The sequence below is a fragment of the Prevotella lacticifex genome, from assembly GCF_019973375.1.
GTDB classification, from domain to species: Bacteria; Bacteroidota; Bacteroidia; order Bacteroidales; family Bacteroidaceae; genus Prevotella; species Prevotella lacticifex.
On sequence record NZ_BPTV01000002.1, the window covers coordinates 814,270 to 871,940 of the forward strand.

General features: G+C 49.3%; 33 protein-coding genes and 2 pseudogenes (2 of these 35 only partly in view). 20 read left to right on the forward strand and 15 right to left on the reverse strand.

Annotation, left to right across the window (positions count from 1 at the left end; all coding sequences use genetic code 11):
* The 5 genes from LDN30_RS13600 to LDN30_RS13620 form a co-directional block, all read left to right on the forward strand.
* A protein-coding gene (locus LDN30_RS13600) for a hypothetical protein (RefSeq protein WP_223927288.1) crosses the window boundary here: on the forward strand, window positions 1-612 show its 3' portion. 99 nt of this gene lie to the left of the window's left edge; 612 of the gene's 711 nt are visible here — the last part of the coding sequence; its start codon lies beyond the left edge, outside the window; its stop codon occupies window positions 610-612.
* A 403-nt stretch (window positions 613-1,015) separates the two neighbouring features.
* On the forward strand, window positions 1,016-1,675 hold the full coding sequence (locus LDN30_RS13605; protein WP_223927289.1) for a ParA family protein: 660 nt from the start codon (window positions 1,016-1,018) through the stop codon (window positions 1,673-1,675).
* Between the two features lie 84 nt (window positions 1,676-1,759).
* Window positions 1,760-2,332: a hypothetical protein gene (locus LDN30_RS13610; protein ID WP_223929848.1), complete on the forward strand. Its 573-nt coding sequence runs from the start codon at window positions 1,760-1,762 to the stop codon at window positions 2,330-2,332.
* Between the two features lie 3,751 nt (window positions 2,333-6,083).
* Window positions 6,084-7,541, forward strand: coding sequence for an Eco57I restriction-modification methylase domain-containing protein (locus tag LDN30_RS13615; RefSeq protein WP_223929849.1), 1,458 nt, complete (start codon window positions 6,084-6,086; stop codon window positions 7,539-7,541).
* Window positions 7,529-8,449, forward strand: a complete 921-nt coding sequence (locus tag LDN30_RS13620) for a BsuBI/PstI family type II restriction endonuclease (protein ID WP_223929851.1) — start codon at window positions 7,529-7,531, stop codon at window positions 8,447-8,449. The genes LDN30_RS13615 and LDN30_RS13620 overlap by 13 nt, the downstream gene beginning before the upstream one ends.
* Window positions 8,450-8,468: 19 nt before the next feature.
* On the opposite strand, the gene LDN30_RS13625 is transcribed toward LDN30_RS13620, so the two are convergent.
* Window positions 8,469-9,683 carry an ISL3 family transposase gene (locus LDN30_RS13625; protein ID WP_223926253.1) on the reverse strand — a complete coding sequence of 405 codons (1,215 nt, stop codon included), beginning with the start codon at window positions 9,681-9,683 and terminating at the stop codon, window positions 8,469-8,471.
* A gap of 511 nt (window positions 9,684-10,194) precedes the next feature.
* Between LDN30_RS13625 and LDN30_RS13630 the strand changes: the two genes are divergently transcribed.
* Window positions 10,195-10,656 (forward strand): D-Ala-D-Ala carboxypeptidase family metallohydrolase, encoded by a 462-nt coding sequence (locus LDN30_RS13630; protein WP_223929854.1) that lies wholly within the window; start codon window positions 10,195-10,197, stop codon window positions 10,654-10,656.
* Between the two features lie 61 nt (window positions 10,657-10,717).
* On the opposite strand, the gene LDN30_RS13635 is transcribed toward LDN30_RS13630, so the two are convergent.
* Window positions 10,718-12,493, reverse strand: a complete 1,776-nt coding sequence (locus LDN30_RS13635) for an IS1634 family transposase (RefSeq protein ID WP_223928554.1) — start codon at window positions 12,491-12,493, stop codon at window positions 10,718-10,720.
* A gap of 328 nt (window positions 12,494-12,821) precedes the next feature.
* Between LDN30_RS13635 and LDN30_RS13640 the strand changes: the two genes are divergently transcribed.
* The 4 genes and pseudogenes from LDN30_RS13640 to LDN30_RS13655 form a co-directional block, all read left to right on the forward strand.
* On the forward strand, window positions 12,822-13,385 hold the full coding sequence (locus tag LDN30_RS13640; protein ID WP_223927293.1) for an HU family DNA-binding protein: 564 nt from the start codon (window positions 12,822-12,824) through the stop codon (window positions 13,383-13,385).
* Window positions 13,386-13,923: 538 nt separating this feature from the next.
* Window positions 13,924-14,043, forward strand: coding sequence for a smalltalk protein (locus tag LDN30_RS13645; RefSeq protein ID WP_223927294.1), 120 nt, complete (start codon window positions 13,924-13,926; stop codon window positions 14,041-14,043).
* A 450-nt stretch (window positions 14,044-14,493) separates the two neighbouring features.
* Entirely contained in the window at window positions 14,494-14,841 is a 348-nt protein-coding gene (locus tag LDN30_RS13650; protein WP_223929856.1) for a hypothetical protein, read from the forward strand.
* Between the two features lie 971 nt (window positions 14,842-15,812).
* A pseudogene (locus LDN30_RS13655) lies at window positions 15,813-16,016 on the forward strand (group II intron reverse transcriptase/maturase); the annotation flags it as partial.
* Here LDN30_RS13655 and LDN30_RS13660 read toward each other — a convergent pair.
* Entirely contained in the window at window positions 15,948-16,610 is a 663-nt protein-coding gene (locus LDN30_RS13660; RefSeq protein WP_306421526.1) for a restriction endonuclease subunit S, read from the reverse strand. The pseudogene LDN30_RS13655 and the gene LDN30_RS13660 sit on opposite strands and share 69 nt — an antisense overlap.
* On the opposite strand from LDN30_RS13660, the gene xerA reads away from it, so the two are divergent.
* Complete coding sequence (xerA, locus tag LDN30_RS13665; protein ID WP_223929858.1) at window positions 16,582-17,577, forward strand: site-specific tyrosine recombinase/integron integrase; 996 nt, start codon at window positions 16,582-16,584, stop codon at window positions 17,575-17,577. The two genes, LDN30_RS13660 and xerA, sit on opposite strands and share 29 nt — an antisense overlap.
* A 405-nt stretch (window positions 17,578-17,982) precedes the next feature.
* Here the strand turns inward: xerA and LDN30_RS13670 are convergent, their stop codons facing one another.
* From LDN30_RS13670 to LDN30_RS13695, 6 genes are all read right to left on the reverse strand, one after another.
* The gene (locus tag LDN30_RS13670) at window positions 17,983-19,758 is read right to left on the reverse strand and encodes an IS1634 family transposase (protein ID WP_223928554.1); all 1,776 of its coding nucleotides are present in this window, start codon (window positions 19,756-19,758) and stop codon (window positions 17,983-17,985) included.
* 309 nt (window positions 19,759-20,067) lie between these two features.
* Window positions 20,068-21,324 (reverse strand): restriction endonuclease subunit S, encoded by a 1,257-nt coding sequence (locus LDN30_RS13675; RefSeq protein WP_223929860.1) that lies wholly within the window; start codon window positions 21,322-21,324, stop codon window positions 20,068-20,070.
* Window positions 21,325-21,346: 22 nt separating this feature from the next.
* The gene (locus tag LDN30_RS13680) at window positions 21,347-22,339 is read right to left on the reverse strand and encodes a virulence RhuM family protein (protein WP_223929862.1); all 993 of its coding nucleotides are present in this window, start codon (window positions 22,337-22,339) and stop codon (window positions 21,347-21,349) included.
* 1 nt (window position 22,340) lies between these two features.
* A complete protein-coding gene (locus LDN30_RS13685; RefSeq protein ID WP_223929863.1) occupies window positions 22,341-24,005 on the reverse strand; it encodes an HsdM family class I SAM-dependent methyltransferase in 1,665 nt (554 codons plus the stop codon).
* Window positions 24,005-27,163, reverse strand: coding sequence for an HsdR family type I site-specific deoxyribonuclease (locus tag LDN30_RS13690; RefSeq protein ID WP_223929865.1), 3,159 nt, complete (start codon window positions 27,161-27,163; stop codon window positions 24,005-24,007). The genes LDN30_RS13685 and LDN30_RS13690 overlap by 1 nt, the downstream gene beginning before the upstream one ends.
* Before the next feature lie 784 nt (window positions 27,164-27,947).
* Window positions 27,948-28,322: a DUF1573 domain-containing protein gene (locus LDN30_RS13695; protein WP_223927304.1), complete on the reverse strand. Its 375-nt coding sequence runs from the start codon at window positions 28,320-28,322 to the stop codon at window positions 27,948-27,950.
* 867 nt (window positions 28,323-29,189) lie between these two features.
* Here LDN30_RS13695 and LDN30_RS13700 point away from each other — a divergent pair.
* A complete protein-coding gene (locus LDN30_RS13700; protein WP_223927305.1) occupies window positions 29,190-29,402 on the forward strand; it encodes a PG1828 family lipoprotein in 213 nt (70 codons plus the stop codon).
* Between the two features lie 466 nt (window positions 29,403-29,868).
* On the opposite strand, the gene htpG is transcribed toward LDN30_RS13700, so the two are convergent.
* The 5 genes and pseudogenes from htpG to LDN30_RS16595 form a co-directional block, all read right to left on the reverse strand.
* Entirely contained in the window at window positions 29,869-31,926 is a 2,058-nt protein-coding gene (gene htpG, locus LDN30_RS13705) for a molecular chaperone HtpG (RefSeq protein WP_223929867.1), read from the reverse strand.
* 2,174 nt (window positions 31,927-34,100) lie between these two features.
* A complete protein-coding gene (locus LDN30_RS13710) occupies window positions 34,101-35,396 on the reverse strand; it encodes an L-cysteine desulfidase family protein (protein ID WP_223929929.1) in 1,296 nt (431 codons plus the stop codon).
* An 864-nt stretch (window positions 35,397-36,260) separates the two neighbouring features.
* Window positions 36,261-37,595: an ATP-binding protein gene (locus tag LDN30_RS13715; RefSeq protein WP_223929870.1), complete on the reverse strand. Its 1,335-nt coding sequence runs from the start codon at window positions 37,593-37,595 to the stop codon at window positions 36,261-36,263.
* A gap of 668 nt (window positions 37,596-38,263) precedes the next feature.
* Complete coding sequence (locus LDN30_RS13720) at window positions 38,264-39,718, reverse strand: Na+/H+ antiporter NhaC family protein (protein ID WP_223929872.1); 1,455 nt, start codon at window positions 39,716-39,718, stop codon at window positions 38,264-38,266.
* Between the two features lie 792 nt (window positions 39,719-40,510).
* Window positions 40,511-40,780, reverse strand: a pseudogene (locus tag LDN30_RS16595) (IS1634 family transposase); the annotation flags it as partial.
* Between the two features lie 158 nt (window positions 40,781-40,938).
* Here LDN30_RS16595 and LDN30_RS13730 point away from each other — a divergent pair.
* The 3 genes from LDN30_RS13730 to LDN30_RS13740 all read left to right on the forward strand — a co-directional run bounded on the left by LDN30_RS13730 (window position 40,939) and on the right by LDN30_RS13740 (window position 43,710).
* Window positions 40,939-41,181: a hypothetical protein gene (locus LDN30_RS13730; RefSeq protein ID WP_223929876.1), complete on the forward strand. Its 243-nt coding sequence runs from the start codon at window positions 40,939-40,941 to the stop codon at window positions 41,179-41,181.
* Between the two features lie 926 nt (window positions 41,182-42,107).
* Entirely contained in the window at window positions 42,108-42,716 is a 609-nt protein-coding gene (locus tag LDN30_RS13735; protein ID WP_223929878.1) for a DUF6088 family protein, read from the forward strand.
* The gene (locus tag LDN30_RS13740) at window positions 42,709-43,710 is read left to right on the forward strand and encodes a nucleotidyl transferase AbiEii/AbiGii toxin family protein (protein ID WP_223929879.1); all 1,002 of its coding nucleotides are present in this window, start codon (window positions 42,709-42,711) and stop codon (window positions 43,708-43,710) included. Before LDN30_RS13735 ends, LDN30_RS13740 begins: the two co-directional genes overlap by 8 nt.
* Window positions 43,711-44,541: 831 nt before the next feature.
* Here LDN30_RS13740 and LDN30_RS13745 read toward each other — a convergent pair.
* Complete coding sequence (locus tag LDN30_RS13745; protein WP_223929881.1) at window positions 44,542-45,669, reverse strand: AAA family ATPase; 1,128 nt, start codon at window positions 45,667-45,669, stop codon at window positions 44,542-44,544.
* Window positions 45,670-47,193: 1,524 nt separating this feature from the next.
* On the opposite strand from LDN30_RS13745, the gene LDN30_RS13750 reads away from it, so the two are divergent.
* The 5 genes from LDN30_RS13750 to LDN30_RS13775 form a co-directional block, all read left to right on the forward strand.
* Window positions 47,194-51,744 (forward strand): rhamnogalacturonan lyase family protein, encoded by a 4,551-nt coding sequence (locus LDN30_RS13750; RefSeq protein WP_223929883.1) that lies wholly within the window; start codon window positions 47,194-47,196, stop codon window positions 51,742-51,744.
* A gap of 52 nt (window positions 51,745-51,796) precedes the next feature.
* A complete protein-coding gene (locus LDN30_RS13755) occupies window positions 51,797-52,381 on the forward strand; it encodes a hypothetical protein (protein ID WP_223929884.1) in 585 nt (194 codons plus the stop codon).
* A 174-nt stretch (window positions 52,382-52,555) separates the two neighbouring features.
* On the forward strand, window positions 52,556-54,724 hold the full coding sequence (locus tag LDN30_RS16480) for a rhamnogalacturonan lyase (protein WP_281069610.1): 2,169 nt from the start codon (window positions 52,556-52,558) through the stop codon (window positions 54,722-54,724).
* Window positions 54,725-54,743: 19 nt separating this feature from the next.
* Window positions 54,744-55,976, forward strand: coding sequence for a rhamnogalacturonan acetylesterase (locus tag LDN30_RS13770; protein WP_223929886.1), 1,233 nt, complete (start codon window positions 54,744-54,746; stop codon window positions 55,974-55,976).
* A 63-nt stretch (window positions 55,977-56,039) separates the two neighbouring features.
* A protein-coding gene (locus LDN30_RS13775; protein ID WP_223929888.1) for a glycoside hydrolase family 2 TIM barrel-domain containing protein crosses the window boundary here: on the forward strand, window positions 56,040-57,671 show its 5' portion. 759 nt of this gene lie beyond the right edge of the window; the window shows 1,632 of its 2,391 coding nt (coding positions 1-1,632); it begins with the start codon at window positions 56,040-56,042; the stop codon falls past the right edge of the window.

Sequence of the window (57,671 nt, forward strand, 5' to 3'; positions counted from 1 at the left end):
GAGGCCGGTGACTTCATAGGACTGGCGAGGGTTTCGCAGGGACCGCTCGTCTACGGCATCAGCCGAATAACCCAGACGGGAGTAGGGCACGTGTTCCTGACTCTCGCTACCACATGTACGCTGCTGTTCCTCTGGGACCGTCTGCGGAGGGCGCTGAAGGACGTAAAATCGGTGCTCTGGTACGTTGTTTTGGCACTGATGGCCCTGATGGTATGCGATATGCTGCTGATGCTTCCTCCTGAGACTTCCAGCCTCATGGACAGTATCCAGCATCCTACGCGTTTCACTACCTTCGCCAACCACTTCCGTAGTGTCAGTTCTGGTCTCCAGACTCTCCTTCGCCTCGGTCTAAGTATCTCATTGATAGTGAAATACCGCGGCAGAATTCTTGCTTACGGTTGTTCCGACATCGTCTGCACTGTTCTCTCGGCTGTCGGCATGGGAGCCTTCTATTCCTACCTCGTCATGAGCGGTGTGAGCTTCCTCTCCGGTGCCCTGTCGTTCGGAGTGGTACTCTTCCGTTATGCTCTCGGTGTTATCCCAATCATCTTCATGCGCCGTACGATGGTCTACACCCACGTCCGCAACGCTGATGCTGAAGGAGATATATAAATGAATATGTTTACCTATTAATATTTACAGGCTTATTTAATTATTCGTTTTATAATACCTATATTTAAATATATACTTAATTATAGATTTGTTTAATTATTTACTTGTTTGTTTTTAGGTATTCATACACTAATATATTAATTCATGTGCTGATAAGAATATATGTAGAAGTAATTAAATATATACGTAAATAAGAAAATATAGATATTTATCATTATGTGATTACATACGTTTAAAATTATATCATTAGATGAATATGTATCTTTTTCTTCATTTGTATTAATATTGATGGACTATTTGACATATATAAATAAAAGTACATTAGTGTAAATATATAGATGTTTAAAGGACTTTAGAATTATAAAAATATAGATTTAAATATATACGTAAATATATAGTTGTTATGAAGAACAGAATTATTGTTTTTGCCAATCAGAAGGGTGGAGTAGGGAAGTCGACACTCTGCATCCTCTTTGCCAACTACCTCGCTTACAAGCGCAAGCCTGTGTGCATCATCGATACCGACCTCCAGAAGACGATCATGATGCAGCGACGAAAAGATGAAAAAGTCTTCGAGGGTCAGGATGAGCCTTATTCTATTCAGGACTTCGACGTCAGCGACCCCGACACGATGCAGCAGCTCATGGACTCGGCACGGCAGGTGGAGGGTTATGTTCTTCTCGATTCGCCAGGTAATGTGTCGGAGGACGGACTCGTTCCGATGTTCACGAATGCTGATTTCATCGTCTGCCCGTATGAGTATGAGGACAAAACCCTCGATTCCACCGGCACCTTCGTCCAGGTTGTCAACGCCCTTCGTGAGGCCAACCCCGATATGAAGGCACAGCTCTTCTTCGTTCCGAACCGCATCGACGCACGTATCGGAACGAGTGAGGAGAATAAGATGTGGAAGCAGACTGACCTGATTTTCAAGAAGTTAGGCAATGTTACCCCACGTATCGCCAGTCGTGCCACGCTCAAGCGTATCAACACCTTCGAGCTCTACGCCACCCAGCGTGATGCCGTCAGCGACTGCTTTGATTATATGATTAAAAAGATGTAAACATAAAAGTATATTGATATAAATATATATAAGTTTACAGCATTAAAGATATACAACAACAAAAATATAAAAGATTAAATATATATGGCTAAGAAGACAAGTGTGGTGCTCCCCGGTGGTATTGCCGGTCTCGTGCACCAGGTTCAGAATGGTGGTGAGGAGCCAAAGAAGTCCTCAGAGGTATCACGTCAGCCCGAGGCAGCACCGGCCCCGGCGCGCCAGGAGGCGAGGGAGGAGCCACGTGCTCAGCAGCCGGCTCCCGCTCAGCCTGTCCGTACGGCACCTGCCGCAGCTACCGATAGGGTAGGGGAGGGCAGTGAGGTCGCAGAGCCCGCTCCCCGCCGCGGTCGTCCTGCCGCTCCCCGTGATGGTGTGTCGCCGACGGAGAAAGCCGAGCGCGAGTATCAGATTGTCAAGGATAGCGGTGCCGACAGCTGGGACCTCTTCCTCAGTCTCGGAAAAATCTATAAGACACGCGATGAGCGGTTGGCGACAATCTACATCGATCCCGATCTGAAGCGGATCCTCGACCGACTGAAGACGGCCAGCAGCGTGAAGTTGCCGACGGCAGCCATCCTCTCGAGTATCGTCGCCCGCTTCATCTTCGACCACGAGAAGGAAATCAACGACGTCATCTTCGGTGAGCGACTGATATAATCCTTTCGCCTACATTATAGTTCGCGTGGATTTTTGGTAGCTATCGTGCTGTCTCCCACCTTATTATATATAGGTCCATCGAGTCGCCAGCTTGCTGTAGCGGTTGCACCGGGCACCTTATTATATAGGTCCACCGAGTCGCCAGGCTACTGTAGCGGTTGCACCGTCTCCCACCTTATTATATATAGGTCCATCGAGTCGTCAGGTTGCTGTAGCGGTTGCACCGTCTCCCACCTTATATATGGGTCCACCGAGTCGCCATGCTGCTGTAGCGGTTGCACCTCCCACCTTATTAAATGTCTGTGTGCGAGAAATTTACCTTATTTTTCCTTCGCTGAAAATCGCGTATTTGCAATCAACTGACCAGTTGGTCGCAAATACGCGATTTTTCGCAATTTTGGTGGAGAAGGAGGAATGTGGCTCCTTGTAGATGCATGCATTTAATTGATTATCAGCGTGTTGCTGCATTCAGCCGGGGTGTGCTTATTCCCATCCTACTGCCATGTGGGTGATTCCCTCTCGCCAAACCGCAAAGAACGCTAAGGCTGTGCTCAGCAAATCACGGACAACGTGTATTCCTTTTTTGACAAAAACAAGAAAAGTCCTTGCAGTGATGATTTTTCTCTCGCCAAGCCGCAAAGGACGCAAAGGCTGTGCGCAGCAAATCACTGACAACGTGTATTCCTTTCCAACAAAAACAATAAAAACCCTTGCCGTGATGCAAGGGGTTCGCCCTCTGTTTCTTTCTGGTACCGTCGTGCTTCGAAGCAAGCTTCGGCAAGTCGGCACCGGGAAGAAACAGCCTTCGTTCCTCAGGCTTGCATCACGGCAAGGAAAACCAGAAAAACTGCTGATGCCACGGGACTGGTGCACCTGCATAGAATATACTTGCATTACACGGCCACCTCATGCTAAATAATCATGCAACACACTGATAATTAACATGTTGCTGCATTCATCCAGTAGGGGTGGCGTTTATCCCCATCCTACCAGCTACGGGGCAATTACCTTAATTCTCGTCCGCCTCAGCTAGGGTGGGGATAAACCCCACCCCTACTGGATGCATGCAACTCATTAGTTATCAGCGGATTGCCAGCGTGACCCATTGGCAGGGCGGATAGGCATAGTTAGGGGCCGTAGATGTCAAAGGGCAAGCTGCACAGGGCCGTTGCAGGGTGCTGCCCTCGTGGCCGTCAGGTCGTTCGTAAGACCGAATCTCAACATTTTTTGAACCTAACACTGTCTAAAACCTACGCAAACCGCTGATACTAAGATACTTGCAGCACTCTGCCGCCGTAGGGGTGGGGTTTATCCCCATCCTATTGCCACGTGAGTGATTCTCTCGCCAAGCCGCAAAGAGCGCAAAGGCTGCGCTCAGCAAATCACTGACAACGTGTATTCCTTTCTGACAAAAACAATAAAAACCCTTGCCGTGATGCAAGGGGTTCGCCCTCTGTTTCTTTCTGGTACCGTCGTGCTTCGAAGCAAGCTTCGGCCCGCCGGAACCAGAAAGAAACAGCCTTCGTTCCTCAGGCTTGCATCACGGCAAGGAAAACCAGAAAAACTGCTGATGCCACGATTTTTCCTCAACCAAGGCAAAGCCCCGACGGGGCTTAATTCTCATTAACCTCAGACTAAGGGAGCGCAGCGACCGCAGTCTGGGGTAGAAAGTGGTCGCGAGAAATCCACGACCAGCCTCGGAGAGGTTGAATAGCGGAACGCGCAGAAACGTGTGCGCACTGCGTGCTATTGTGCGTCTTCGAGGCACTGAATGTATTTCTCTCTCTGCATCTTTGATCCCCGGACTGCGCTCGCTATCGCTCGCTTAGTCCGGGGTTATTGACGATTCAGCCCCGTCGGGGCTGGTAATGGCAGAGGTATTTTTATCTCGCAAAGCCGCAAATAACGCTAAGCTTGTAAAGGGCATCTTGCTACGACAAAAACCGGTAAAAAAACCCTTGCCGTGATGCAAGGGCTGCACCCTCTGTTTCTTTCTGGTACCGTCGTGCTTCGAAGCAAGCTTCCGCAAGTCGGCACCGGGAAGAAACAGCCTTCGTTCCTCAGGCTTGCATCACGGCAAGGAAAACCAGGAAAACCGCTGATGCCGCGATTTTTCCTCAACCAACGCTAAGCCCCGACGGGGCTTAATCGTCAATAACCCCAGACTAAGGGAGCGCAGCGACCGCAGTCTGGGGTAGTACATGGACGCAAGAAATCCATGACCAGCCTCGGAGAGGTTGAATAGCGGAACGCGCAAAAATCGTGTGCGCACTGCGTGCTATTGTGCGTCTTCGAGGCACTGAATGATTATTCTTACTACATTCCTGTTCCCCCGGACTGCGCTCGTTATCACTCGCTTAGTCCGGGGTTATTGACGATTCAGCCCCGTCGGGGCTGGAAGCAAAAGATGTATAATTCTTTCATGGCAAAAGTGGGGTTTATCCCCACCCTACCAACAGCGGGCGAGATGCAAAAAGAATTACACCGCAGCTGGTAGGGTGGGCTAAACCACACCTCTTCGGCGGATGAATGCAACACATTGATTACCAACGTGTTTTACAGTAATCCATTTGCGCGTTAATGATCCCTTTGCCGGGCTGGTCATAAAGGCCGTCCGTCGCTGCGGGGTATCTACCTTGATTCTTTCACGCAACTGGTAGGGTGGGGATAAACTCCACCTCTTCGGCGGATGAAAGCAACACATTGATTACCAACGTGTTTTACAGTAATCCATTTGCGCGTTAATGATCCCTTTGCCGGGCTGGTTATAAAGGCCGTCCGTCGCTGCTGGGTATCTACCTTGATTCTTTCACGCAGCTGGTAGGGTGGAGATAAACCCCACCTCTACTATAAATGTGTGCAACACATTGATTACCAACGTGTTGGTAACGTGATATACTCCGACAATCTCTTCATCATTGTATTACATTCGAAATTACGTAGCAGTGTGCAGACAGAGGAGAATTATCAATGTCCATTTGAAAAAACAAGTCAAATATTTTGTAAGTATCAGTCCCGGATACCTAATTACAGCAACTAACAACAATTCCATCTTCCTTCCCGCAGCTGGCATGAAATGCAAGGACTATACAAGTGGCCCCACCAAAAGCTTCTACTACTGGACATCAAACATGCCTCAAGGTGATGACGACGGAACTGCCTATGAGTTCATGGGCTATAAGGATTATTCATCAAGTATCATGACCGGAAGCAGGTACTATGGATGTCCTGTCAGAGCCGTATGCAAATAATCATATAAAGTTTCTTTTTACTCATATTCTATCCATCGTCCTGTATTGTTGCAGGATGATGGATAGTGTGTTTAATGAGCCAGGACTATCCACACTGTGTGATATGCCCTGTCCTATAAATCGGGGATTATCCGGGATTATTGACCATTCAGCCCCGCCAGGGCTGGAAGTGGCAGAGGTATAATTCTTTCGTGGCAATAGGATGAGGCCACACTCAACACCTACTGGATTGACCTGCCAGCCTGCGCCCAATTGAGCTGCACAGTGCACCCTGCAACCGCCCTGTGCCGCTTGCCCGTTGGTTTGTGGCCGGCCCTAATTCTGCCCACCTGCGAACTGCATACGCCCATAGTATAATGCCTGTTCTGTGGAAAAGTGAAGCCTGAGTAATAATTATGTCATTTAAGTCAAAATTGAAATGAAAGGGCCGACCGCATTCAAATGAAATATTCGTATTATTTATTGGATAATCCAAAAATATTATCTAAATTTGCATCACGATGGTATTTTTAGAACATACATTGCAAACAACAAGAGCCTATGTGAATTCTCGACCGAAGTCGGAACGCAAGGCCTATGGTCAGTTCTTCACGATGGGAACTGGCGCAATGTTTATGTCCAAGCTCTTCAATGTTAATTTGGAAAAGGAATGTTTAAACATCCTTGACGCAGGGGCAGGTACAGGCATACTGACTTCTGCCATGGTTGATCAACTTCTTGCTCTCGGATTCAAGGGTAAGATTTGCGTTACTTGCTATGAGAACGACTCTAACGTATTGCCCGTACTTTACGGCAACTTAGAAGAAATCGCTAATAACGTTAAGCAATTTGAGTATAGAGTTATAGCAGAGAACTTCCTAACATGCCAACCTTTCGGCGGTTTCTTCCAGGAAGAGGCTAAATACGACTTAGTGATCGGTAATCCTCCTTATAAGAAGATACCTATAGAAGCATCTGAGGCCCAGCATATGAAAGAGGTTTGTCATGGAGCACCAAATCTTTATTTTCTTTTTATGGCCATGAGCATACAACAGTTGAAAGAAGAAGGACAACTGGTTTACATTATTCCACGTTCATGGACATCAGGAGCCTATTTTGAGCGTTTTCGCAAGTGGCTATTCGCACGTACTGTAATTGAGCACATCCATCTCTTTGGCAGTCGTGACAAAGTTTTCAACGGAGAGTCAGTCTTACAGGAGACAATGATTATAAAGATTAGAAAGACTAAACAGAGGCCTCGCTCAATTAAGATGACATTCTCTGAGACTTCTGACTTTAATAATATTTCTTCAATCTCTGTTCCTTATGATACAATCGTATCTAATAATAACTATGTATATCTGGTAACAAACAAAAAAGAAATTAGATGCCTTGACTCGCTGAAGACATTGGATCATACTCTTGTAGCTGACGGTCTGCGCATGAAGACGGGCTTAGTGGTCGACTTTCGCACGCGTGAGGTACTGAGAAACGAGCCGGACTCTCCTAACACTTACCCTTTACTCTACTCTCAGCATATCAAAAATGGTAAAATCATTTGGCCTGTTGGGAAAGAGAACGAATATATCTGTACCGAAAACAAAGCCCTATTGCAAGAGAACGCTAACTATGTATTCGTTAAAAGACTCACGGCCAAAGAAGAGCGTAGAAGACTGCAATGTGGTATATATCTTAAAAGGGAGTACCCTAATTATAAATATATCAGCACACAAAATAAGATAAATTACATTCTTTGTCAGGAGGAAGAAGAAGCATTAGGCGTCTATTGCTTGTTAAACTCTTCTATATATGATCTCTATTATAGGATCCTTAATGGCTCGACACAGGTCAACTCGACAGAAATAAACATGATGCCTGTACCCGACAAGCACACCATAGCAGAAATGGGGAAGATGCTAAAAGGCAAAGAACTATCTACAGAAATGTGCGACAAAATATTATCAGCATGGATCAAATAGAAACAGCGAGAAAGATATTGTCAGAAATTGGCATGCCAGAGAAGCAACAAAGCAATTTATGTGCACTCACTTTACTGGCACTCTGCGATATAAAGAAGCAAGATACATTAGCTAACGCTTCCAATAACTGGATTCGCATCCATGATATTATACAGTTTGTAAATACCAATTATGCATCCAGCTATGCTGAGAACTCTCGTGAGACATTCCGAAAGCAAGCTTTACATCACTTCCGTAATGCTGCATTGATTGAAGACAATGGATTGGCTACTAATAGCCCTAACTACCGTTACCGACTTACGTCAGAATTTCTATCTGTATTAAAGAAGAATGGGAAAAGGGGTTACAAAAAGGCACTCAAGGATTTCTTAACAAATCATGAGAGCTTAAAAAACAAATATAAATCAAAGAAGGCTATGCCCATGTTGCCCATAAAAATTAACGACAAGGATTATAGTCTTTCACCTGGCAGTCATAACCAGCTACAAAAGGCAATCTTAGAAGAATTTGCACCTCGCTTTGCTCCGAATTCAGAATGCCTTTATTTGGGTGACACAACTCACAAAGACTTGGTAAGATCAGTGAAGAAAATGGAAGAATTGGGATTTGACATAACTCTTCACGATAAGATGCCAGACGTTGTGCTCTATCGGCCTGACAAGGACTGGCTATATTTTATAGAGGCTGTGGATTCTGTTGGACCAATGAGCCCTGAGCGGATAATAGACATCCAAAGAATGACACAGCAAGTAAAATGTGGAAAAATCTTTGTCACAGCGTTTCTTGACTTTAAGAAATATAAACGATTCTCTGAGCAAATAGCGTGGGAAACAGAAGTGTGGATAGCGGAAATGCCAGACCATATGATTCACTTAAATGGAGATAAGTTTCTCGGACCAAGATCTTAATTCACTATATTATTTTGGTTCATCCGACAAATCGTGTGATTTTGTCATTATGCAAATTGAAAAGTCTTAACTTAAAATAGTCAATGTCCCGGTAGCCATAGGCGTTTCTCTTCAAGACTTTTATTTTATTGTTGATCCCTTCTACTTTTGCATTGCTTGTCCTACATTTGTAATAAGCCAGGATTCCAGTTCTGTAAGCGGCGATGGAATTACCCAGCTTTTCAAGGGTGGGAACTTTTGATTCCCGAGCCTGTTTTATCCAGTCATCCAGCACAGCTTCTCCTTCTTTATATGAGTCCTGCTTCCATACTTCTTGCAAGTATTCATTGAGAATGTAGGCTTTGCTCAGAGGTTCGTTCATCTTGATTACGTTATCCAATCTCTTCTTTTCATCCTCTGTAAAAATATCCTTATCATGGCGCAACAACAGCCAGCGCGTTCCCTTTATGACTTTTCTTTTTTCTAAGTCCTTCTCTTGATTATAGACCTCTCTTCTGACTTTGTCCAAGGCTTCGCCTGCCAGTTTCTGCACATGGAAGTGATCGAAAACGTGAATGGCATCAGGTAGGTTTTTCTTAATCGCAGAGATGAACGCAGCGGACATGTCTGAAGACACGGACTCTATCTTCGCGCCGCTTCTCTTCAATTTGGGCCAGAACTTCTTCAAAGAATCGATTCCTTTGCCATCTCCGACATGTATAATGGCACCACTCAACATGTCGACCACAATAGTCAGATAGACGTGTCCCTTCCTCAAAGCGAACTCATCAATACCAATGTGCTTGACATCCTTGATATCTATATGAGAAAACTTATGATTGAGATAGTTCTTGTGGATATCCTTCACCGTATCCCAACTCAGACCGAGATAGTGGGCTACATCTTTTATCGTCATTCTATGAAGCAGTTCTATCACGAGCCTTGCCAAACGATGTGTATAGCGCTGCTTGCCGGTAACGAAATGAAGATCCTCATAGACATCAGCACCACATGTCTTACACTTTAGACGACGCACCTTTACATGTAAGATTGATTGCTTGGTACCAATGTTGACACTGCGGATTTTACGAATCTTGAACCCGTTGCGTACGACAACGTGACTATGGCAACATTCACATCGAGTTTTTACATCTCTTTTTTGGATATGATGAATAATAGTATTACCTTTGTACTCAGTCTTAGTGCATTCGAAGTCCCTGATTCCGTATGCATAATAGATATAGCTGGTGTCCATTTGTCTTGTTTTTTTTAATCACTTACAAAGGTAATGGATTTCCAGCTATTTTCTTTACATCATCCACACTTTATCACACGATTTGTCGGATGAACCATTATTTTGAGTTGACAAGAATTTCTGTATTTTTTTTTCGGACGCCCCCTAACCCTGCCTATCCGCACCCTGCAACCGCACTGTGCTGCTTACTATTTATTCGCGTGCCGCACCCTGCAAACGTCCATCGTTTATCTCCGTTGGTTTGTCGACGGCTCCTAACACTACCTACCCGTGCCCTGTGCCGCTTGTCGGTTGATGATCTCTGTTCCCATCCTCATTTCCCCCTTCTCCGCTATCTTACCTCTTTTCCTCCGTCATTCCGCCTTTCCAACCATTTGATTCTTAACTACTTGCGTATATACCTCGTTCTACCCCTCTTTCTATACCCCGAACTACCCCCCTGAAATTTGGAATCGCCTCGAAAATGTTGTACCTTTGCAACTGTAAACGAACAAACACCATTTTAATTATCATGAAACACACGAAGAATCTCGTCTTAACTAACGACCTTACCATTCATCTCTCCGACCACTTCACTCTTCATGAGATGGTCAGTTCAGGCACCGCCCTCCGCTTCGGCATCGACAACACGCCGACACCGGAGGTCGTCGAGAACCTCCGCTTCCTCTGTCGCGCCGTCCTCGAACCCCTCCGTCTGCGCTACGGTCGCATCATCATCACCAGCGGATACCGCTGTCGGGAAGTCAACCGCCTCGTCGGTGGGTCGCCGTACTCGCAACACCTCCGTGGTGAGGCTGCCGACATCTACATCCCCTCGCGTGAGAAGGCGAAGAAGTACTTCGAGTTTATCCGTGACAACACCGATTTCGACCAGCTCATCCGTGAGCCCATCGCCCGCGAAGAGAAAGACTATCCGCGGTGGCTGCACGTCAGTCATGCCGTCCACCGCCCTAACCGCCACGAGACGATATAGTAGGACTTAGTGTAAGTACTTAATAATTCTGAATTTTCAATTAATTTGTAGCGATAATCTTCTAAGACTCGTTTTTCTTTGGCCTTCCTCTTTTTCTACCTACCTTTTTCGACTTGTATCCCGGTTCACACCCGGCTGGGATGTCAAGCCCAAAAGCCTTCGCAATCTCTACCTGCTTCCCGACAAAAGGTGTTATCTTGGTGGTATGCCCCTGTCGCTCGATACATCTTATGTTCCTCATCTCGTCAAGCATGTCCAGTGAAGAGGCGAACATGCTGTGAAGGCCTGTCGTCTTCCAGATGTGTCTAATATATGATCCTATGACTAATCCGACGAACAAGATGAACAGCCTGCCGGTCTTACCGTCCTCGCTCCAATTTCTTTGTCTGTCAGAGCACATCTCCGTCTTCATCTGCTGGAAGTACTTTTCCTGCTCGTCTCTCAATTTGTAGTGAGCCAGAGCTTGTGGCGCTGTCAAATCCAGCCCGAGCGTTACAATGGCGACAAACCCTAAAAGTCTGAGTGAGTCGTTGTACTTCTTCTCGTTCTTCTCAAACGACACGACATGCCTTTTCTTGTCCAGTTTTACGTCAAACATGCAGAAGTCCCTTTTGAGTGTCTCATCGTCAGGGGCTTCCTCTTTGCCATCAATCATCTGCTGAAGACTGCTTCTCTGCCCTTCGACTTTCATGTCTATGTTGATTTGCCCCTCGCTTCTCCACGAGGGATTGAAGAACAGATTCAGGCGCATCTTGCTTGCTGTCTTTTCGGACTTGCCCTTTCCATGTACCTTGTAGTCAATGTCGTACTGTTTGTAATACAGCTTGCTGTCAAGGTCTATCTCCATTCCGTCCGGACGGACATTGAAGTCTCCAAGGCTGTCTATTTTGTCGCTGATAAACTTGTGGCCGGTCTTCATACACATTATAGCGGGCTGGTCATGAAGAATGTTGTCCTCAAGGATTTGCACTGTCCCATAGCCCCTGTCCGTTATCATTACGTAATTCGTAAAACCGGCACAGCGCAGGTCAGACTGGATGACACCCATAGTGCGTGAGTCAGGGATGTTACCGGGAAACGACCTGTAATAGATGGGCATGTGGTTGCTGAGAGTATAGACTACAACTTCATTCGTCTGCGCCAAGGCAATGTTCTCCTTGTTGTGCCCCCAGCGTATGTCGGCCAGACTGCTCCCGTAAGCCGACCTGCTTGTGGAGTCAACAGCACAGAGCTCCATCTTTCCAATTCTTTCTGAACGAAGGCGCAACAAGGCCTGGCGGTCTTTCTCAGTGATTGACTGCGTAAGACGGGTGATGTCTCCCGGAGACATTTCGCGCGCGGACGGAGTCTTGGTGTATCTCTGCCAGCGAGCGAGCCTGCTGTAAGAATAGCTGGAAATATAGGGGAACATGGCAAGCGTCATGATGTCATCCACTTTCTCCTTGTTTCCCTCGAACACTTTCTCCAGATCCTCGCGTATCTTAGTCTTCTCCGCAACTCTTTCCATAAGCCACACGTCGCCATACAGACGGTTCTGCGCATCTCCATTGTAGGTGGGTCTCCCTGCTTTCCTCGTACTTGGCAAAGAGTCCAGTTCACTCAAATCCCATTCCTGTGGGAATAACAATTTCTTTCGCTCAGCAGGCGACATGTAGAGGTACACCTTGCCCGGAATGAACTTCAGGCTTTCGGTCACTGTGCCTAAATGAATGCTTTTGTTCATGCGCTTACCGGTTGCCTCGTTCGTCACACGTGGACGTAGTGTAGCATATCTATATCCGTTATTGATGTGAAGCGTCACCTTGTGAGCAGTCTCATCGCTTATAGGTCTTGCCATTATACTATATCATTGATTACCGCTACAAATGTAACAATAATAAGTGAAATGGCAAAACATAACAAACTAAATATTTACTGATTTATAGATAATTAGCTTTAGAGTGGGTATTATCGCTACAAATTAATCGAAAATTCAGATAATAATCAGTACTATAAAAAACACGGTATACATATCGTGATATATATGAAGATATAAATATATATAAACGTATGTAATTACATATCTTAATAACTTATTATTTTTTTAATTATTCATTTTAATAGCTATGCTTCGTAAAAGACCATTGGGAAAGAGACGTTTGCCGGTGCCATCCGGCGACAAAAAGATGAATTTTCCTCTGGAGAAGTACATTACAATTATGGCAGTTTATTACAAGGTTTATCAGAACAACAATCCTCACAATCCGAACAAGGGCAACTGGTACGCTCGTGCCGCAATGATCGACACCGACACCACCGAGACCCTTGCCAAGTCAATCATGGAGAAGTGCACCGTCAACGAGGCTGATGTCCTCGCCGTCATCAAGGCCCTCGTAGGCGAGATCACCCGCTCCCTCCAGTCCAGTCACCGTGTGAAGCTCCCCGGCTTCGGAACCTTCAAGATAGGTATCACCTCGAGTGGTGCTCCGTCGCGCGACAAGTTCTCGGTGGCTAACATCACCGGTGCCCATGTCCTCTTCCAGCCCGAGTTGAAGATCTCGGCCAACGGCACCCGCACCCGCACCTTCCTCACCGGCACCCGTGTCAAGGAGCTCATCAACTATGAGGGCCTCGCCGACGATGCCGACAGCGGCAAGAGCGATGCCGGCGACAAGCCCGCTACCGACGACAGCGGCAAGAGCGACGCCGGCGACAGCGGTAAGGGCACCAGCCCGCAGGAGGGCGTCTGACCGACTCCTCCCACCGGCTACAGCTCCCCGAGCAGGACGTAGTCGGTGGGCAGCCACCGGCGAGGGTTCCACGCTTTAGTCGGTGGACAGCCACCGGCGAGAGTTTATGTATGGCTTTCGTCGGTGGCCATTGTATCAGAAACCTCAGTGTAACAATGGACGAGCGTTAATGATCCATTTGCAGGGGCGGATAGGTAGGGTTAGGGGCCGTCCGGTCGGTCGCAAGACCGAATCTCTGATTTTTTATTTTGGGAGGCCCCTAACCCTGCCTATCCGCACCCTGCAACAGCCCTGTGCCGCTTGCCCGTCTACCGATGACCGCCACGGGGCCGCACCCTGCAAACGGCCATCGTTTATGTCCGTTATGGAATCAGCGTTATCTGCGGGGGGGGGAATCACGAATTAATTTGCGTGAGGGGAAGAATTAGGTGAACCTCGGCGTGAGAGAATTCGCACGCAGAAAGAACCTTGATAATTTGAGTTTTAATACTATGAGTAAGCTTTCAACTTTAATAAAAAGGAAAGGAGGTGTAATACTATGAGATCACTGAAACGTAACGACTGGGTGAATATCCTCAAGATTCTCGCCACTATCATTGCCTCGATTCTCGGAACCCTCGGCGTGGAGTCGTTCGATAGCAGCAAGTTCGGGTTTTAGTCTCGGAGCAGAGTAATCCGTCTGCGCGGAGATTCCCCGTGGGATGTCTACGTTCGGGTTTTTAGCCCTACCGGCGGCACAAGGCATGCGTCTTGTGCCGCCTTTCCCTTTTTCCAGTCGGATAGTCGATGGCATGGATTGCTGGATTCTGTGATAATGTATTGATAATTAACATGTTGCTGCATTCAGCCAGTAGGGGTGGGGTTTATCCGAGGCTGCTGAAAAAGTACCCTAAAAACAGATGGGTATAGCAAAAATCTTTCAATTTGTAACTTTTAGCTGACTGCGATGCGAAAAGAAGTCGTATTTTCTTTAATTTACCCCTTTTTATGGGGTCAAAGACAAATGCTTGCTTACAGTTTTTGTTAACAAATGTATTTTCAGCAGCTTCGGTTTATCCCCATCCTACTGCCACGTGAGTGATTTCCTCCCACAAAGAGCGCAAAGGCTATGATAGCTAATCACGGACAACGCGTATTACTTTCCAACAAAAACAAGCAAAACCCTTGCCGTGATTATTCCCTCTCGCCAAGCCGCAAAGGACGCAAAGGCTGTGCGCAGCAAATCACGAAGAACGCGTATTCCTTTCCTACAAAAACAAGAAAAACCCTTGCCGTGATGCAAGGGCTGCGCCCTCTGTTTCTTTCTGGTACCGTCGTGCTTCGAAGCAAGCTTCGGCCCGCCGGCACCAGAAAGAAACAGCCTTCGTTCCTCAGGCTTGCATCACGTCAAGGAAAACCAGAAAAACCGCTGATGCCGCGATTTTTACTCTGGCAACGCAAATCCCCGACGGCTTGAAATTGGTGAAGTGTTATCATCCTTGTAGACCACGATTTTTACTCAGCCAACACAAAGCCCCGACGGGGCTTAATTCTCAATAGCCCCAGACTAAGGGAGCGCAGCGACCGCAGTCTGGGGAAGAACAAGGACGACAGAAATCCACGACCAGCCTCGGAGAGGTTGAATAGCGGAACGCGCAGAAACATATTTGCTTTTGCGCACTCCGTGCTATTGTGCGTATTCGAGGCACTGAATGTATCTCTCTCTGCATCTTTGATCCCCGGACTGCGCTCGTTATCACTCGCTTATTCCGGGGTTATTGACGATTCAGTCCCGTCGGGGCTGGAAGTGGGGAGGTATAATTCTTTCGTGGCAATAGGATGAGGCCACACTCAACACCTACTGGATTGGCGTGCCAGTCTGCGCCCAATTGAGCTGCACAGCGCGGTTGCAGGGTGCGGATAGGCATGGTTAAGGGCCGTCCGAAAACAAAAATATCAGAGATTCGGTCTTCCGACCGTCCGGACGGCCACGAGGGCCGCCCATGCAAGTGGGCAACGTTACCAACATGCTGGTTGTCAATGTGTTGCACACATCCAATAGGGGTGGGGTTTATCCCCATCCTACTTCCACGTGAGTGATTTCCTCTCGCCAAGCCGCAAAGGACGCAAAGACTGCGCGCAACGAATCACGAAGAACACGTATTCCTTTTTGACAAAAACAAGCAAAACCCTTGTCGTGATTATTTCCTCTCGCCAAGCCGCAAAGGACGCAAAGGATACGGCAACTATTCACGAATAACATGTATTCAATTCCAACAAAAACAAGAAAAACCCTTGCCGTGATGCAAGGGCTGCGCCCTCTGTTTCTTTCTGGTACCGTCGTGCTTCGAAGCAAGCTTCGGCCCGCCGGCACCAGAAAGAAACAGCCTTCGTTCCTCAGGCTTGCATCATGGCAAGGAAAACCGGAAAAACCGCTGACGCCGCGACATGTCATGCGAGCAGTTGCTTCCGTGGCTGAGAGCCAACATGGACACTCTGATAAAGTGCCTCATGGACGGCAGCTACCGTCCGAATCCCGTCAGACGGGTAGAGATACCCAAGGATAATGTCAAGAAACACCTTTTAGGGATACCCACCGTGGTAGACCGTATGGTGCAACAAGCCATCAACCAAGTTCTGACTCCCATCTTCTATCTGCTTAATATGCAATCGTATATAATAATATAGATAGCTACCCAGTGTCTCTTTTTTAGGTACAAAACTTTTGAAACCCTGGTTTGTACATAATTCCGACTTGGCGATAGACAATAGGCCAATAGGAGCTCTACTTGACATTAATACTGTGCCTACTGGTAGCATATGAGTGCTACATGAATCATAACCTTTTTGAGTAATATTGCGTTCCCCATAATATACAAATTTTGATTGCTGGTCAGACAAATCTTTTGGAGTAATCCACACTATATTACCTCCATAGTTCCGTTCCTCCTTAGTTGAAGGTGTGGCACCATTGAACACATCTGCAATTTTACTAATATCTTCTACAATCCAGCCCATTGGTATGTTCAGTTTCAGCTTTTCATTCCACACCATCTTTCCACCATTCGACTTATACGGTCTACCATTCTCATCAGGGAAGTCAAACTGCACGAACCAGTAATCGTAGAGCTGACGTGCCATCGCCTCTAAATTATCATTTATCGTTTGGAATTTTATTTGTATATTTGTTCTTGAATAGTCAAAATATGGAATATGTATGGCAACAGAAGATATACTAAATGACATTGTAAGCGGAATAAAAGATGTGCTCAGCGATGAGCAAATGAAGCAGGTAAGTAGTTCTATAAAGGATGTGCTTGCAAAATATGAGATTAACAAGAGGACAAGCAATGAGGAACGAAGAGAGAAAGAAAATACCGAGTTGCTTGATACCTTCCTATCCGCTAAGAAGATAGAAGGTTGCTCTGACAAAACGATCCACTATTATCAGTCGTCAATAGACAAGTTGTTGAATGGATTGTCAAAATGCATCAAAGAGATTTGTACAAATGACATCCGTAGCTATCTGGCTGAAATACAAGAGGAAAACAATCTCAGCAAGGTAACCATTGATAACCTGCGAAGAATTTTCTCCAGCTTCTTCTCTTGGTTGGAGGACGAAGACTATATAGCCAAAAGCCCTGTGCGAAGAATTCACAAGGTTCGCACCGACACTCTCGTCAAAGAAGTTCTCAGCGATGAAAATATAGAAACCTTGCGTGACAGCTGCAACGAATTGCGTGATCTTGCAATGATAGACCTATTGCTAAGTACTGGCGTTCGTGTAGGGGAGTTGGTAAAAATGAACCGCGCTGATATTGACTTTCAAGAACGGCAATGTAAAGTGTTCGGTAAGGGGAATAAAGAGCGAGAGGTATATTTCAATGCACGCACCAAGATTCACCTGCAACGTTATCTTGAGAGTAGAACGGATGATAATCCTGCCCTCTTTGTTACATTATTAAAACCACATACACGCTTAACTATTAGTGGAGTTGAGGTTCGATTGCGAAAAATGGGAAAGGATGTTCACATTGATAAGGTACATCCACACAAGTTCCGACGGACTTTGGCGACAATGGCTATAGACAGGGGCATGCCTATTGAACAAGTGCAAAAACTATTGGGGCATGTACGAATTGATACTACGCTGCACTATGCGATGGTTAACCAGCAAAACGTAAAAATAGCGCATCGGAAATATATAAATTGATTCATGCATGCGAATTATCTGACAAGATTTGCTTACCTTTGCAAAGAAGAACCAATGAATAGACAAAATGATATTGTCAGATATTGCAGAATACGTAACAGAAAGAGTAAATAGCAAAAGTATTACATTAAATCAATATGTAACTACTGATTCTCTTTTGCAAAATAAACGAGGTAGACAAACTGCTCAAAATCTACCTCCGATGACTTGTGCGCTTACTCGTTATTGCAAAGGTGATATATTAATCTCAAACATTCGTCCTTATCTTAAGAAGATATGGCTTGCTGATTCTGACGGTGGCTGTTCCACAGATGTCCTCGCGTTCAGGACTAAGAATGGTCATTCTCCTAATTATCTATATGCGTTGTTGATCTGAATTTTCAATTAATTTGTAGCGATAATCTTCTAAGACTCGTTTTTCTTTGGCCTTCCTCTTTTTCTACCTACCTTTTTCGACTTGTATCCCGGTTCACACCCGGCTGGGATGTCAAGCCCAAAAGCCTTCGCAATCTCTACCTGCTTCCCGACAAAAGGTGTTATCTTGGTGGTATGCCCCTGTCGCTCGATACATCTTATGTTCCTCATCTCGTCAAGCATGTCCAGTGAAGAGGCGAACATGCTGTGAAGGCCTGTCGTCTTCCAGATGTGTCTAATATATGATCCTATGACTAATCCGACGAACAAGATGAACAGCCTGCCGGTCTTACCGTCCTCGCTCCAATTTCTTTGTCTGTCAGAGCACATCTCCGTCTTCATCTGCTGGAAGTACTTTTCCTGCTCGTCTCTCAATTTGTAGTGAGCCAGAGCTTGTGGCGCTGTCAAATCCAGCCCGAGCGTTACAATGGCGACAAACCCTAAAAGTCTGAGTGAGTCGTTGTACTTCTTCTCGTTCTTCTCAAACGACACGACATGCCTTTTCTTGTCCAGTTTTACGTCAAACATGCAGAAGTCCCTTTTGAGTGTCTCATCGTCAGGGGCTTCCTCTTTGCCATCAATCATCTGCTGAAGACTGCTTCTCTGCCCTTCGACTTTCATGTCTATGTTGATTTGCCCCTCGCTTCTCCACGAGGGATTGAAGAACAGATTCAGGCGCATCTTGCTTGCTGTCTTTTCGGACTTGCCCTTTCCATGTACCTTGTAGTCAATGTCGTACTGTTTGTAATACAGCTTGCTGTCAAGGTCTATCTCCATTCCGTCCGGACGGACATTGAAGTCTCCAAGGCTGTCTATTTTGTCGCTGATAAACTTGTGGCCGGTCTTCATACACATTATAGCGGGCTGGTCATGAAGAATGTTGTCCTCAAGGATTTGCACTGTCCCATAGCCCCTGTCCGTTATCATTACGTAATTCGTAAAACCGGCACAGCGCAGGTCAGACTGGATGACACCCATAGTGCGTGAGTCAGGGATGTTACCGGGAAACGACCTGTAATAGATGGGCATGTGGTTGCTGAGAGTATAGACTACAACTTCATTCGTCTGCGCCAAGGCAATGTTCTCCTTGTTGTGCCCCCAGCGTATGTCGGCCAGACTGCTCCCGTAAGCCGACCTGCTTGTGGAGTCAACAGCACAGAGCTCCATCTTTCCAATTCTTTCTGAACGAAGGCGCAACAAGGCCTGGCGGTCTTTCTCAGTGATTGACTGCGTAAGACGGGTGATGTCTCCCGGAGACATTTCGCGCGCGGACGGAGTCTTGGTGTATCTCTGCCAGCGAGCGAGCCTGCTGTAAGAATAGCTGGAAATATAGGGGAACATGGCAAGCGTCATGATGTCATCCACTTTCTCCTTGTTTCCCTCGAACACTTTCTCCAGATCCTCGCGTATCTTAGTCTTCTCCGCAACTCTTTCCATAAGCCACACGTCGCCATACAGACGGTTCTGCGCATCTCCATTGTAGGTGGGTCTCCCTGCTTTCCTCGTACTTGGCAAAGAGTCCAGTTCACTCAAATCCCATTCCTGTGGGAATAACAATTTCTTTCGCTCAGCAGGCGACATGTAGAGGTACACCTTGCCCGGAATGAACTTCAGGCTTTCGGTCACTGTGCCTAAATGAATGCTTTTGTTCATGCGCTTACCGGTTGCCTCGTTCGTCACACGTGGACGTAGTGTAGCATATCTATATCCGTTATTGATGTGAAGCGTCACCTTGTGAGCAGTCTCATCGCTTATAGGTCTTGCCATTATACTATATCATTGATTACCGCTACAAATGTAACAATAATAAGTGAAATGGCAAAACATAACAAACTAAATATTTACTGATTTATAGATAATTAGCTTTAGAGTGGGTATTATCGCTACAAATTAATCGAAAATTCAGATTGTTGATGCAAGATGCATTTTTCCAGTACATGATGCAAGGTTCAAAAGGAAGCAAGATGCCAAGAGGTGATAAAAATCAAATTATGCACTATTCTGTTCCGACATTTTCTTCTTTGGAAGAAGCGAACATCGGAACTATAATAGTTGACATAGAGAGAAAAATACAAATCAATCGTCAGATAAATGATAATTTACCGTTGCCTGACCATTCATCAGTAGTGGTAACAGCTCTTTACGTTGCTTAGTCAACATAATTATCTCTTGATTATTAGCAACGACCTCATCAAATATTGGCTCTATATACTTAGCTAACATATTTGGCAAAGCTAATGAAGAAGGCAAAGCTATAGTGCTCTGACAAAGATGGTCTTGTGTTATATGGCCCATCGTAGTCTTTCTTGCTTCTGCCATTCTTTTGAAGATTCCAATATATTCAAGTATTTGAAAATAATAGAAGAAGCGAGGATAACCATTCTTCGATGTTACTTTGAAAATATGTTGGTTTAGTCCCCCTTTTCCATAAGCCCAGAGCATTATTTCTAATGATGCTGACCAAGAAAATAACACATCACCATCATAGACTTTAACGTCGTCATTAATGTCAGATCTTACTCTTTCTGTTTCAGATGTAATGCCATCACGCATTTCTTTAATTTTGATAACAGGTAAATAGTTGTTATCAATCGGTCGAAATTTTTGACATGCCAATCCATTAGTATACTCTGCAATGTCAAGAAGAGACCCGCAATGCCACCCTTCAGGAATATATTTTCTCAATTTCTCATTCCATACCATCTTACCACCGCTACTTTTATAAGGTTTCCCATTCTCGTCAGGAAAGTCAAACTGCACAAACCAATAATCGTAAAGCTGCTTCGCCATCGCCTCTAAATTATCATTTATCTGCTTGTTGAGTTCAATCTTACGGTCGATGCTTGCGATAACTTTTGATATTCTTTTTTGCTCTTCTAATGGCGGTATAGGAAAAGCATACCCCGAGAGCAAATCGAATGTAATTTGAGGAAATGAACCAATTCTGTTTTCAGCCCTTCTTTGGAGAGTATCCAAGAAGGGTTGATTCGTTAAGCAGTAATAGAAATAATCAGAATCAACTTGGTCGTTAAACTTGCGTAGCACCATAAGTTTTGTTGAAACTACAAAGTCTTGACACTCAGTTGCCGTTACTTTTGCGAATCTTCTATTTGCAGGGCGGATTTCGCTAAAAAGTAAATCGCCTGTTTTGATTGTTTTCTTGAATTGTCCCTTTAAATTGGCAACAGGTGTGAGTGCACCTTTGCCCATTACCCCATTATAAACATCTGAGGTATTAATTGCTATAAGAAAATCTTTATCAAATTTATGTGTTTCAGATACGGTGTGTACGATGTCACCAATTCTTAAAATATTAAATTTTTCTTTTTTCATTTCTTAGTTTAATGACAACTTTTTATTCATCCCCCAGCAATCCTCTCACTTGTTTATCAAAATCCGAGTCTATCTTCTGCGTCTTGTTGAAGATATCGTATTCTTGTTCTGCTTTGACTTTAGCTTCTGCAGCAGAAATCTTTCCCTTGTCAGGCAAGATGTGGTAGTTTCGGAATTCCAAGAACTTATTGACACTGGCTGAGAACTGATCCATCGTGAAGGTGTTCTCACGCTCTATGAGATCCTCTATGTAGTCGAAGAAGCCAGTTACAGCACGTTCCAAACGTTTAATCTGTTCAGGCTGCAAGTAGTTTTTTGCTATGCTGACATCAGACTTCAAGACCCTGCCATCGGGTGCATGCTTCCATGTTGTTAACCCCATGTGGTCTTTTGTATGATCCGCCCGCGTGTATATGATTTCAGCTGCCGTCATACCAGTGATGGCATAATGGAAACGATTTTGAATCATGGCATAGAAATCGCGGGTCGTCGGAGAAGTCTTGTCATAGTCGGTGCTGCACTCCGCATAAATGTCCGTAATCTGCTGCCATATACGGCGCTCACTCGCACGGATGGAACGCACACGTTCAAGCAATTCACGGAAGTAGTCTTTACCGAACACGGCAGTACCCTGCTTGAGCCTATCGTCGTCAAGGGCAAATCCCTTTGTGATATATTCCTTCAACACCGACGTTGCCCACTGGCGGAATTTCGTGGCCTTGATGGAATTGACACGGTAGCCGACAGAAATAATAGCATCGAGATTATAGAGTGTTGTTTGATATTTTTTCCCATCAGCGGCAGTTAGTGCATTTTTTGCACATACTGATTCTTGCCTTAGCTCTCCTGAGTCGAAGATGTTTTTCAAGTGCTTGGTAATCACGGACCTATCCACCCCAAAGAGCTGTGCCATAGCCTTCTGGGTACACCATATTGTACCATCCTTTACAATAACTTGTACCTTGCCCTGCTCGTCGGGCATGCTGTAAAGCAGAAACTGTATCTCGTTTTCCATTTTATTCGCCTTTTACATCCTCGTTGAATTTTAGACTTGCCAGTTGCTTCATGATCTCTTCCTCAAGCTTATGGCTTTCCTCAAACTGCTTTGCAAGCGTCGATTTGTATTCTGTCATTCTACGGTTGAACTCTTCCTCGGTGATATCAACGTAGTCAATCTTGATGTCGAAGTATTGTCCGGCAGAAAAGCTATACTTCTTTTCCTTAATCTCATCAAGCGATACCACCTTAGAGAAATCATCAACATCTTCCATATTACGGAAAGTGTTCACGATTTTGTCCTCGTCAGCAGTACTGAGCACTGTCCGCTGGTTCTTGTCAACCTTTTCTGTCGTTCCGAGCTTGGAGGCATCTATCAGAATGACCTTGTCGTCCTTCTTGCCTTTATCGATAAAGACCACGCTGACATTGGTGCCCGTGTTGGCGAAGATATTGGAAGGCATAGAGACAACCCCACGCAGCCACCCCTTGTCCACCAACTTCTTTCGGATGGCCAATGGTATCTTTGCTGATGCGGTGAGAAAACCGGTCGGCACGACAACAGCCGCCTTACCTGTGTCTTTCAGAATATAGAGAATATGCTGAATGAAGACAAGATATATCTCCATCTTTTGCTTGTCACCCTTTGGCACGTTTGGGATGCCCGCAAAGAATCGGTCGGTGTTTTTGAATGCGGCGTTTGTAACCGTCTGACTAAAGTCCTCTTTGAACGGAGGATTACTGACAACATAATCAAACATCTTATCGAACGTGCCGTCCTTGCGCTCATGTCCCCAGTCTATCAGTGAATCTCCTTGAATGACATTTGGCAATGATGAGACGAGATTGTTGAGGATCAGGTTCAGCCGTAGCATCGTCGTTGACTTCTGGCTCTGATCCTGTGTAAATATAGAGCAGTTTGCCTCACCTATCTGATGGGCCAAAGCCATCACGAGCGTACCTGTTCCTGCCGTAGGGTCGCAGGTTGCAGCACTATGGATAGTCTCATCCGGCGAAACAAGTAGACGAGCCATGATCGTCGCCACGGCATGAGGTGTGAAATACTCTCCATATTTTCCACTGTCTTTATTGTAGTCGCTGACAAGATACTCAAATACTGTTGAGAAGAAGTCGTACTTCTGATGGAAAATATCCTCAAAGTTGAAGGTGGTCAGGTTGTTGATGAGCGCACGGGCAAAGTCATCGCGCTTGTCGGGATCCGTAACATAGTTTGTCAACGACTCCAACAGCGCAACACTGCTCTTCCCGGATGTCTTGACACTGAACTTATCGGCATTGAGCTGACCGAGCGAAACCATAGTATTGTCAAAGACGCTGGAGAAATCGCCCTCGTTCATGCGATTATACAGATTCGCTATCAGATGTTCCGGCTTTAGCTTGGGTGTATCGGCTGGCAGATAGTCCCAAACATCCTCACGCTCCTCATCGGTCATAGCAGTATAAGCACTCTCCCAATGAGCAGCTTCGTTAAAACGCGAGCGATACTCTTCATTCTGAATGTGCTTTAACTCATAACCGAACTTATCGTTGAGGAACTTATACAGGAACATCTGTACGACAATTTTATACTCATTGCCGTCACCGCTCAATCCGTTGTTTCCGCAAGTGGCGCGTAGCGCGTCGATAAGGTCTTCTGTTTTCTTTATTATATCTGATGTGCTCATTAAAATCTCTTATATTGATGTTCGTACTCGTTGGTAATAATCCCTGCCAAATATCTGCGGTCGGCAGGCGTTGCTTTGACTTCCATCTTATGAAGTATCTGCGTAATGCAATTCTTCACCTGATCAGTGAAAAACGGGACGTTGTTGATGAGGTCCAAATTATTCAACAACATTGTGTCAATATTGTCTTTCATCGTGTTGAGTGCAAAACATGTTTCCACTTCCGAGGGAGAGATAATCACCTTGCCTGTCGACTTTTGTTCCCTGATAATACGTTTGTGGGCTCTGACAAACTTGGCATCTCCCTTGTATTTCTTTTGTAGGGCAGCATTATGTTTGTTGATTTCCTTGATTTTCGCCATCATGTCGTCCATAAATCCGATGTCTTCCTTTGCCTCTGCAACATTGGATGGCTCAAAGCCTTTCTTTCTGAAGTACTTTTTTATCTCGTCGAGGAGGGAGACATAATCGTCATCGTCTTGGTCGATATTTTCAGCCAATTCATCCGATAGTGCACGCTTCTTATATTGCAACTCGCTCTTCAAGTTGTCGTTGATGACCAGTTCTCCGCTTCCTTTCTTATGGAACTTGAATTCTATCGTGCCCAATGCTTCATTGACCATAGAGGCCACCTCTGCCTCATGGTTGAAAACATCCTTCAGATTGAGGTTACTGATACGGTCGTTGACCACTTTCAGCAGATTGTTGATATTGCCGGGTTGCATGGCCTTCACTTTCGCCTTCAGTTCTTCTGAGCCAAAAGTACGGACTTCATTCCATGTGGCTTTGGCTTCTTCAAGCTTATGCCGGATGATAATCAGTTTGTCGTGATCCTCAATATCTTCCATCTGCTGGGCAAACTCCTCCGCATTGTCGGTAGTGTAGTCAAAGAGAACCTCCTGAACATCCCTCATCGTTTCCTTGATTTCCTCTTCTGAAACCATAGCGTGCTCGACGCTCGCATCCTCAGACTGTCCTGTGTCGAACTTGCCAAGTTCTGCCGCATAGGCGTTGTTGATGTCGTTGAAGTTCTGCCTGATATCGGCGAAATCGACTACATATCCAAATCGAATATCCTTGTACGGCCTGTTCACACGTGTGAGTGCCTGAAGAAGATTGTGGTCTTTCAACTTACGGCCAAGGTACAATCGCTTCAGACGTGGCGCGTCAAAACCTGTCAAGAGCATATTATTGACTATCAGCAAATCAGGCTCTGCCTTCTTTCGAAATTGCAGCGAGATATTAGCCCGCTTCTCTTTGTCGTAATAATCGTGCAAAATCAGCTCTACCTTCAAACCCGACGTATCTTTGTTGGGCATGGTTCCGTCGTCTTCAGGAATGACTGTCCCAATCTTAGGCACATAGGTGTAATGTCCGTCCTCGTCCTTATGTGTTCCCATCTTATACAGACGGAACATCATGCGGGCCTGTCTGTTCGTCTCACATACGATCATGCCGCCAAGCGACGTATCATCCATTTGCAAGCGGAAGCGTTTGAAGTCGTTGACGATATAATCGAGCAAAGCCCCCACATACCTTTCATTCTCAATAATGGTTTGCCTCTTAATATCCTCCTTCTTAACCTTTATTGTCTCTTCGAGGTCAGACCATATTTCTTGTAAGCGCAGCCGATAGCTGGTCTCTATATCTTCGCGCATCATGCGCTTGGTAAAGCCATCCTCAATAGAGCGATTGTAATAATAGGTGCTGATATAGTTGCCAAAGACATCCGTGGTCTTTCGTTCCTCCCCGATAAGTGGTGTGCCGGTCAAGGCGATACGAATGGCCTTCGGGTCGCTTTCAAACAGGCGGCTGAGGAATGAGCCTTTGGGGTTGTAGTCGCGATGTGCTTCATCAAGGAAATATACCCGTTGGATGTTCGTGGCATATTTAGAGACGTTAATCTTACCGTCAGAATCTTTCAGTTTCTGAATATTGACGACGATTATCTCATGTTCGCCCGTGTTGTTCTCCTGTGCCTTTTCGTTACTGAAAGTATTCATCAGCTCATCGCGATTCTCCACGTTGATGACATGCAAGCCACGGTTGGAGAACTCTGTCGTAGCCTGTTCCATCAAATCAAGACGGTCAACGAAAAAGTAGAATTTGGGAATGACATGCTTTTTTGTAAAATAGTCGGTGAGCACGCGTGTGGCAAAATAAGAGAGAGCCGTCTTTCCGGAGCCTTGTGTATGCCATATGATACCACTTTGCTTACCGTCATCAATGGTCTTGCGAATAGCCTGCGTGCCGAATAATTGAGGATAGCGCATTACATGTTTTTGGAGGACATGTTTTTGCGTGTCTTCATCAATATAATCGAGATAGACAAAACCATAGCGCAGTAAATAGAGAAGACGATCCCTGGAGCACAAGGACGTGATAATCCTATTAGTTGGTGTCGTCGGATTCTTGTCCGTCTCGTACTCGGGGGAGGATTTCAGCACAATATTATTGTTGTCCTTAAGAATATAATTCTCAGTTTCTTCCTTCAAGGGCAAGTAATTGAAGTCCTTGTAGAAGTCGGCGTTTTCTTCGCGAAACACATTGAAGTGCATTCGCTTCTTATCAATACAACCGTAGAATGCGCCTTGTACAGGCTTGGGTGTGGTAAAGTCATACTCCTTGTTGTCTGAGAATATCATCAACTGTGTAAGGTTGATGAACCTGCGAAACTTGGGATTGGGGAGACGCTGGTCGTTCATGCGGTGGAGTTCAACAAGTATTCCTCCTTTGTTGTTGGGCTTCTTCACCTCGATAAAGACAAGTGGCAAACCATTAATTAGCAACGTAATATCAGGGCGGAACTCATCACCTCCATTTATGCATGGCATTTCGGTCACACAAGCCCAGTCGTTAGCTTCAGGATGCTCAAAGTCAATAAACTTAGTACCGCTATTAGACGAGATTATCTTGTAGAACTCACGGCCCAAGTCTTCATTGTTCAGCTTATTACGTATATCGCCGAGCAGTAGGCTGATGGACTCTTCTGGCAACTGAGGATTGAATTTTCTTATCTGTCTATAGAAAATATCCTTGGCAATGTTTGTCTCCGGGTCAAGGTCTAGCTCCTTTAACGCATGATAAGTATAGCCGATGCGCGTAAGGTGCATCAGTGCCGGGAACTTAACTCGCGTATTCTCATTAAAACCTGCCATATCTACCTTTATGTATTGTTCAATATGCAAATTTAATGATTTTATTTGAATTCGTGAAATTGCGTCAAGAAAAATATGTTCCGTCTTACGGTAAATGAATACATCATATCCCAATTTTTTTCAAGACTAAGTCAACTATTCTTTCAACACGAGAATCAGCTCAGAGAATCTTTTGAAATTTCTAAGATTGACCACGCCACGAACCTTCAATGAAGTCCGTTGCGTAGTTAATAAGTCCGAATGTCTTAGAGTTTTTTGCCTATGCCATCGTACGTATGGATATCAATCGCATCAGCCATGTACTGTAATTTTGGGTGACGCATTGACGAAGTCGGGAAATATACTGGTCCGTTTCAGCGAATGAAAACGGGCCGGTTTGCGAGGCATTAACGTAAGTAGGTAAGTAGGAGGCATCACACGTATCATACAGTAAATTCTGTCCCGCCGGTTTGCGAGGCATTAACGTAAGTAGGAGGCCGGTATAAAAGGAAAATCAAATTTGGCGTACTACAGCGAATTGCTTCGCCCTGCCGCTGACAGCCATTTGACAGTTCTTGTGGTTGCAGGTCGTCGCCGTTCTCCCGCTTCCTCCATCGTTTCGTACGGGTACAAAAAAGGGGGCAACGCTCAGCCCCCCATACATTTATACAAATAAATCTCGTACATGTCGCCTCACGGCCTATGCACGCCACAATCTGAATTCCTCCCTATGCATCACGCACAGAGGCGGAGGTTTAAATAACAAAATTTCTTTCAATATTGATTGTAATAACTGTAATCGTAATTACTTCATTTCACCTTCGATGTACAACCGTGTCATCTCCACCTTACCGTTGGTGCGCACGGTGATACTCTTCTTGAAGTGTCCGGGGAATTTTCCCTTGCCGTTGTACGTCACGTCGATGCTGCCCTTCTGTCCGGGAGCTATCGGCCGCTTGTCGTACTGGGGCACGGTGCATCCGCAGCTGGCCACAACCTGATTGATGACTAACGGCTGGTTGCCGACATTAGTGAAGGTGAACGTGGTCTTCTTCACCGGATTCGATTCTGGGAAGGTGCCGAAATCGACCGTCACCTTGTCGAAACGTATCTCTGCCTGTGCTGACGCGAAACTGATTCCGCAGAGCAGCATCAGTGCTACGAGTAGATATTTCTTCATTGTCTTTCCTTTCTTTTGCCCGACCATGCAGTCAGGCTTGTCATTATTCGTTTTCTCGGCATTTGCTGCCGTTTATTCTCATTTGTTGCAAAAGTACGAATTATTTTTTTATTCCGCCACATTTTGATAATCTTTAACCTTTTGAGTGTCAGCGGTAACTATCGTTGAATGAAGTTGAAATCTTGTGGCCCGCTGTTTCAAGTTTTTTGCAATTCCTTCTCTCGCCGATTCCGTGGATTCCATAACGGACAAGCAGCGCAGTGCCGCTTGCCCGTTATTTGCGGACCGTCCCTGCAACCGATTATCGTTTATTCCCGTTGTTCCGTATATCGGGTGCGCGTTAATGATTCACTTGCAGGGGCGGCCTTTATGGCAGTCCGCTCGGTAGCCAGATCGAAACTCAGCATTTTTTCGGTTAATTAGGGCAACAAATCGGTCACCCTATATATAATAATGTGTAGAGCCACCTCTGAGCAGAATCCATCGGGAATCATATTCTCGGCGGCCTGCGGTCGCTGTCCGTTCGTCGCGGCTCTCCGCCGTTGCTCTTGCCTATGGTCAGAGGCCATAAGACACACCGGCACTCGCCTTCCATCTACTTCGCCTCTCCTTCGGACCATGGTTCATCATCTGCCGGCACCACTTAAAAGTGTTAAAAATCGGTTTTTTGAGGGGCTGTGAGGGGGCACGGAGAACTTTAACTTTTGTTAGCAGTTTGCAATAGGTTGATTATCAAGCTATTACAAAAAGGTTACAAAAGAGGCTAAAAAAAATATGAAAAAATATTTTGGGTCTCGAAAAAAACGTATACCTTTGCAGTGTTTTAATAAACAAATGATTGTTTTACAGATTTAAAAAGCAAAGAAAATGAAGAAATTAGTTTTAATGTTCGTAGCTGTTGCAGCTATCTCTTTCGCATCTTGTGGTAACTCTTCAAAGGCTGACGCTAATGCTGATTCTACAGCAGACACAGCAGCAGTCGTTGACAGCGCAGCTGATTCTACAGCTGACAGCACCGCTACTGACAGCGCAGCAGCTCCTGCAGACAGCGCAGCAGCTCCAGCAGACAGCGCTAAGTAATCTTAGCTCTACGAACTGAAAAAAAGAGAGAAAGGACCCCTGGCTCTAACGAGTCAGGGGTTTTCTCGTATCTGTACCCAGCTGATGCAGCTCTGGTTAACCGTTGCTGCCGCCTCGTGTGTCCTCTTTCGCCTCCCGCTGCCGTCGTGTGGGCTCTGTCCCGCGTGTGCCCTCTTTTGCCTCCAGCCGCCTCGTGTGTCCTCTTTTGTCTCCCGCTGCCGTCGTGTGGGCTCTGTTGTCCCGCGTGTGCCCTCTTTTGCCTCCAGCCGCCTCGTGTGTCCTCTTTCGCCTCCCGCTGCCGTCGTGTGGGCTCTGTTGTCGTGTGCGGCGGGTTACAACCCGCCGTTGCCTTCGGGTACCCTCCACACCACGCAAAAAGGCCGGAACCTCAGCAGCTGCTTTTGCTGCATGAGGCTCCGGCCTTCGTTAATCGCGGTTGGCGTGGCGCCAGGCTCGGGTTGTCGCTTTATCCAATCATGTCCACCGACCGCTTGAGGAAGGCATCGAGGGCCTTGCCTTTGAGCATGCCGTTCTGGAGCAGTGCCAGGTCGATGAGCTCGTGGACCACCTTATTGTCCTTGGCGTGGGAGGCGATGATGTCGTTCTTCTTCTGGCGCAGGTCGTTGACGGCCTTCTCGGTGTTCTGCAGGTCGTCTTTTTCCTCCTTCGTTATCTCCTCGGCCTTCTTCTTGCTCTGACTCTGATGGAGGGCGGCGAGACGGGCCTGCTGACCCTTGAGCTCGCTGCTGACGGGCTTGAGCTCGCCCTCGGTGGCCTTGCTCTCCTCGTCGAGGACCTTCTTGACGAGCTTGTGGTCGGCGTTGAGGACCACCGTATAGGTGTCGGGCATCTGACCGTAGAAGCTCATACCCTGCTGATACTTACTGATATCCTTCATACGGCGCATGTACTCGTTCTCGGTGAGGACGACGGGCTGCGCGTTCTCGCCGAGGTTGCTGACCTCGACACCGAACTCTTTCTTCTCCATGGCTGGCATCTGACTGCGGAAGACCTGTGACAGAATGTCACGCTCATCGTCAGTGAGGGTGCTCTTAGGGGCATCGTCCTTGACGATAAGGCGGTCGATGATGTCGGAATCGACACGTACGAAGCGGCTCTGCGAGAATTTCTGCTCGAGGAGCGAGATTACAGGCACGTCGAGTTGACCGTCGAGCATCAGCACGCTGTAGCCCTTGCTCTTGGCGGCCTCGATGTAGGTGTACTGGTCCTCCTTGTTTGTGGCGTAGAGATAGACGACCACCTTGTCCTTGTCGGTCTGGTTGCCCTCGATGAGCTTGCGGTACTCCTCGAAGCTGTAGTACTTGCCCTCGGTGTCCTTCATCAGTGCGAAATCCTTGGCACGGTCGTAGAAAGTCTCTGGCTCAGAGAGCATTCCGTAGTTGATGAAGAGTTTGATGTCGTCCCATTTCTTCTCAAATTCCTTTCTGTCGCTCTTGAAGATTCCCTGCAGGCGGTCGGCGACCTTCTTCTCGATGTATGTCGAAATCTTCTTCACGTTAGAGTCGCTCTGCAGATAGCTGCGGCTGACATTCAGCGGGATGTCCGGCGAGTCGATGACACCGTGGAGCAGGGTGAGGAAGTCGGGGACGATACCCTCGACGTGGTCGGTGACAAATACCTGGTTCGAGTAGAGCTGAATCTTGTTGCGCTGGAGGTCGAGATTGCTCTTCACCTTCGGGAAATAGAGTATTCCGGTGAGGTGGAACGGATAGTCGACGTTGAGGTGAATCCAGAACAGCGGGTCGTCGTTCATCGGGAAGAGGGTGTGGTAGAACTTCTTATAGTCGTCGTCCTTTAGCGTGCTCGGTGTCTTTGTCCACAGCGGCTCCACACTGTTGATGATGTTGTCCTCGTCGGTGTCGACCTGCTTGCCGTCCTTCCACTCCGTCTTCTTGCCGAAGGCTATTGGCACGGGCATGAACTTACAGTATTTGTTGAGCAGGTCGCTAATGCGCTGTTTCTCAAGGAATTCCTTGCAGTCGTCGGCGATATACAGGATGATGTCGGTACCGCGGTCGGCTTTGTCGGCATCGTCGATGGTGAACGACGGTGTGCCGTCGCACGACCACTTCACGGCCTTCGAGCCTTCCTTATAGCTGCGGGTGACGATTTCGACCTTCTTCGACACCATGAACGACGAGTAGAAACCGAGACCGAAGTGTCCGATGATGGCATCGGCCTTGTCCTTATATTTCTCCATGAAATCGGTGACACCGGAGAACGCTATCTGGTTGATATACTTGTCGATCTCGTCGGCTGTCATACCGATACCGCGGTCGCTGATTGTCAGCGTGCCGGCTTTCTCGTCGAGGCTCACGTGGATGGTGAGGTCGCCGGCATCGCCCTTGAAATCGCCCTGGCGGATGAGCGTTTTCAGCTTTTGTGTGGCGTCGACGGCATTGCTGACCATCTCGCGGAGGAAGATCTCGTGGTCAGAGTAAAGGAATTTCTTGATGACAGGGAAGATATTCTCTGTCGTTACACCTATATTACCTTGTTGCATATCTTTGATTTTAATTATTTATATTCTGCCGGGGTGTATGCAAAAAATATGCCAAACGGCACGGACCCGGGGACCGTTAGCGTCTTTTGGCATAATCCATGGCCATAATGTGATTGTTGCCGTCAGCGTTCAGCGGATAAATATCGGGGGGATAACGTGGGTGCGAGGACATCTGAATAAAGAGATTGCAGAGATTCGGACAGCCGTGTTATATTTATCCATTATTTGCAGTTGTCCTTTTGCTCTACATAATGCAACCCGCTGATAATAAGACTCTTGCAGCACTCAGCCGCCGTAGGGGTGGGGTTTATCCCCACCCTACCAATAGCGGACAAGAATCACGGTAGATACCCGCAGCGACGGACGGCCTTTATGAGCAGCCCGACAAAGGGATCATTAACGCGCAAATGGATTACTGCAAAATACGTTGGTAATCAATGTGCTGCATTCATCCGCCGAAGGGGTGGGGGTTATCCCCACCTGTTGCCATAAAAGAATTATACCTCCCCCACTACCAGCCCCGACGGGGCTGAATCGTCAATAACCCCGGACTAAACAAGCGATAGCGAGTGCAGTCCGGGGAAAGGAATGCAGTAGGATTAATCATTCAGTGCCTCGAAGACGCACAATAGCACGGAGTGCGCAAAAGCATGTGTTTTCTGCGCGTTCCGCTATTCAACCTCTTCGAGGCTGGTCGTGGATTTCTTGCGATCACTTTCTACCCCAGACTGCTGTCGCTGCGCTCCCTCAGTCTGGGGTTATTGAGAATTAAGTCCCGTCGGGGCTTTGCGTTAGCAGAAAAAATCACACACGTTGCAGTAGGATGGGGATAAATCCCAGCTACTAACTGCGTGGCATTTACTTTATTTCTCGTCCGCAGCTGCAACAATGGGGATAAAGTCAGACTGACATCCTATGTAAACCATTGATTATAAGCCTCTTGCAGCACTCTGCCACCGTCGGGGTGGGGTTTATCCCCATCCTCGCAGCTGCGGGGCAGCTACTTTATTTTTCATCCATTGCTGCAGAGTATCTACCTTAATTCTTGCCCGCAGTTAGTAGGGTGGGGATAAACCCCACCCCTACGGAGGATGTGTGCAACACATTGATAGCCAATGCGTTGTTAACGTTAACCCTTTGTAGGGACGGGTGTGTAAGGTTTAGGTCCTTCTGCGTTTATATTATATTCTCTGCCACTGACAGCCCCGTCGGGGCTTTGTGTTGCCAGAGTAAAAACCGCGGCGTCAGCTGTTTTTCTGGTTTTCCTTGCCGTGATGCAAGCCTGAGGAACGAAGGCTGTTTCTTCCCGGTGCCGACGGGTAGAAGCTTGCTTCGAAGCAAGTAGGCACAGGGAAGAAACATAGGGCGCAGCCCTTGCATCACGGCAAGGGTTTTTCTTGTTTTTGTCAAATAGGAATACGCATTGTCTGTGATTCGTTGGCGCAGACTTTGCGCTCTTTGCGGCTTTGCGAGAGGGAATCATTACGGCAAGGGTTTTGCTTGTTTTTGTCGGAAAGGAATACACACTCTTCGTGATTCGTTGGCGCAGACTTTGCGCTCTTTGCGGCTTTGCGAGAGGAATTCACCCGCGTGGCAATAGTATGTGGGATAACTCTACGCCTATAGTTATGTGCTGCAAACATCAGCACATCAATGTTTTACAAAGAAATTGCGGGGTCTGCAATTATTATGATATTATCTCCTTGAAAAGGTATCACTCTGACAGAGATTCTTTGTGGAAATTTCTTTACATCCTTCCGAATCATATCATTTTGGCTTTCAAAACGGTACATTTCACTTTGCGAAATGTACCGTTTTGCGTTGTAAAACGAACCGTTTTGCAACGCAAAATGATATATATTTATAACCCACATATAATCAGCACTGTGCAACCAACGAACGATGAATAATGCGATGTGAATTATTATTACATTCCATTGGCTGGATTCTCTTGTCGTTCCGCGCTCCACCAAATAATGAAACGACAAAATCTCTCTCGTCCCTTCGTGCTCCTCCAAAATGATTTTGGCTGATGGGACGATTAAATCTCTTGTCGACCCGCACTGCTCCAAATAATGAATTGGCCAATTATCTTGTTGCTCCGCGCTCCTCCAAAATGATTTTGGCTGATGGAACCCCCACATCTTTTGTCGCGTGCCGGGCCTCGGTGCGTTCTATTTCTTGCGGTGTGTCTTGTGGGTCATGATGTCGAGGATAAACTTGTCGGTGGTGTCCATGCCGCGGGTGCCGATGGATGCGAGGTTGCGGATGCTCTGGTCGACATCGTCGTCGATGATTCCCTCCACCGATGTGACGTTGCGGTGCTCGATGGCGAGCATGGCACTCATCACGCCCGTGCCCACGCCCGTGGTCATCTTCAGGGCGCACGACGGTTTTGCTCCGTCGCAGATCATTCCCGTGACGTTGGCAATCATATTCTGTACGGCAAAGCTCACCTCGTTGTATCCCCCGCCCATAAGATAGGTGATGCCGCAGCTGCTGCCTGTGGCGGCGACGACGCATCCGCAGAGGGCCGACAGCGGACCGAGGTTCTGCTTGATGTATATCGCCGTAAGGTTGCTGAGTATCAGGGCCCTGATGAGTTCCTCCTCGGTGTTGTGGTTCTCCTCGGCATATACCACCACGGGCATCGTCGTACAGATTCCCTGGTTGCCCGATCCGCTGTTGCTCATCACCGGAATCATCGCCCCGGCCATGCGCGCGTCGCAGGCGCAGCTCGTCCGGGCAAGGATATGCGAGAAGATGCTGTCGCCCATGATGCCCTTTCCCAAGGGTGAGCAGAGTGTCTTGCCGAGTTCGTGACCGTAGTTCTCGCGCAGTCCCTCGTTGGCGGCGGCCTCGTTCAGCCGTCGGGCGTCGAGGATGAACCGCAGGTCGTCGACATCGGTCTGCATGGCAAAGTCGTAGACCTTACGCAGCGTGAGCTCCACGCCACCGTTCTCTATGGCGGCAGCCTCACAGCCTTTGCGGTCGAGGAGCACGTCGGCGTCGCGGCGGAGGAAGACGAAATTGGTGTGACCGCCCCGGATAGTGGCCTCGGCATCGTGGCCGTCGGCACTGACAACGGCGTTGATGAAGAGCTTGTCCTTGTCGGTGGTCTCAAGTTGGATGTTGATGCGGCCTTCGTCGATGAACTTCCGGCCCTGCGCCACAGCTTTCTTGTTGCAGTCGCGGAGCACCTCCAGTCCGAGGTCGGCGCGCCCGATAAGTGCACCGAGGGCCACGGCTATTGGCAGTCCTATCATCCCGGTACCGGGAATGCCCACGCCCATGGCGTTCTTGAGGATGTTTGCACTGAGATGGAGGGTGACGCTCTCGGGAACGGCACCGAGGGTGGCCCGCGCCTTAGCCACGCAGAGGGCCACGGCAATGGGCTCCGTACAGCCTATTGCCGGCACGACCTGCGAGCGGATGAGGTCGATGATGGCTTTGCGTTCGTGTTTTGAAATCATCGTAATGTTCTTTTTATCAGTTTCTTAGGTGTTGTTTTCCCTCCCGCCTTTAACCAACAATCAACTGATCGTAGCCTCGATAGATGGATTGCCACCTCGATTGACAGTTTTCCATCTGGATTGGCAGATTTCCATCTCGATTGGTGGATTATCGCCTTTGTTGACGGATTTCCATCTCAGTTGACGGATTTTTACCTTGATTGACAGTTTTCCATCTGGATTGGCAGATTTCCATCTCGATTGGTGGATTATCGCCTTTGTTGGCAGATTATCATCCCAATAGATGTATGGTCGGTCGCCTTCGTTGACGGATTATCGCCGGCAGAAAGGATTGTAATGCAAAAGTACATCATTCCGCGTCAACAGCCAAACAGTCGGCGCATAATTTTTCCATTTTTATTCTCTTCCCGAATATTCGTAGTATTTTGTGCGATCATCAACAATCTTTGTGTAAGTCGATGCCCTGAGAAGGGATTGCATAGTCAATGTGCTGATAATGAAATTGTTGCAGTAACATGTAGATAATGAATTTGTTGCAGCTTGTACCCTGCAACCGCCCATCGCCTTATACCTATTGATCTGAATCTCGTGTGCGCGTTAATGACCCATTTGCAGGGGCGGCCTTTATGGCCGTCCGGTCGGTCGTCAGACCGATTCTCTGCAATTTCTTAGAAAGGCATCGAACCCTACCTATCCGCCCCTGCAAACGACCATCGCTTTTTGGGCGCAGATCTCGGACGGTTCCTAACCCTGCCCGCCAGCACTCTGCAACTGTATTGCGTCGGCAATGTGCTGATAATGAAATTGTTACCCCATACCCTCTGCAACACATGGATAGACGTTGGGATGCCTGGTCATTAATCATAGAAATGGAACCATGTATACCGGCAGGAGGATAGTGTTGCCGTCCCGTTCAAAATCTTTTGTATATACGAGAATCGGAACTTTTACCCTCTCCGAGAACTTCTTGCAGAACGCATCTAATGACGCATGAGTCCTATAGCCTGACGACTTCACTTCAATTGGACATATCTTATTGCCGCTGGATATCAGAAAATCAATCTCGTATCGGTGCTTATCGTCTTTTGCCCACGTATAATAGAAGAGCTTGTTGCCCGAGGCTATAAGCATCTGAGCCACAAGATTTTCGTAGACATAACCTAAGTTGGCAGCGAGCTTGTCGCTGAGCAACTTCTGATAGATGACGTTCTCCGTGAAGTCCTTGTCCCAGAAAGCCATCGTAACAAAAAGTCCCGTGTCGGCCACGTAGAGCTTGTACCGCGAAGTGTCCCTTGTCAGTTCCATCCCCACATTGGGATCGTCAGTATGGTATACCACATCGACAGTCTTGCTTTCGGCTAATGCACTGAGCAGGTCGCTCTCGGCCTTTGCCGTCTGTGAGCCGATGGTCTGGGAGGGCAGATAGCGTGATACATTGCGGCTGAGCTGCCCGGGTATCGACATGAACATTTGGGCAGCATTGCCGGAGGGGTCTATCTTGTGGAAATCCTCCTGATAGAGCGTTATGATGCGCCGTTTTACCCTGTCCACCTTGCTGAGGTCGTTGGTCGAGATATATTCCTCCACGGCCTGCGGCATCCCGCCAACCAACATATATAGTCGGAGCAACCGCTGGATGTTGCGGTGGGCAGCTCCCAATGGCTTTTTCAATTCCCAAAACTTACGAAGGATGTCCACCGTATCATTGTCGCCGACAGCCCATCTGAATTCTTCGAAATCCATAGGATGCATCGTTATTCTGTCCTCTTCGCTGGGAATGGTGATATTTTCCGTATTCTTCCGGATGCTGATAAGTGAGCCCGTCTCTATATAATCGTACCGTCCGTCAGCAACAAGATACTTGATGGCCTGTCGAGCTTTGGGGCAATTCTGTACCTCGTCGAACACGATTACCGATTTCCTCTTTGTCAGTGAGGTGTGGTAACTGGCTTGGAGGGTCAGAAATATATAGTCGAGGTCGGTAAGGTCGTCAAATAGCATCTTCGTCTCGCGCGAGGCTTGGTTGAAGTCGATGAGTATATAGGATTCGTACTGGTCGCGCGCGAACTGCTCCACGATGGTTGATTTTCCAACACGCCGCGCACCTTCCACTAAGACTGCCGACTTGCCGTGGCTGTCGTCTTTCCACTTTAATAACGCATCGTATATCTTACGCCGAAAAAATCTTCTTTCCATAGCCCTTTCGCATCTTTGATTTCACGTGCAAATATACCAATATTTTCTGTTCCCCCAAAATTTTTTAGGGCAAAAATAGGGATTCCCCCGAAATTTTATTTGCCTGAATTAGCCATTCCCCCGAAATTTTATTTGCCCGAATTGGCCATTCCCCCGAAATTTTATTTACTCGAATTGGTCATTCCCCCGAAATTTTATTGCTCCAATATTGCTATTTCCCCGAAATTTAATTAAACAGATTTTTATAGCGATACCCTGCAGCTGCGAGGATGGGGACAAACCCCACCCCTACGGCGGAAGAGTGCTGCAAGCGTCTTATTATCAGCGTTTTGCATATTTATGCTTAGGGGCCGTCCGATACTTGCGGGCATAAAGCGATGAGCCTTTGTTAGGTGCGAGTAGACAGGGTTAAGGGTGGTCTGAATGAATGGCAGAGATTCGGTCTTCCGACCGACCGGACGGCCCCTAACCCTGCCTACCCGCCCTTGCAGATGCATCATTAACGCACACAAGGATTATGTTAACAACACGTTGGTAATCAATGTGTTGCACGCATCCGCCGTAGGGGCGGGGTTTATCCCCGTCCTACCAGCAACGGACAAGATACAAAGCAAATATTACCTTTGCGTCAACGGATTGCGGGGGACTGGCATCCGTAGCGGAACGGGTTATCCCTTTGCAACCTTATATATCTTGTACCCCGTGGCGGCAACGATGATGCTCGTCAGCGGGGCGAGGATATTGAAGAAACAATAGGGTAGGTAGGTGAGCGTGGGCACATTGAGGACCGTCGACTGGGTCATGCCGCAGGTGCTCCAGGGGATGAGGACCGAGGTGACGGTGCTGGAGTCCTCGATGCTCCGGCTGAGCAGCCGCGGCTCGTAGCCCTCCTTGCGGTATATCTCGCCGAACATGCTGGCATTGAGCATGATAGAGAGAAACTGGTCGGCGGCAGTGGCGTTGAAGAAGATGCCGGAGACGACCGTTGAGGCCACCAGTCCCACCCGTGTCCTGGTGAGCGGAATGACGAGGCTGACGATATTGGCGAGCATCCCGCTGGCTTTCAGTACCCCTCCGAAGCAGATGGCGCAGAGGATTATCCATACCGTATTGAGCATGCCGGCCATACCGCGGGTGGCCAAAAGGGCGTTGACGGGGGCAAATCCGCTGTCGACGGACGTGGAACCGAAACAGCTCACCATAGCACCCTTGAAGAGGATTACCGCCGACGGGACCGTTCCCGGTGCTGCCGCATTGGCTACTCCGCTGACCTCGGCGAGCACCTGGGGCTGGAAGATGACGGCAAAGACGATGGCGAGCACCGACGAGGCGAAGAGAACGATGATGGCGGGCAGCTTCTTATATATCATCGCACCGGTGGCCACGGGTACGAGGAGGAGCCACGGACTGAGGTCGAATTTCGACGACAGGGCCGTGGTGAACGCCGTCGTGTCTATCGATGCCGCTGAGGGCGAGAGGAATCCTGCCGTGAGGAAGATGAGCAGTGTGATGGTGAACGCCGGTACCGTCGTGATGGTCATATATTTAATATGTGTGAAGAGGGGAGTGCCGCAGAGCGAGGAGGCCAGGACGGTGGTGTCGGAGAGTGGCGACATCTTATCGCCGAAATATGCGCCGGAGAGTATGGCTCCCGCCGTCCACCCGTCGCTGAAGCCTTCGGCCTTGCCGATGCCCATCAGAGCCACGCCGATGGTGGCCACGGTGGTCCACGAGCTACCGGTCATTACCGAGACGATGGCGCTGATGAGGCAGCTCGTGATGAGGAAGACGTGGGGGTTGATGATCTGCATGCCGTAGTAGATGAGCATGGGCACGATGCCGCTGACCATCCACGTGCCCGACAACAGTCCGATGAGCAGGAGGATGACAATGGGCGAGCCTATGCTGCCGATGGAATGGTTGATTTCGGCCTCGAGGGTCTTCCACGACTTATGAAAGAAGAGGATGGCTATGAGAACGGCGATGCCCGTAGAGACGATGAGCACCAACTGACTGGGCCCCGACAGTGCGTCGATGCCGTAAACGCGGATGACCACTGCCAAGAAGACTATCAGAAAGGCCACCGGCGTGATGGAGAGGATGTATTTACGAATATTCTTCATACTTGCTAATTATGTTGCAAAATTACGAATAAAACCCCGAAAAGGCGACAAAGTCAGCCAGTAATCCGCCAATTAATCTGTATCGTAAAAGTTCATAAAAGCCCGAAAAACCGCAAAGAACACAAAGACTGCGCCAACAACACGGAAAAATCCTTGCGGAATCTTTGCGCCCTTAGCGGCTTGGCGAGGAATCTTTGGTAATTCTCTGCCACGAGAAAGCCCCGACGGGGCTGTCAGTGGCAGAGAATATAATATAAACGCAGACGGACCTAAACCTTACACACCCGTCCCTACAAAGGGCTAACGTTAACAACACATTGGTTATCAATGTGTTGCACCTATCCACCGTAGGGGCTGGGTTTATCCCAGCCCTACTAACTGCGGGCAAGAATTAAGGTAGATACTCTGCAGCAATGGATGAAAAATAAAGTAGCTGCCCACGCAGCTGCGAGGATGGGGATAAACCCCACCCCTACGGTGGCAGAGTGCTGCAAGAGTCTTATAATCAATGTTTTACATAGGATGTCAGTCTGACTTTATCCCCATTGTCGCAGTTGCGGACGAGAAATAAGGTAAATGCCCGCAGTTAGTAGCTGGGGGTTATCCCCATCCTACTTCAACGTGGGTGTTTTTTTCTGTCTGCCAACACAAAGCCCCGACGGGGCTGGAAGAGGCAGAGGTATAATTCTTTTCCTGACTTTAGCGTTGCGTCACCCCAAATCTCCTACATGTCAAATAAAAGGCTTGATTTGCCCCTGCTCCCGGCTTTAGCGTTGCGTCACCCTAAATCTCCTACATGTCAAATAAAGGCTTGATTTGCCCCTGCTCGTCGGTCAGAAATAAGGTTTTATTGATGATTTTATCGTTGGGCAGCTTTACATAGACGGTTGGAATCGTCTTGGCTATCTTTAGTACCTTGTCTACACTCATGTGTATGCCATATGATGGCAGCAGCCTCTGCAATTCCTTATATACCTTGTAAGCAATGAAGCAAATGCAGACATGCGCTTCGATACGTCTTTCGGTAAAATGAAACATAGGTCTCATCTCCAAATGGCCTTGCTGATTCTAAAGAAGTTATGTAAAGCTTTACATAACGTTTTCAGAGTCCTTAAAACGATCTGGATATCAGACCGGTATACCACAAAAGCGATGAAAGCATCAAGGCCCATCTTCATCTGGCCATCCTCGCCTATTGGGTCGTATCCACTGCAAGATACATGTTGCGCAAGGGAGGCATCAAGGCGGAATGGTGGTCGCTGCGGCCTGTCATGCACAAGCAGACAGTAGCCACCAGCACAGCCAGTCTGAGCAACGGAGAAAAGATTGCAGTAAGAAAATGCAGCGAGCCGGAAGATGATTTACTACAGATATATGACATGCTCAAGGTCGGCCACATTCCGATAAAGGCAAGAAAATTTGTGTGGACCCCAAAAGCGGATATCAAAAAAAACGAGTCCTGAAGATCAGAGGGTTAGCTGAAATATAGCTGCAATGTGGGCTTAAAAAGTTGTATTGTTTAGATGTGCAGAAACGTGAACTGACTATGCCCACGTTCTGAATTGAAGATCCTGAGAAAACCCATAGCACGAATGTAGTAATAGCAGCCCACGCTAAGCGTGAGAACCACTATGCCATCCTTGTGCTATATTTGAAAGTTTCTCAGGTTTTCAATTCACAAGATAAGCATAACACTTCTTCTTTTTTCCACGATGTCTTGACTCAGATTGCTCCAAGTCACCGCAAATATAACAAAATCTTAATGAAGTGCAATGCTTTTTGAGACTTTTTTATCTGTAAAGAAAAATAAAGAAAGGAAGTTTGAATAAGTAAAAGAAGCTATGTTTCCATGCTCTTTGACCTTGCTATATACGGAGTAAACAATATCAAATTCTATGTAATCCCTTGTAATTACATAGCCAACAACATCTACAGTTTCTTGTTTTGAATTTCACCTGAATTTCACGAGAAGGCAAACTAAAGAGGCTGTGTCGTAATTGAGTTTTACGGTGCAGCCTCTTTTTTTAGTGTCATACGGTTCTGATATTTTTCAGGCTACTAATTTTTGTTGATTCTTCCCCAAAATTCGGTTTACAGGCAGCGGAAGCAACGTTACGCGCATAAATAGGGCAAAATGGAGCTGTTTTCCCCTATTGTGAGTTTGTGTTACAAATATGGAAATTCTTGCATGGCATCAGGCTTGAAGGTGTGTGATATGCGCTAAGCTACTTGACTTCTCATTCATTCCTTCCGCTGTTTGAAAAGTTTGTGTTCTGATGATTCTCTTGGTAAAATTGTGTTTTGTTCAAAAGTTATTGTGAAAAACTAATATAATATTTGCTATTGTCGAAAATATATCGTAAATTTGCGACAAAATAAATAGAAAAATATGAAAGAAAACATTGGTAAACAGATTGTTAGTAGAATGAAGAAGTGCGGAAGAGGTTCTATCTTCTTTCCGAGCAGCTTTACGGCTTATGGTGACATCAAGTCTGTCTCCAAGTCTTTGGAGCGGTTGACCAATGACTCATTCATAATAAGGTTGGCTAATGGCATCTATTTATATCCGAAGATAGACAAGGAACTTGGACTGGGCGTATTATATCCGTCTGTCGAAGACGTTGCCTTGCAGGTTGCAAAGAGGGACAGAGCACACATTGCGCCGACCGGTGCTTATGCCATGAACCTTCTCGGGCTGTCTACCCAGGTACCAATGAACGTGGTATTCCTAACAGATGGCTCGCCAAGGAAGATAAGGCTCGGTAACAACAGAATCATAACGTTCAAGCATACAGTTCCCAAAAACCTTTCTTTCACGAACAAGACAGCCCAGTTGTCAACATTCGCTTTGAAGGAGATAGGCCAAAGTAATGTCAAAGAAGAGCATCTGAAAGCACTGAGACAAGTATTCTCAACCATCAACGAGAAATCCATAGAGGCTGATTATAAGCTGATGCCCGCATGGATTAGAAAAATAATAAAGAGCTTCTATGAATAGTTATTTTGAATTACGTGACGACCAAAAGAAGATGGTAATCACACAGACTGCAAATAAAATTGGACTACCCGTACAAGCTGTTGAAAAGGACTTATGGGTTTCCACCATACTCAAAGTAGTGTTTACGCTCCCTTTTGCGGACAAACTTGTCTTCAAAGGCGGAACATCATTGAGTAAGGTCTATCACCTCATTCACCGAATGTCTGAAGACATAGACCTCGCTATAGACCGAAGTTTCTTCGGGCTGTCTGGTGACCTAACAAAGAGGCAGACAAAAAAGTTGCGGAAGCAGTCATCACTTTTCGTCAGGGATGAATTTGCAAGTCAGTTGGAAGATAAACTGAAAGAATACGGACTGGACAAATATCTTACCGTAGAACCTGAGCCTGACGGTGAAGGTGACAATACTTATCCGGAGCCACGGAAGATTCATATCAAATACAATGCACTCTTTAGTGGGCCGTCGTATCTAAATCCGGAGGTGATGTTGGAAATCGGCTCCCGTTCCCTTTTTGAGCCTACTGAGATAGCGAGGGTATCAAGTCTTGTGAGTTCTTATTTCCCTCAGGTGAACACTGATGTTGCTGACACTGATATACGAACAGCCAAAGCCGAAAAGACTTTTCTTGAAAAAGCATTTCTGCTCCATGAGATGTTCACAACGGACAGAGCACATATCGCAGACAGAAAATCGCGTCACTTGTATGACCTTGAAAAAATGATGGACGAGCCGTTCGCCATTAATGGCATCAACGACGATGACTTGTGGAATACCATAGCGCACCATCGGGAGGTATTTACCAGCATTCATGGCGTTGATTACACTCCAGACATTCGAAAGAGAATAAAGCTAACTCCACCGGAAGAATGTCTTGACGTATGGAAGAAAGATTATGAGGCAATGCAGCTCTCGATGATTTATGGTGATTCGCTTCCTTTTAACAAATTGCTGGAGCGCATGGAAGAACTTGAAAGCAGATTCCATAGCATATAAGTTGTCGGTTGTGTGGTGGGATTTGCCACTGCGGAGGAGGATAAAAACCGCAGATTCCTTTGGCACAATAGAACCATTTAATGATCTCTTTGCAGGGGCGGCATGTCCGTTGTTTGTATGTTGGGTGTGCGTTAATGATTCCCTTGCAGGGGCGGCATGTCCGTTGTTTGTATGTTGGGTGTGCGTTAATGATTCCCTTGCAGGGGCGGCATGTCCGTTGTCTGTATGTTGGGTGTGCGTTAATGATCCCTTGCAGGGGCGGCATGTCCGTTGTCTGTATGTTGGGTGTGCGTTAATGATCCCTTTGCAGGGGCGGCCATTATGGCCGTCCGGTCGGTCGTCAGACCGAATAAACGTATTCATTTGCCTATTCGAGGCAAGTGGATTACGTTAGCAACTTATTGGTTAACAATGTGTTGCATACATCCACCGTAGGGGCGGGGTTTATCCCCGTCCTACCAGCTGCGGACGAGAATTAGGGTTGATGCCCCACAGCTGCGAGGATGGGGATAACCCCCACCCCTACTGGCAGAGTGCCGCAAATATCTTAATATCAGCGGTTTGCATTGGATATTGGACGGAATAGAGACCGCAAAAAATGCAGAGATTCGGTCTGACGACCGACCGGACGGCCATAAAGACCGCCCCTGCAGAGGGGTCGTTCTGGTAATGCGCTGATAGCGAATGTATTGCAGACATACACGGTGGGGGCTGGTTTTCCCCACACTTATTGCCACGTCGGTGATTTTCCTCTCGCAAAGGCGCGGAGACAGCAAATGCAGCGCTTATATTTGGCATTAGAAAATCATTGAGAAATCATGGCTAATGAATTCATTTGATGATCGTTTTCTTTATCCAGAGTTTGAAAATGGGATCGCTGATGAAAATCTTGTCGCTGTCGGTATCGATGAACTCTTTTGTTAGGAGCGACTTTTTTATTCCCTGCACGTTTGCCGATGATACCAGTCCATACTTCTGAATGACGTTCTTTGTCGTCAGTCCGGTGTCGACACCGTCGGCCAAAGCCACGAGGAATCTCAGCTGCAGTTCTGTCAGTGCCTCAATGTCGCGCTGAAAGAACACCTTGTTCTGTTCCAGTAAGTCATTGACGGCCTCGTCGATCATCTCGTCCTTTACGTTGGTTTCGGCTTTGTACCATATAATCCATGCCATCTGCTGGACGTAGGAAGATAGATTGTCCGTGATCCCGCATATCCGCTCAGCCTGCTCCGTGGTGATTGTTTTGCCTGTAGCGGCGAATTGTCGTGTGATGAATGGCACCCATTCGGTAGTCGGTATTTTCTTCAGAAACATTATATCGCCGAATTTATAGAGAGGTTTGGAGGAGTCGCTGAACATGCTTTCCATCATGTGCATCTTGCTGCCGAACAGGCAGTAAGTGGTATTCTGCTGGTGCTGCCATACGGATCGCACTTTCCTTTGGAAATTCACCGGATCGCCGAAGAGGTCAATCTGCTGGAACTCATCAAAGCATACGACGACGCGGATGCCTTTCCTCTCGGCGATCTTCTCGGGGAGTTGCAGAATCTCGATGTCCGTGTCATCTTTGGGATTCCATTCGAATGACACCGAAAAGTCGTTCAGAGGGTCGGTGCCAAATGAGAATTTAGGAGTTATATTCGACAGAAACCTCTTGCCGTTCTCTATCCATTCATCGAGTTTTGAGGATGTCTGCTTGATAACCTCATTGGCCAACAGGTGATAGAAAGCCTCTTCCGACTTACAATAGAACATGTCGACAAGTACGAACTTGACATCATCGCGCTTGTTGCCGGCAATCACCTTCTTCACGAGTGAGGTCTTGCCCCATCGGCGTGGGGATATGAGGATGGTGTTGATGCCATGGGTTAGATTGGCCTCAAGTCGCCTTGTCTCTTCTTTGCGGTCGGTGAAGTAATTGCCCGTCACCGACTTACCGAATACAAAAGGATTTTTCATATTTCGATTGTTTTGTTCCGATATCCTCGACAAAGGTAATAAAAATATTTTTAGTAACAATGTTTTTACTAAAATGTTTTTTAGTCAATGCGTGTAAAAGAGGGATATCTCCCGGTGGGGTGGTCCGTAAGAAGAGGATGCAGAGATTCGGCCTGACGACCGACCGGACGGCCCCTAACCCTACCTGTCCGCCCCTGCCAATGGTTCACTTCGAAAATCCGCTGATAATTAATGTGTTGCACGCATCCGCGAAGAGGTGGGGGTTATCCCCATCCTACTGCCACGCATGTGATTTCCTCTCGCAAAGCCGCAAAGAACGCTAAGCCAGGAAGTGGCATATTGTTCCGACAAAAACCGGAAAAAACCTTGCCGTGATGCAATGGCTTCGCCCTATGTTTCTTCCCTGCGCCGATTTGCTTCGAAGCAAGCTTCGGCAAGTCGGCACAGGGAAGAAATAGCCTTCGTTCCTCAGGCTTGCATCACGGCAAGGAAAACCGGAAAAACCGCTGACGCCGCATGGATTGCTGCACCTTCATAAAATCTACTTGCATCACACAGTCACCTCATGCAGAACGATATATGCAACACGCTGATAATTAACACGTTGCTGCGTTCGTCCAAGTAGGGGTGGGGTTTATCCCCATCCTACTGCCACGTGGGTGATTCCCTCTCGCCAAGCCTCTAAGAACGCTAAGCCAGGAAATGGAATCTCTTTCCGACAAAAACCAGGAAAACCCTTGCTGTGATGCAATGGCTTCGCCCTATGTTTCTTCCCTGCGCCGACTTGCTTCGAAGCAAGCTTCGGCCCGCCGGCACCAGAAAGAAACAGCCTTCGTTCCTCAGGCTTGCATCACGGCAAGGAAAACCGGAAAAACAGCTGACGCCGCGATTTTTACTCAGCCAACGCAAAGCCCCGACGGCTTGAAATTGGTGAAGTGCTCTCCATCCCTGTAGATCGCGATTTTTACTCAGCCAACGCAAAGCCCCGTCGGGGCTGTCAGCGGCTATGTATAATTCTTTCGTGGCAATATGATGAGGCCACAATCAACACCTACTGGATTGGCGTTCCAGCCTGTGCCCAATTGAGCTGCACAGCGCGGTTGCAAGGTGCGGATAGGCAGGGTTAAGGGCCGTCCAAAAACAAAAATATCAGACCGAATAAGAAACGTATTAATTTGCCTTTTTGAGGCAAACGGACTGAGTAAAAACCGCGGCGTCAGCGGTTTTCCCGGTTTTTGTCAGAAAAAGATGCCATTTCCTGATAAGGGCGATTTCACAGAGTTGCTGATTGATGTATTTTTGTCGGAACAAAATGCCATTTCCTGACTTTGCGGGCTTTGCGGCTTTGCGAGAGGAAATCACCTGCGTGGCAGTAGGGTGGGGATAAACCCCATCCCACTTTCTTATTTGAATTCTGACTTTTTACTCTTATTTTTGCGCAATCACTTGCAATCGGCTTAATAATGTATTATCTTTGCAAGCAGAAATATCAATCCTACTCAAACCAATTTACTAAGTACTAAGATGAAGCATAAGATTTTCCTGGCGGCGGCAATGTCGTTGATAATGTCGGCACCAGCATCGGCTCAGAGGTTTATGGACAAGCTCGACAGAGGACTCGTCGCCGTGAAAACGACCGACGGCGTCTACTGCTCGTGGCGTATTCTCGGAGAGGAATACTATGGAGTGAAATACAATCTGTACCGCGACGGCGTGAAGGTCAACAGCACACCGCTGACGGTCAGCAACTATACCGACGCTGCCGGCACGGCCTCCAGCACCTATACGGTGAGGGCTGTCGTCAACGGCTTGGAGCAGACGGCTACGGGCACGGCCACAAAGGTGCTCAGCACTAACGGCAACGGATTCGGATACCTCGAGATTCCGCGTCCAAAGCGCTACTCGGTGAAGGACGGCACCGACATCACCGATACCTTTGAGCCCAACGACGCCACCGTGGCTGATGTCGACGGCGACGGACAGATGGAACTCATTGTGAAACAGTGGAGTAAGCCCAACAGTGCCAACTATGCCGGTCCCGACTACGACCGCATAGAGGTCTTCAAGCTCGACGGCACACTGCTGTGGTGGATAGACTGCGGTCCGAACCTCTGGGACTTCCAGCACAACGAGACGAATATCGCCGCCTACGACTGGGACGAGGACGGCAAGGCCGAGTGCATCATGCGCGCTGCCGACGGAACGACGATTCACGCTGCCGACGGCAAGACCTATGTCATCGGCGACCCTACGAAGAGCTACCGCTCCAACCTCGGCTCCGGCGGCTCCGGCGAGCAGTTCGTACACGAGGGTGCCGAATTCCTGCTGTATATGAACGGCGCAACGGGCGTACCTTATAATATAGGTCCGGCCGAGCACCCCACCTACATGGATTATCCGCTGAAACGCCTCGAGGACGGCGAGACCGACCTCAACGCGGCTTGGGGCGACAGCTACGGCCACCGTTCATCGAAGAATTTCTTCGGTGCACCGTATTTCGACGGCCGCAACCCGAGCATCTTCCTCGCACGCGGTATCTACACCCGACATAAGATGATTGCCCTCGATGTCGACAAGGCCACTCATAAGCTCAACACGCGGTGGAGATGGAATTGCAACACACCGGGAAGTATCTGGTACGGAGAGGGTTACCACAACTATGCCGTTGCCGATGTCGACTGGGACGGCCGCGACGAGATAGTCTTCGGATCGATGGTCATCGACGATAACGGTCACGGACTGTCGTCGACGGGCCTCGGCCACGGCGATGCCGAGCATGTGGGCGACTACAACCCCTATGTCCACGGTGAGGAAATCTTCGCCTGCAACGAGACGCAGCCATCCAACAACTACCGCGATGCCACAACATCGAAGATTTACTACCGTCTGGCCGGTGGTGGCGACGACGGCCGTTCGATGATGGGCAATTTCACGAACAAATATCCCGGAGCCATCGGCACATCGGGCCACGACACGCCTATCAGCGCGGTCACGAGCCAGCATGTCACGGCCCCAACGCCGAGTCTGAACTTCCGCATCTACTGGGACGGCGACCTCCTCGACGAGGGTCTCAACGGCCAGGACCTGCGCAACTCCGTGTTCATCATCCGCAACTACGACCAGAACAAGCAGTGGTCGCTGTCGGGATCGCTGACAAACAACGACACCAAGGCCACACCATGCTTCCAGGGCGACATCTTCGGCGACTGGCGTGAAGAGGTCGTGGCGCGTACCGCCGACGGCAATATCCGCATCTACACCTCAACGATACCTACCCAGTACCGCATTCCTACCCTGCTCTCCGACAAGCAGTACCGCAACGCGATGGTATGGCAGATGAACGGCTACAACCAGCCGCCGGCAGTGAGCTACTTCCTCGGCGAGCTTGAGGGCATCACCCAGGCACCACCAGCCGAGACAAACAACGGCCGCGAGGAGATCAGCAACGGTGCCACCATCGGCAAGGGCTACGACGGCAAGCAGATTCTCATGGCCGAAACCGGCAATATGACCGTCAGCGTGGCCGACGGTGCAGCACCGGAGGTGTTCTTCGACAATGCTCCTACATGGGTACAGGGCCACGACGACAACGATAATATCACCACAACGACATACACCCACACCCTCACCGGCGGTGCTTTCGGCGGTGCCATGCGCCTGACAAAGCAGGGCGACGGTGTGCTCGTGCTGCCGACGGTGGAACAGAAATATTCCGGAAATACCGATATCTGGGCCGGAACGGTGAACTTCGACGGTACGATGAGCAACAGTGCAGTATGGCTCAACCGCCTGACAACCCTCAACAGCCATAACGGTCACTTCGCCAAGGGCATCAAAGCCGACTACGGAGCTACCATCAACGTGGGCGGAACGAAGGAGAAGGGTACCCTCACCACCGACTCACTGAACCTCGGTTTCGGGTCTATCCTCGGCTTCAAGGTTTATGCCGACGGCACATGCGACTCGCTGACGGCCAACGTGTTAAAGCTCGAGAAGAAAGTATGGCCTAACGGCAACGGCCCTGAGTATGATGCTCCGCGCATCCACGTCACCGCTGTCGACAGCATACGTCCCGGTGAGTACACTATCGGTAAGGTCGGAAAGATTGACGGCAACCTCGCCGACGTTAAGATTTCGGGTCTCGAGGGCCATAAAGCCTCTCTGAAATACGAGGACGGACAGCTCAAGCTCGTCGTCGCCGAGATGCGCAATGCCGGCAGCGTCGAGTGGACAGGCAGCGTCGACGGCGAATGGGATCTTGCCGACAAGGAGAACTTCCGCTCGGCCGACGGCTCCGACGTCTTCGTCACCGGCGATACCGTGACATTCAACGACAATGCCACGAACACCAATGTGAAGATTACCGAGCCCGTACAGCCGAAGGCTATCATCTTCGACAACAATACCAAGGACTACACCCTCTCCGGTGCCGCTGTCACCGGCGAGTCGCAGATAACGAAGAAGGGCGACGCCGCTTTGACAATAAATAATGTCAGCGACTTCACCGGCAGCGTGAGCCTCAACGGCGGCACTACGAAGATCGCTGCCCTCGGTCTCGCTGATGGTGTCAACAACGGTCCTTTCGGCTACTACACCAACCGCGTGACGATCAACGGAGGCACACTCGCGCCGCAGGCATCGTTCACCACATCGCATCCGTTCGCCATCGGGGCCAACGGCGGCACCATCGACGTACCGGCAGGAGTGACGATGACGATGGGCAACGCCCTCACCGGCGACGGCAACACGCTGACTAAGAACGGCGACGGACAGCTCACCATGCCGGGCACGGTGGCCTTCGACAAGCTCATCGTCAACGGCGGTACCGTACAGGCCAGCGAGAGCGCCAATGTCCACGCCTACCCGACAACGGTGGTCCTCAACGGCGGTATCCTCCGCGATCCCGACAATTTCTACTCTTACTCGTCGAACCGCACGAACATCCAGGTGCCTGCCGACGCTACCGCAGAGTGGTATCTCGACGGCCGTTGCGACTACTACGGGTCGATTTCGGGAGCCGGCAACCTGACCGTCTACGCACGCAGCAGCCGCAACAGATGGCACGGCAATACGACAAACTTCACCGGTGCGCTGACCATCGCTGGCAGCAAGAGCGGTTCCTACGACCCGCAGTTCGACTTCTACGGCAATACGAACCTCAGCCGCGCGGCTGTAACCATCTCTGTGGCAGCCAACAACAACGGCAATGTCATCCAGCTCGGAAACCTCAAGGGCAACGCCACCCTCAGCGGTAAAGGCACATGGCAGATTGGCGCCCTCGGAGATGATATCGTATTCAACGGTACCGTCAGCGGCGGAAAGATAACAAAGGTCGGCGACGGCGTGTGGACAATGTCGAAGCAGATGACCGATGTCAGCGACAACGTACAGGTCAACGGCGGTGCGCTGAACCTCACCAACCAGTCGACATCGTCGATGTATTTCGGCAATCATGATGTCGTAGCTGCCAACGGCGGCGTAATAGCAGGAATGGGCTACGTCCACGCCGTCAACGTCAACGACGGCGGAACACTCTATCCCGGCAACTACAACCAGAGCATCAAGAACGGCACGTTCACCACGAAGAGCGGTGTGTACTGCTATCCGGGCTCTACGCTGAAGATGTTTGTGCGCCACAACAACAGCGCGGCCTTCCGCGGCACTAAGCTGAAGGTGGGAGCAACGCTCCGCGTCAACGGCGATATCGTCGTCGAGGGCTACAACAATATGCAGGGTGTCAAGGACGGTGAGGAGTTTACCCTCTGGACGGCCGACGCCTTCGACGGAACACCGACGAATATCATCCTTCCCGAGCTGCCCGCAGGATTCGAGTGGGACACCACCGGACTGCTCAAGGCCACGGGTGTCATCAAGGTGGTAGCCTCGACGACGGGCATCAACGCCCTGCCGGCTGCCGGCGAGTTCAGCGGTGCCGTCTACAACCTTGCCGGAGTGAAGATTTCCGACATCACCACGACACGCGCCAACGTCGAGAAAGACATCCGCAGCATCGCCGGTCCGGGTGCCTACATCGTCCGCACGGGCAAGACCGCTGCGAAGATCGTCATCAAATAACTGAAAACGGATAAATTAGTTAATGCATAAGATAAGTTTTTTTATTTTCAAAATGATACTCCTCGCTCTTGCGGGAGTATCATTTTCTGCTTGTTCCGACGACAATACCGCCGAGGACTACCGCAATCACATGACTGACATCTTTCAGGACCTGAAAGACAATTATACCGGTTATATCACCATGCCCGACAACAGCTCGCGCACGCTGAAGGCCACTATCGCCGACGAAACGGCCGGAGGGGTGGTCACAACGAAGGTGAAGGTCGGCAGCTTCCCTATCGAGATGGCACTCGCCAAGCTCTATCCCACCGACTGGAACCGCCTGCAGCTCAGCGACGCAGCAGCCTATGAGGCTCCCATCGACAGCGTTGGCTACCAGATGAACTTCATGAACTTCAAGACCAATGATGAGTTCACGCCCCAGACGACGTTCGCCTTCAAGGACAGCAAGGGCAACGAGCATTCGGGATGGGCTAAAATTTCGACTACCGGACAGTTCTTCTCGCAGGTGGGGACGCTCAACTTGTCGTTCAGCGTCATCGACCTCGTCGTCGATAATGCCGACTGCACATCGGTGCTGCCGCTCACCTTCACCGTCACGATGCAGAAAGTCAAGGAGTCATCGGCATCAGAATAAACAATAAATTATTGAAAGCCAGAGGATTATCTGCGCCCGAACAATGCGGAACCGCAGAAAACCAAGAAACTTTCGGCATCCGGACAATGCGAGAATCGCGTATAGATATAGTATTGTCTGAGCCCGAATAAAGGAAAAATCGCAGGAAATCAGGAAGTCGCTAACATCAGAATAATGAGAAAGTTAGTTTTTGCCGCCGTGGCCGCAGCCTCGGTGCTTACGGCCGTGGCACAGGTATCGCCTATGGAGAACCTCGACCGCGGCCTTGTTGTCGCTAAGGGTCAGGAGCCGGGCACGTATTTCGCCTCGTGGCGACTGCTGCCCACCGATGCTCCGTCGACGGCGTTCACCATCCTCCGCGATGGCAAACCATATATAAATAATGTTACTGGAGCCACCTCGGCCGTCGTCAAGGGTGCTGCCGACAGCCGCTGGCAGGTAGCCGCAGTCGTCGACGGCAAGGTGCTGTCGACATCGAAGGCCGTGCTGCCGTGGGCGATGCCCTACCTCAAGTACCACCTTATGAAGCCCGCAGCAGGTCCCGACTACGACTATACCATCAACGACTGCTCCGTCGGCGATGTCGATGGCGACGGCCAGTATGAGCTTATCGTCAAGTGGGAACCCACCAACGCCCGCGACAACTCGCAAGGGGGAATGACGGGTCCGGTGGTCCTCGACTGCTATAAGTTCGATATGGAGGCCCCGGCCCGTGAGCCGCGCCGACTGTGGAACATCAATCTCGGTCCGAATATCCGCGCCGGAGCCCACTATACGCAGTTTCTCGTCTACGATTTCGACGGTGACGGACGTGCCGAGCTGATGTGCAAGACGGCACCGGGGAGCCGCGACGGCCGTGGGAGGTACGTCAACGAGGCCTCCGACGACCCCGTCATCCGCACTGCCGACAACCACCGCGACTGGCGCAACAGCCAGGGACGCGTCAACGGAGGGCAGGAATATCTCACCGTCTTCAGCGGCACCGACGGTAGTGCCGTCAGCACCATCTTCTATAATCCCAACCGCAACACCGGTCTCGGCGGCGATGCCGAGGGCACTTTCGTCTGGGGCGATGCCGGCCACGGCCTGGAGGACAACGGCAGTTACGGCAACCGCGGTGAGCGTTATCTCGCTGCCGTCGCATACCTCGGAGGCCGCGACGCACGTCCATCGGCGGTTTTCACGCGCGGCTACTACAGCTACGCCTTCGCCTGGGCTGTCGACTACGACGGACGCCGACTTAAAACGCGGTGGCTCAACGAGTCGCGCGACGGGCAGCAGTATGCTGTCACCGACTCCCTGGGCCATCGCAGCGTCTACACCGCAGCCGCTCCGACGAGCGGTGAGGGCAGCGGCACACTCTTCGCCAACGGCAACCACAACCTCAGCGTGGCCGATGTCGACGGCGACGGCCGCGACGAGGTGCTGTGGGGATCGGCGGCTCTCGACGACGACGGGCGCATGCTCTACGCCACCGGCTTCGGCCACGGCGATGCCATCCACCTCGCCAAGCTCGACCCGCAACGTCCTGGTCTTGAGGTCTTTGATGTCCACGAGGAGCGCGGCACCTATGCCTGGGACGTCCACGATGCTGCCACCGGCGAGATTCTCCTCAAAGGGGGTCCTGCGGGCATCGACAACGGACGCGGTATGGCCGCCCAAATCGACAGCCGTCAGCACGCCTACTCCTTCTGGAGTGCCGGCGACCCGACGGTGCGCAGTGCTGCCGACGGCAGTGAGCAGGACGATGCGCGGCTGCCTATCAACTTTCGTATCTACTGGGACGGCGATGCGCAGGACGAACTTCTCGACGGAGTGAATATCCGCAAGTGGGAGAAAGGCCACACGTCGATGCTCGGCATCTTCGGAACAATCAATAAGCCCGACCCCGAAACAGCCGAATGGGGCGACAGACCATGGCGACGCGAGCCTATGCACCGTGGCTCCGAGGCCGACGACCGCCGCAAACCGGCTGCTCAAACCAACGACCGCCGTAAGGCCGTGAAGCACGAACCGCGATTCTTCGGCGAGCGCAGCTTCCAGCGGCCGACGGTATCCTTTGCCGGCTACGGCACCCCCACATCGAACAACTGGACCAAGAACAACCCCTGTCTGCAGGCCGATCTCTTCGGCGACTGGCGCGAGGAGGTTATCTATCGCGACGCCGCCGACCCCACGGCCGTCTATATCTATACCTCGCAGATTCCCACCGGTTTACGCTATCCCACACTCATGAGCGACCATACCTACCGAATGGGCATCGCCTGGCAGAACGTGGGCTACAACCAGCCGCCACACGTGGGCGTGTTCCTTCCCGACGAAATGCGGAAATACAACAAATGAACAAATATCTTTTTCTACTATGAACATAAAACTCTTTCTCGCTGCGCTGATCCTGCCATTGTCGGCGGCAGCACAGACTTTCGACTTTGACCTCACGAAGCATCAGCCCGCCTACAGCGACGCTACGGGCTACGGATACGATTTCACCGCCGCTCCCGACCTCCCCGGCCAGCACGATGTTTATTTTTCGGTTAAGGTGCCCGACGGCAACTACCGCGTCACCGTCACCATCGGTTCGCGCCGCAGGGCCACCGACACTCAGTTGCGCGCCGAGTCGCGCCGTCTGCTCGTGCCGTCGACAGTTCTGAAGAAGAAGGAGTTACGCACCTATACCTTCACCATCAACAAGCGGTCGCCGTATATCACCGACAAGGAGCGCGTGAAAATCAACGACCGCGAGAAAGGATCCCTCGACTGGGACGACAAGCTCACCCTCGACTGGGCGGGAAAGAACCCGGCAGTGAGCCGCATAGAGATTGCTCCCGACACCACGGCGACAACGGTCTTCCTCTGTGGCAATTCCACCGTCGTCGACCAGAGCTGCGATCCGTGGGCAAGCTGGGGGCAGATGATCACACGGTGGTTCGGACCGGAGGTGGCTGTCAGCAACAACGCCGAGAGCGGACTCACCGCCGGCAGCTTCCTGCGACAGAACCGTCTCGACAAGGTATTAGCGATGCTGCGACCCGGCGACTACGTTATCTGTGAGTTCGGACATAACGACCAGAAGGAGAAAGGACCCGGCGCAGGAGCGTGGTACAACTTCTCGTACAATCTGAAACAGTATATCGACAGGGTGAGGAAGGCCGGAGGACGGATTATCTTCTGCACACCCACACAGCGACGATTCTTCAAGGACGGCAAAATCCAGGAGACCCACGGCGACTATCCCGACGCGATGAGGACCGTGGCCCGCCGCGAGAACGTGCCCGTGGTGGAGCTCCACGACATGACGCGCACCTTCTTCGAGACCCTCGGTGTCGACGACAGCAAACGGGCCCTCGTACACTATCCTGCCGGAACATTCCCCGGACAGACCAGGGAGTTCGCCGACAACACCCACTTCAACCCCTACGGAGCCTACGAGGTGGCGAGGATGGTGACAACGGGACTGAAAAATCTCGGCATTCCCCTCACACGATACCTCACCGCGGACTGGAAGGCCTACGACCCGGCCCATCCCGACGATTTCAGGACCTTCGTCTGGTTCCCGTCGAAATTCTTCGATAATGTGAAACCGGCCGGAAACTGATATCGTCCCGTCCACGTCAAAATGCAATCATCCATCAATCCACAACCAAAACTTTTCTACGGAATGAAAAAAAACAAGATTCTCCTGACCCTTCTCCTTCTCTGTCTGCCTTTCGTGGCTATGGCCCAGCGCGACACGCTGAACGTCGTCGACTGGCAGTTCAGCCGCAGCAACCTCACCCCCGAGAGCGCCACGAAGGGCGATGGACAGTGGAAGGGCGTCCGCCTGCCCCACGATTTCCTCGTCGAACAGCCGTGGGTGGCCCCTGCCGCCGGTGAGAAAGCCGACAACAGCGATGTCGCCGCCAACGTGAAAAGCCGTCTCTCGGCGCGAGGTTTCAAGGAGATGGGCATCGGCTGGTACCGACATGCCTTCTCGCCCAACCCCGACTGGAAGGGCCACAGGGTCATGCTTGAGGTAGGAGGCATCATGCTCGTCGGCGACGTCTATCTCAACGGCGAGCGCATAGGCGGCACCGAATACGGATATATCGGCTTCGGCATCGACATCAGCGATAAGCTGCGCTACGGCCAGGAGAACGTCATCGTCGTCAAGGCCGACACCCGCAACCCCAACAACTCGCGCTGGTACACCGGCGGAGGCCTCTACCGCGACGTGAAGTTCATCGTCACCGACAAGAGTCTCTACTTCGACCGCCATCCGCTGTATATCACCACGACAAACAACGACACCGTCCACGTGCGCGCCACAATATGCAACTACACCAAGGCCCCCGTGGGATGCGTCGTCGTGAATATCATCGATGCCAACGGACATTCCCTGTCCAAGACCGTCAATACGATAAAATACCAGCGCCGAAAGAAGAGTAACGAGTATCAGCTTGCCGACATACCGCTGCCCAACGCCCACCTCTGGGATCTCGACTCGCCCTACCTCTACACGATGACGGTCAGCCTCACCGACACCGCCGGCCGCCTCTACGACAGGGTTTCCGAGCAGTTCGGTGTCCGCACCATCGAGTACGGGCCGGCGTTCGGCTTCAAGCTCAACGGCCGCAAGGTGCTCCTCAAGGGTCTGGCCAACCACCACACCCTCGGCGCCCTCGGTGCCGCCGCCTACCCACGGGCCATCGAGAAGCGCATACAACTGCTCAAGTCGTTCGGCTTCAACCACATACGCTGTTCGCACAACCCCTACAGCGAGGACCTCTACCGTCTTGCCGACAAGTATGGCATGCTCGTCGTCGATGAGGCCTACGACAAGTGGACGACGCAGTATGGCGGCGGACGCGAGGAGTGGACCAAACACTGGCAGTACGACATTCCCGAATGGGTGCAGCGCGACCGCAATCATCCGTCGGTGGTGATGTGGAGTCTCGGCAACGAGCTCCAGCAGGAGCCCAATCTGCCCTTCGGCGACTGGGGGGTCACGCCCTACCGTCTGCTGCGCACGCTGCTCCGCCGCTACGATACCACACGGCCGACGACCGTAGCCATGCACCCGCGGTTCCGCAACTGGGAGACCGACTCGCTGCCATGCGACCTGGCGATGAACACCGACATCCAGGCCTACAACTACAGATATATGTACTTCCCCGGCGACGGACGCCGATTCCCGTGGATGACGTTCTACCAGAGTGAGGCCAACCTCACGATGATGGGCCCGAACTTCTTCGGCATGGACCTCGCGAAGGTCATCGGACTGGCCTACTGGGGAATGATCGACTATATCGGC

What these genes read in the sequence shown, in the direction of transcription:
- xerA (WP_223929858.1), top strand. Translation starts at nt 16,582, where the DNA reads ATGGCAACAGAAGATATACTAAATGACATTGTAAGCGGAATAAAAGAT.
- LDN30_RS13730 (WP_223929876.1), top strand. Translation starts at nt 40,939, where the DNA reads ATGTTGCGCAAGGGAGGCATCAAGGCGGAATGGTGGTCGCTGCGGCCT.
- LDN30_RS13635 (WP_223928554.1), bottom strand. Translation starts at nt 12,493, where the DNA reads ATGGCAAGACCTATAAGCGATGAGACTGCTCACAAGGTGACGCTTCAC.
- LDN30_RS13720 (WP_223929872.1), bottom strand. Translation starts at nt 39,718, where the DNA reads ATGAAGAATATTCGTAAATACATCCTCTCCATCACGCCGGTGGCCTTT.
- LDN30_RS13695 (WP_223927304.1), bottom strand. Translation starts at nt 28,322, where the DNA reads ATGAAGAAATATCTACTCGTAGCACTGATGCTGCTCTGCGGAATCAGT.
- LDN30_RS16480 (WP_281069610.1), top strand. Translation starts at nt 52,556, where the DNA reads ATGAGAAAGTTAGTTTTTGCCGCCGTGGCCGCAGCCTCGGTGCTTACG.
- LDN30_RS13615 (WP_223929849.1), top strand. Translation starts at nt 6,084, where the DNA reads ATGGTATTTTTAGAACATACATTGCAAACAACAAGAGCCTATGTGAAT.
- LDN30_RS13610 (WP_223929848.1), top strand. Translation starts at nt 1,760, where the DNA reads ATGGCTAAGAAGACAAGTGTGGTGCTCCCCGGTGGTATTGCCGGTCTC.
- LDN30_RS13660 (WP_306421526.1), bottom strand. Translation starts at nt 16,610, where the DNA reads ATGTCATTTAGTATATCTTCTGTTGCCATACATATTCCATATTTTGAC.
- LDN30_RS13770 (WP_223929886.1), top strand. Translation starts at nt 54,744, where the DNA reads ATGAACATAAAACTCTTTCTCGCTGCGCTGATCCTGCCATTGTCGGCG.
- LDN30_RS13620 (WP_223929851.1), top strand. Translation starts at nt 7,529, where the DNA reads ATGGATCAAATAGAAACAGCGAGAAAGATATTGTCAGAAATTGGCATG.
- LDN30_RS13735 (WP_223929878.1), top strand. Translation starts at nt 42,108, where the DNA reads ATGAAAGAAAACATTGGTAAACAGATTGTTAGTAGAATGAAGAAGTGC.
- LDN30_RS13645 (WP_223927294.1), top strand. Translation starts at nt 13,924, where the DNA reads ATGAGATCACTGAAACGTAACGACTGGGTGAATATCCTCAAGATTCTC.
- LDN30_RS13605 (WP_223927289.1), top strand. Translation starts at nt 1,016, where the DNA reads ATGAAGAACAGAATTATTGTTTTTGCCAATCAGAAGGGTGGAGTAGGG.
- LDN30_RS13680 (WP_223929862.1), bottom strand. Translation starts at nt 22,339, where the DNA reads ATGGAAAACGAGATACAGTTTCTGCTTTACAGCATGCCCGACGAGCAG.
- LDN30_RS13750 (WP_223929883.1), top strand. Translation starts at nt 47,194, where the DNA reads ATGAAGCATAAGATTTTCCTGGCGGCGGCAATGTCGTTGATAATGTCG.
- LDN30_RS13690 (WP_223929865.1), bottom strand. Translation starts at nt 27,163, where the DNA reads ATGGCAGGTTTTAATGAGAATACGCGAGTTAAGTTCCCGGCACTGATG.
- LDN30_RS13755 (WP_223929884.1), top strand. Translation starts at nt 51,797, where the DNA reads ATGATACTCCTCGCTCTTGCGGGAGTATCATTTTCTGCTTGTTCCGAC.
- LDN30_RS13630 (WP_223929854.1), top strand. Translation starts at nt 10,195, where the DNA reads ATGAAACACACGAAGAATCTCGTCTTAACTAACGACCTTACCATTCAT.
- LDN30_RS13625 (WP_223926253.1), bottom strand. Translation starts at nt 9,683, where the DNA reads ATGGACACCAGCTATATCTATTATGCATACGGAATCAGGGACTTCGAA.
- LDN30_RS13715 (WP_223929870.1), bottom strand. Translation starts at nt 37,595, where the DNA reads ATGGAAAGAAGATTTTTTCGGCGTAAGATATACGATGCGTTATTAAAG.
- LDN30_RS13670 (WP_223928554.1), bottom strand. Translation starts at nt 19,758, where the DNA reads ATGGCAAGACCTATAAGCGATGAGACTGCTCACAAGGTGACGCTTCAC.
- LDN30_RS13740 (WP_223929879.1), top strand. Translation starts at nt 42,709, where the DNA reads ATGAATAGTTATTTTGAATTACGTGACGACCAAAAGAAGATGGTAATC.
- LDN30_RS13640 (WP_223927293.1), top strand. Translation starts at nt 12,822, where the DNA reads ATGAATTTTCCTCTGGAGAAGTACATTACAATTATGGCAGTTTATTAC.
- LDN30_RS13685 (WP_223929863.1), bottom strand. Translation starts at nt 24,005, where the DNA reads ATGAGCACATCAGATATAATAAAGAAAACAGAAGACCTTATCGACGCG.
- htpG (WP_223929867.1), bottom strand. Translation starts at nt 31,926, where the DNA reads ATGCAACAAGGTAATATAGGTGTAACGACAGAGAATATCTTCCCTGTC.
- LDN30_RS13650 (WP_223929856.1), top strand. Translation starts at nt 14,494, where the DNA reads ATGATAGCTAATCACGGACAACGCGTATTACTTTCCAACAAAAACAAG.
- LDN30_RS13675 (WP_223929860.1), bottom strand. Translation starts at nt 21,324, where the DNA reads ATGAAAAAAGAAAAATTTAATATTTTAAGAATTGGTGACATCGTACAC.
- LDN30_RS13745 (WP_223929881.1), bottom strand. Translation starts at nt 45,669, where the DNA reads ATGAAAAATCCTTTTGTATTCGGTAAGTCGGTGACGGGCAATTACTTC.
- LDN30_RS13700 (WP_223927305.1), top strand. Translation starts at nt 29,190, where the DNA reads ATGAAGAAATTAGTTTTAATGTTCGTAGCTGTTGCAGCTATCTCTTTC.